We start from the raw sequence: 53109 nt of genomic DNA on the forward strand, positions 1-53109 counted from the left end.
CGCGTATTACCAACGTTTCACACTACCCCTATATAAAGAGACGCGCATTAGTATTATACCTAGCGCGCCTAGTATATGTCAAGAGTACGCCAATACTAACGCAACAAAGTACTGAAACCTAGCGCGTCTGCCGATTCCGCCACGACCGCGTATTACCAACGTTTCACACTACCCCTATATAAAGAGACGCGCATTAGTATTATACCTAGCGCGCCTAGTATATGTCAAGAGTACGCCAATACTAACGCAACAAAGTACTGAAACCTAGCGCGTTAAAACGAAGTTAACCATATAGGTCAAACGTTTGGCGACACGTTTCGGGTGCTTTATACACAAAATGTGTGATTATTTCGGTATAACAGCTAACCTACACGATACGTGTTACTTGGGTGTTAAATCACACTTTTTGACTAAAAACCGTAGGTCATTCGTACCTTTTTTACGCATATACCCGACGAGTCGGCACGTATTACCTACTAGTATATGAGGGGGTAAGGGGGAGTGATTATAGGCGATTCCCTTTATAACGCTATAGCTTTCGCAGGCAGTTGCCTCTGCTAAGCTCGCTTCGCTCACTTAGTGCTATCATTAAGTACTTGACGCTATATAAGTAGTATGTCCGACCGCAATGAGCGTTAGCGAATGAAGGGCGGTAGTTCTTGAACTTTATATATCGAAGTATAAAGGAATGGTCTACCCTTTAACGGGTGTACTAGGCGCTTGGGTATCCACACAATGAGGCGCATATCATATAAGAAGTAACACGGATAGTGTGAAGCGATTATTACCCGTTGATTAATTACTTATTAGTATAATATCAGATTTGGGTTTGCTGCATGAAGCCTTTCGAAAAACTAAGGGGTCGTAAATTAACGCAATAATCAGTTTATTCATTGCGAATACATTGCACATACTTTCGATATAATTCACAATCACTTATAAAGCGTTTGATACCAAAGGGTTCACTCTTATCATGCTAACAAATGAATAAAACATATAATAAACTGCATGTATGCGACTATGTGAAACCGCAGAGCCTTGCGCTAGAAGGACTAGGGATAGTTTACATAATGTATGTTAGCGGAAGTAGGTTTGTATATTTGTTAATAAAAATACATCGTTATACATTTGCACAATTATCCGCGATTTACTGAACCCCCCGGGGCTGTGTCAAAGATATTTTTCGTTTCTCTGACCCGCTAACATTGCTACCAAAATTTTCAAACCGGGGCGTAATCACTACGCTATTAGCATAACACATAACGCAATCTTTTTGGTAGTATTAACCGAAAAAGGAGGCGTTAGTTTGGAGCATATAATTCGAATTGAGTCCGAACAAAAATACGAATTAAATAAGTTATACGAAAATGTAGACGGGCGCGAGGGCGTATTTGCCTGCGTTGAAATTAAGCCCCAACAAAATAATTTTATCGTTACTTTTGAAGTTGTTTGGCAGAGCACATAGAATTTAGTAAGTATACTCGTGGCGGAATAGGTAGACGCATTGGAGGTAAGAACTAATATGGCAAAGGAGCGTAAGCCTTAGCTTAAGAAACCTATAGCAAAAATTACTTAGTTCATGCAAGGTGCAAATCCTTGCCGAGTATATTAAATAAGATACATAGCTCCGATTTTTCGGGTTTTTTTTGCTACAGAAATCATAGGAGGTGATAACACAAAATGGCAACACGTAGAGAAAAATTATTTGAGCAACTTTCCGATGCACAACAACGCGCTATTTATATGTTATTAGAACAAGCGTCGCAAAATAAGAACAGCTCCGACTACCTCTCGATGGAAGATATCGCGGAAACTTTGGAAATCGAGCGCAAAACATTGTATAACTGGCGCACAAGAAATGCGGTATTTCAGGAAGCACTTGCAGAAGCTAGTCGCGAACAATTAAGCGCATTAGCGCCGCAAGCCTTTGGCGCAATGAGTAAGCTAATTAGCGGCTCGCAGCCGTCAACGAAAGCGTTGGACCTGATGTTTAAATCGCTTGGTTGGGTTAAGAATGAGCAAACAATTGACCTAACGACTCGCACACGTGACAGTGACGATTTAGAGGACGAAATTGAGCGACTTAGTAAGTTGATGGAGGTTAAATCTGATTGACCGCTGAATTGGCGCCTTGGATGACGCGATCAGAGCGACAAAATCGTATAGAACTGTTAACAAAACACGCGCAGGTTTTGCTTGAGCTAAAAGACGCAGGACAGGCATCGCAGTCGCAAATAGAAACATTATTGACTGACTTAAAAGAGTTAGAGCAGCTAAATCGAGTACACCGTGCTGAACATGATGTGCTATTTTTTATGTACGAATATTTCAGTGAGGACCGGAACCCTGATAATCCCGGCAACTTAATTCCCGCCGGGCAGTCCATTGAAGATGCTGCAGAATTTCACCGCGAACTGTGTCGCATGTTGGACGATGTAACTCAAGGTAAGGAAGAGTCCCATATTGCTTGGGCGGTAGCTCGGAACCACGCCAAAACCGCATATCTTACCGACGGATTTTTGGCGCATCAAGTTGTATATCGATTGCGTAAATATATCGTAGTTATTTCCGAAACGAAAGATGTTGCGGGCGATTTCATTGCGTGGACAAAACTGCAGTTGAAATACAATGAAAAACTGCGTGCTGACTTTGGTTCTATCCTGAGCGAGCAGCCGAGTCGCAACGAACTCGACAATAAATACGAGTTTATAACGCTATCTAGTACGAAAGTGGAAGCGAAAGGAACTGGGACACAGATGCGGGGTTTGCGCTATTTAAACACACGCCCCGATCTGTTTCTACTTGATGATTTAGAGTCCAACGACAACACAAACACAAAAGAATTGCGCGAAAAGAATTTGCGGTGGTTTCAGTCGGAAATGATGCAGGCAATGGACCGAGATGCTTTGTGCGTGTATATGGGTACAATCGTTCATTACGATTCATTGCTCAACCATGTCGTAACTAAAAGCCGCGAATTTAAATCGCAAAAGTTTCCCGCAATTACCTCGTTTTCAGAACATCCAAAGCTATGGGAAGAATGGCGGCGAATTTACAATAGTGACGATAAGCAAGCTAAACGTCTAGCCGACAGTTTTTACGAGCAAAACAAGCAAAAAATGCTGAAAGGTACCGGGACTTTGTGGGCTTCGCGTTATGATTATAAGTACTTTATGCAGAAGCGCGAAGAAATGGGCTCAAAAGCATTTAATCAAGAATATATGAACAATCCGCTAGATGAAGAGTCGCAGGTATTTAATCCTGACGACTTTTTTTATTACGCCGATGCAGATTTATCGCTTAATAACTGTGATATTTTTGCTGCGGTGGATTTTGCGATGGGCAAAGAAAAGGGCGACTATTCTGCAATTGTAACTATTGCTAGAAAGCGCGATACAGGAATATGTTATGTAGTTGACGCACACATAGAGCGGTTAAAGCCAGACAAATTTTTGCAGTTAATTGTTAAGAAAACGATGCAATACCAGTACGAGCGATTAGCTGTTGAGTCACAGCAGGCGCAGGAATGGTTTGCGGATAAACTTAGCGAAGAGCTCCAAAAGAATGGCTATCCTGCAAAAACTAGGCTTGCTAAAGTGAAACAAAAGACACGTAAGGCGCTTCGTATTGAAGCAATGCTTCCGGATATTGAAGCCGGTCGTGTTCGCTTTAATAAGGCGCATCGTCTACTGCTCGAAATGCTTGAATACTATCCGTCACATAATCATGACGACGGTCCTGACGCATTGGCTGATGCCTTGAAGATAGCAAAAATAGCTCAAAATGTGGAAGTAATTCCGCGTAGGGGCTACAGATAACCGACTAGGAGGTGATTAGAAATAGGAATATTAAAAAGTGATTTCTTAACCGTTGATACTATTGACAGTATGTTGAAGTCGCCTTTCATGGAAGCTTTGGGAGAACGCGAATTCCAAAGGTTTCAAAAACAGGTGGAGTCATACAATTATTACGCAGGCTATCAGCATGTGGACCCGAATTCTGGACAACTAGTTAAAGCGAAAGATTTACCTCGTCCGCCCGGTCTCGACTACGACCCGACACGCTTCGAAGTTAACTATTTTAAACGAATGATAGACGCAAAGGCGCAGTGGCAAATGGGCGGAACGCATGGTATAAGCGTGTTACCGCAAATAATTGACGAAGAAGCAACGCGACTAAGCGGTGATTATTCGCCTAGCGAAGCCCAACAAAAAGAAAATAAACGAGCTGAGGGTTATGAGCAACTGCTTTACCAGCTTTGGCGCGAAAACAATATGCGGGCGGCTTTATTATCAGCGGCAAAAGACAGATTAATCGCTTCAAGGGTTGCGGTGAAAATCGTATTTAATCCAAAGACAGGTAAACTGCAGTGGGTTTGGCATCCTGACACCGAAGTATTCCCAGTTTTTAGTAATGATGACTATGAGGAACTTATTAAAATAAGTTTTGTACGTTCGGTTGAAATTTGGGACGAAGTGGGTGAAAAAGTTGAGCTTATAAAGAAACAAACCTTCGAGTTAAAAGGAGCTGAAAACGGGGCTAAAAACTGTTATTTAACAGAAGGGTATTATAACGAAAACTTGGAGCCCGTCAACGAGTGGGTTAAAGACGTGTCGATGGGACTGCCTTTTATTCCCGCTATATTAATCCCAATTCAAAGTTTATTGCAATTAAATGCAGGCGATTCGAATGAACTAGATGACATGCGAGAAATTACTGATAGATTAAATCAGCTCAATGAAGACGCAATTGACTCGCTTAAATTCGAAATGTTTCCAGTTACATATTTTAAAAATATCGACAGAGCCCAGTTGCTTGGCATAGATATTGCTCCGGGTGCAGCTGCTGCGTTAAATAGTACTACGGAGGGGCGAGATCCTGGGGTAGAAAAGTCCGAGTCGAATTTTACATATACGACAGCATTAAACGATACATTTACGCGACTTAAAGGCGCTTTACATGAAGTGTCTTCTATTCCAAATTTTACCGCACAAGACCTAAATTTTGGTGGAATGAATGCGGAAGCTTTACAAATAATCTTTCACGATATTATTCAAGATACAGAAGAGCACTGGCATGTTTGGCAAGCGAAGTTACAGGAGCTTCATGAAAAATCAGTTCGCTATTTACAGGCAAGAGTGTCGGCACCTAATTTTACATACGATAAAGAAGTAGTAAAAAGTATAGGTGAAATTTATACAAATGAAATTAAATTCGTTCTTCCGTTGCCGGATAACAGGAAAGATTTAGTTGAGCTACTAGTTGAAGAAGTTGGCGCGGGGTTTGAGTCTACTGCAGGCGCTATGAATCGTCTAGGAGTTGAAAATTCAACAGCGAAAAAACAAGAAATACAAGCTGAGTCGCTTGAAAAACGACAAGGTGAAGACATTTACTCACTTAACAAATCGTCGGACACGACGTTAAACAAGGAGGAAATTGAATATGAAGGATGAAACACAGACAACCCAAAACCCGACTGACGAGTCGTTAAATACGGAAGAACAATCGCAAGAACAAGTTAATACACAAAAATCGGAAACGGTACCTTACGATCGATTTAAGACTATTAACGACGCAAAAAAACAAGCCGAAAATGAGCTTAATCAATTACGTGCACAAATTGACGAGTCGAAACGGCTGGAAGACGAAGAAAATGGTCGATACAAAGAGTTGTACGAAAAAGCACTGAAAGATAAAGAAGAGGCTTTACAAGAAAAACAACAACTCAGCTTAAACCATTTTAAAACGTCTAAACTTGCGGAAGCCGGATTTACGGGGGAACGCTTAGAGAAAGCAAAAGCATTTGTAACTGGTGAGTCAGAAGAGCAGCTGGAACAACAAATTGCTTTATTTACAGAGCTAATTCCTGTGGAACAGCCTGCGGATCCAAGCGTAAACGCCCCCGGCGGAACCACCGAAACAAAAACAACTAAAGACAAAGCAGAAGAAAAAGGGCGGGAAGCTGCCCGCAAATTATTTAAGAGAAAATAGGAGGAAATAAATTGCCAATTTACACACCATCACAAAGCCGCACCGAATTTAAGGGCGGTAAAAACATTCTAGCAAGTGAGCACTTCACTTTTATTGAAGCAGGTGCGACATTAGACGCAACAAAATTTGGTAAAGGTTACGTAGAAGTTGGACAAGCTATTGCGCAAGATTCAACGACTGGGAAATGGGTTAAATTCGTTGCTGCAGACGTTGCAAACTATGCAGATTTCGGTATTTTAAATGTTGACTGGGACAGTGACGGCGAAAATGACGGAATCGTAGGCGAAGTAATTACTCGCGGTTCTGTGTATGATGCAAAATTAGTCGGTGCAACAAAAGAGTTTAAAGAAAAAACTACAGAAATTCGTTACGTGAAGGAGGTTGTATAAAATATGGCTGGTATTACACATTTAGAAGAGTTTCAAACCCCTGCTCTTCGTGGATTAATTGATGAAAGTATTGCATTACGAGAGGAAAAACCTACGTTTGGTTCACGTTTTTTACCTGACGACACTACCTCAAGCACAACTTTCACCTATGATATTATTAAAGGTAACAAATATTTAGCTGCCATGATTGGTTACGGCGCTGAACCACCTGTGATGGACCGCGATGCAGTCGCACAGAAAATGGGCGAACTAGCAAAAATTGGTCTTAAAGACGTTATCACTGAGGAAGAGTTATTAGCATTAAATCAAAGCCGGAGCGAAACAGAACACTCTGAGTTAATTGCTAAACTACAAAGAAAAGCTATCAGCATTTCTAATGCCATTCTTGATCGAGTTGAAGTAATGCGATTAGAAGCTCTCACAACTGGTAAATTAAGCTATAACAAAAATAATGTAAAAGTAGGATTCGACTACGGTGTGCCTTCGGACCATCAAATTGTCTTAACTGGTGTTAATACATGGGACAACGTTGACCATGACGCACTTGCTGATTTAATCGGCTGGGCTGAAAAATACGAAGAAACAAACGGTAAGTCTGCCGATGTCATCTTAATGCCTCGAGATATTTTTGCACTATTAACAAAAAATAAGGTGATTATTTCAGAAGCTCGCCCAAATACAGATGCTGCGCGAGTGAGTCAAAAAGAAGTTAATGAGGCTCTCGCTGGTTTTGATTTACCACCAATTGAGATTGTTAAAAATCGTAAAGCAACTGTACGTAACATGTATACAGGCAAAGACGAGGTTGTAGAATTTTATCCGCAAAATCGTGTTGTTTTCGTATCGGAAGGCTTGGGTAATTTCTTATACGGTCCTACAGTTGAAAATAATTTTAAACCAGGTGTATTTGTGGATGCTTATGATAAAAAAGAGCCTATTCAATCCATTTTACGTGGTGTAGCTGCGGGGTTCCCAATTATGGAAGACCCGAAATTACTATTGTTTGCGGACGTGAAGTAATTTGGTAAAAGTTAAAGTAAAGGTTCTTAAAGGACAAGTAGACTATAGCCGTGTAGACGATGAAATTGAAATCGACTCGGCATACGTGGAACGTTTAGTTAATGACGGTTTTGTGCAAGTTATAGAAAAAGCAACGAAGCAACCTCGGAAAACAAAAGAAAAAGAACAATAAGGAGGCGTCATAGTGGCGGCGAAAGACGAATTAAAAGCAAAGCTTACTCGTAAATTTTCGAATATTCCGGGAATTAACGACGGAACTATTTCGGGCTGGTTAGACGAAGCAATCGAAGCGGAAGGTTTCTCGCCGTCACAGACGACTTTTGCAGGCGAAGAAATGCGTATCTTATTGCGAGCGCGCATCATCGGAGTTGAAGAATTAGCGCTAAGTACAGCGCATTTCTTCAATTTTCGTGACGGTGAGGAGAGTATTTCAAAAGGCAGTATTTCAGCAAATTATCAGAAGCTATTAGTGCAACTTAATGCACAATACGCTGAGCAATTTGGGACCACATCATCTTTTAAAGTTATGAAACGGCTTGACCGCGCATGAGTATTGAAAAATTTTTTATTGAACTAGCGCGCGAATTTAAAAAGCTGAATAATGTGCATGCGACAACAACATTAAAAAGTATAGAGTCAATTAAATATGATGTTATTGATATTCTATCTAAATATGCAGAAGCGGATGGCACAATACACAGAAGCAAGAACGCGAAAATTATGCGTGAGTTAGACAAGTTATTTCCAGAATTTAATGCTGACATTAACGAAACTATTCGCGAAGTGATCGAAGAAACCACGTCATGGACTACAGATAAATTATTAAAGTATTTTGCTGTGACCTATGGCGTGGTTTTGGTTGCCGATTCTGTTAAAGAGTCAGTTAAAGCGTCAATAGTAAAGGATGTATTTAATTATAAATGGGAAAACGGTTTAACTTTGCATGATAGCACGTTCTGGCTATCGCGTAGTTTACATGATGCTATAAGGATTTCCGTTAATATTAATAGCAAAAAAGGCTTTCAAGAAGCAGTCAAGGGCGTTAATAAGACGCTGGAAAAAGAGCGCTGGCGCACGGACAACATTATTCGATCAGACGGACCGAACGCATATCGCAGAGCTATCATAGAAAACGGTAAAAGAAGCAAGTACGTCAAAGGCTGGCATATTACAGAAGGTATTCACCGCTCACCTAAGTGTGTTGCGCTTGCAAATGCTGATCACTATGGCATGGGTCAGGGAAACTATCCGGAAGACACTGCTTTTCCGATTGAGTCGCCCCACCCACGCTGTACTTCTTTTTTAACATACATAATGACAGCGCGAGAGGACGGTTTGTTCGATGATTACGAATAAGGATATTGAATTTATGAAGCTCGCTAGAGAAGAAATACTTGCCGGACGAGAATTCGAAGTTGAGTTGCTCAAAGAAGAAGCGGGTGAAATTGACGCTGATACATGCGAGTTACTAAGCTATGTACAAGCCTCGATCTTTGTAAAAGCGCATGTAACAGAAATTTCCGGTAAACAGGTACAAGTTGAAGGCGGAGTATTAACAACTGAGGGCGACATTAAGGTCGATATTAATATTGAAGATTGGACTCCTGTGAAATTCTTCAATTATGCTGGTAGAAAATACCGAGTCATTGGCGCAAATGAAAACGGTATCGGTCAACGTAATAGGATTGAAGTGCTTGGGGAGTTGGTGCATTAATGAAAGTTGATTTTAAAGTCGAGTTTGACTCTTCGATGCAAAGTAAGCTAGATATGGACAAATACATAAATAGCTTTAGTGAAGAGACGGAACGACAGGTACATGAGTCGAGCAATAAAACGGCAAGAAATGCGCCTCGAAAATCTGGTGCATTAGCGAATAGTTTTCCAGCTAGCGTTGAAATGACAAGCGATTTACAGGGGCAATTTGGCAGCGATTTAGATTATGCGAGTATTCAAGAATATACGCATAAAACAAAGTCCGGGTTTGTTCGAAAAACTGTGCAGGAAGATGCGCCGGCATATCGTAATAAACTAAAAGCCGCGGTCAAAAGGACGTCAAACTAATGTCATTAAAAGAGCAAACAATACTAAAAGATTATGTTGCTTCTTTGGCAGGAATTGACGTACGACTGGTTTATGATGGGATAGAGTTAAATGTTGAGGATAAGCCTTTCGCAACGATAAAGCTGCTTAATGACGTAGATTTGTCCAGCACAAAGTTAAAAGACTCAACAGAGTCAAGTGAGTTGTATGAGATCGTTGTTTATCCGCGATCGAATAAAGAGCAGCGGGTTATTTGCGAACAAATTAAAAATGGACTAAGTTGCTATAACTTTAGCGAGTTTACTGTTGAGAATAACATCGGAGTACAGCCGGTTGGACCGGAAACAGCAGGCGACTTACTTAACTATCATCGCGCATTTATCAGCGTAACAATAAATAAAAGAAACCATAGGAGGAGTTAAATTTGGCATTAGAGTACACAGGTAGCGACATTATTTACCTCGTAACAATTACGGGAGATGCAGGCGAAAAATATGTGAGACCGTTTAACCAAACAGACGGTAATACATCAGTTTCGGCTGATGATGTTGAACTAGAAACAAAGGATAAAAGTGAGACAGGTTACGGTAAAGTTTCGCAAACAGTCAGCTTTGGCGCGATTATGACCACTGGCGATGTAGCTTTTCCGTTTTTACTAAAAGCACTTCGTAAAAAACAGTATGTGCCTATCACAGAGTTAGATATTAAAACGAAAAAAGGCGAAAAGGGTTTATACAAATTAAACAGCTTTGAGCGAGATAATGGGAATGGTGACAATGTTCAACTTTCTGTAGAAGCTGCGCTTTCTGGTGAAATTACGGAAGTTACATTAACTGAGATTCCTGATGGAGCTCCTGCAAATGAAGCAGACGAAACACCCGCTACACCACCAACTGAATAATTCACTGTAAAGCCTCTTAAACGGGGCTTTTATTTTTTTACAACTAATCGTCGCAGGACGTTAAACATGGAGGAATTTACATATGACAAATCAAGAAACAAATCCAACAATCGAAATCAACGGTAAAGAATATGAACTGAAATTAACTTTTGAAGGCATTGACTATTTAAATAAATCGGATGAGGGTGGAGCTTTATCGCTCGTTGGTAAAGTTTTCACTGGCGATTTAGATACGTATGTAAAAATTGTTTTTGCATGCCTTAAATATACTGGTGAAAATTTCTCATATGAAACCGTCGAACAGGCAATTAAAGACGCAATTAAAGACGAAAAATTAGATTTAGATAAAGTAATGAAAAATGGTAATGCACTTGTAGCAAATCATTTTTTCTACAAGAAGACAGTGGACAAGCTGTTGACGGACGAAAAAGCGCGCAAAGCGATGGAGGACCTGCTGAGCTAACTAATCCGCCCATAATTGACATAAATGAGCGTTATAAAGCTGGCTGGCGTTTTTTCAAGTTACGACCCACAGACGTTAGGCAGCTAACACCGCTTGAGTTTTCTTTGCTTATTGAAGCGGAGCAAGATGCAGCATTAGACCGCACAGAACAACTTGCCATTCAAGCGTATTTTAATGCAGTCGCAAATACGAAGAAAATAAAATCCCCTAAGGATATATACAAACGTCCTACTAAAGCGGAGTTGGCAGGCAAAACTGAGAATAAAATTGATGCAAAAATTGAGCAACAAAAAGCTTTAGAAGAATTCACTAAGAAACTAGATCTTAGTCAAATAACATAGAAGGGAGGTAAATATTTGTCAAATTATGACATTCTAGTAAAAATTGGCGCTGACGCAACGGGGTTAACTAGGTCGCTCACACAAGCACAGTCTGAGCTAAAGAACCTCGGTAATACGCTAAATAATGCAGGAAAAACCTCGAAAAATTACGCAAGTCAAATGGAACAAACAGGACGAAAAGTCATGAATGCAGGCGCATTAATGACAGCGACATTTGGTGCAGCAAGTTTTGGAATGGTGAAGGGAATAGGCGCCTCTGTAAGCGCTGCGGCTAAGTTTGAAACTGCATGGGCAGGAGTAGAAAAAACTGTAGATGGCAACGCAAAACAAATGAAGGCATTACAACAAGAACTTCTTTCTGTTACGAAAGCAATGCCGCAGTCAACGACGGAAATTTTTGCTGTTGCTGAGGCAGCTGGACAGCTAGGAATTGAACGTAAAAGTATCGCAGGATTTACTAAAACAATGCTTGACTTAGGTGTATCTACTAACATGTCATCCGAAGAAGCGGCAACTTCATTAGCTCGTCTTGCTAACATTACACAAATGCCGCAAAAGAATTTCGACAGACTCGGTGCTACAATTGTTGACCTCGGAAATAACTTCGCTACTACAGAGAAAGAGATTACCGAAATGGGCTTACGACTCGCTGGCCAAGGTAAGCAAGTAGGTATGACAGAAGCGCAAATTATGTCATTAGCAACCGCAATGTCTTCTGTTGGTATCAACGCCGAGGCGGGGGGTACAGCAATGACGATGGTTATGAAAAAAATCAACAATGCAGTTGATTCCGGCGGGCAAAAACTTGATGGATTCGCTAAGTTGGCGGGTATGTCTTCGGCAGAGTTTCAAAAAGCGTGGAACGATGATGCTGCAACAGCACTAGACGCAGTTATTCACGGACTTTCTAAAAGCGGCGAAGAAGGCGAAAATTTGACTGCGATACTAGATTCGCTAGGGATTAAAGGTATTCGTGAATCAGATGCGATGCTACGTCTTGCTGGAAATGCTGACTTATTGACACAGGCGCTTGCTGTCGGAAATAAAGCGTGGAAAGACAATACTGCGTTATTAGCAGAAGCAAATAAGCGTTATAAAACTTTCGATTCTCAAGTTGGGATTTCTAAAAAGGTTATGGCAGAATTTGGTCGTGCAATTGGAACGCCCATAAAAGAAGTGTTAGGCAGCTTGTTACAAGCAATAAACAAAGTTGTTATTGCAGTAACTAACTTTATTAATAAGTTTAACGAAGCCAATCCTACAATGGCAAGAATGCTGGCAGTAGTAGCTTTAGTAGTAACTGGATTAGTCGTTTTAGGAACGGCTTTAGGTGGAGTATTAATTATTGTAGGACCGCTTATCCCTGTCATTTTTAAATTAAATGCCGGATTTATTGCTCTCAAAAAAGGGACAACCTTATTAGGGGGCGCTTTGCGGATTCTTACAGGACCAATTGGGATTGTAATTGGTATTTTAGCAGTTCTGGGAACTATTTTTTATGCTTTATATAAAGATAATGAGACTTTCAGAAATGCCGTAAACACAACTGCATCAGCATTAAAAAGTGGTTTCTTAGTCGCATTAAACGCAGTGAAAAACGCTTTACAAGTTACCGCCCAGTTTTTTGTAAAAATAGGCGAAGTATTAAAAGCGAGTTTTCTAAAAGCGTTAGCAGATTCGAATAGTCAATTATCTAAATTTTTAAGTTTCTGTCAACAAGTTGGCGAAGTAATTAAAACGGCGTTTGGAGCTACGTTTGCACTTGCTGTTTCGTTATTCGAAAAACTTAGCACAGTTCTAAGCACGATGTTTTCGGGTGCTGTGTCAGCAACCGTTTCCTTGTTGGAAAAACTTGGTGGTGTATTTGGTGCTGTTGGCGGTACTGTGAGCTTGTTTGTTGGCATTATTTCTAAATTTGGGCTGGCATTGTTAGGACTTACAGGTCCACTCGGTCTTGGGATTTCGCTTATTATAGGTTTTATGTCAGCGTGGGCAAAAACAGGTGACTTAAGCGCTGATGGCATTACAAAAGTTTTTGAAGATTTATCGAAAAGCATAGAAAGTGTGAGTCAGTACTTAAATAAAAATCTGCCTAAGTTTATAGATTTAGGCGGAAAGTTGCTTGTTAATTTGGTCGATGGCATAACAAATGCAATACCTAAGCTTGTTGAAGTGGTGACTACAATAATTGAAACATATACTAATACAATGACGAGTATATTACCTAAAATTATTACTTTAGGGATTAAGTTACTCACAAGTTTAATCGAAGGTATAGTTGCGGCACTTCCTAAAATTGTAGATGCAATTACTTTAATACTTGATATGTATTTAAAAACAGTTAGTTCACTACTTCCGATGATTGTTGACGCTGGTTTGAAGGTGCTTCTAGCACTTGTTGAAGGTATAGTGTCTGCATTACCTCAAATTACAGAAGCTGCTATTTCAATTTTGATGGGATTATTAGGGGCGCTAGTCGCCGCATTGCCACTATTGTTAGGCGCAGGTATTAAAATTTTGATGGCGTTAGTCGAAGGTATTGTAAGTGCTCTCCCTTCGATTGCTTTAGCTATTGTACAAATTGTTACAGCTGTATTTAATGCAATTGTTGGCGCTTTACCTATGATTATTGACGCGGGAATTCAGATATTAATGGCTTTATTAGAAGGTATTTTGCTGATTTTACCGCAACTTTTAACAGCAGCTGTTGATTTAATAATTGCGCTTGTGATGGCGATAGTAGATAATCTTGATTTAATTCTAGAGGCAGGCATTCAGCTTGTATTAGCTTTGATTTCTGGCTTGATTCAAATACTTCCTCAACTAATAGATGCTTCTATTACGCTACTCATGGCAATCATAGAGGCAATAATTGAAAATTTACCGAAAATTATTGACGCTGGTGTGAAATTGATTCTTGCATTGATCGAAGGTCTTATTAAAGTTTTACCTCAACTTGTGATGGCAGCAATTACATTAGCTGTTGAATTAATTAAAGCAATAGTAAAATATGGACCACAGATTTTAGATGCAGGTGTAAAACTAGTTGGCGAGCTTATTAAAGGTTTAGGTAAAATGTTATGGAAATTGCTTTCTGCAGGTGGGGATTTAATTAAGAAACTCCTTATAAAATTTGCAGAATTTCACGTTAGCATGATTGAAAAAGGTAGTGAAATGATTAGAAAATTCATTACTGGTATTCAAAATAAAGCAGCGGATTTAGGTAATAAAGCAAAAGAATTAGGTAAAAAAGCTGTTGATAGTATTAAAGATGGATTTGCAAAGGTGGCTGATATTGGTAGCGATTTGATTAAAGGTCTGTGGAATGGAATTTCTGACATGGGTGGATGGATTCGGTCCAAAATACAGGGTTTTGGTGAAGGTATTTTAGACTCCTTAAAAGACTTCTTTGGAATTCATTCTCCTTCGCGACTAATGCGTGATAAAATCGGTAAATTTATTCCGGCTGGTATCGTAGTAGGTATTGAATCGGAGCTGGGTTCGTTAAGAGCCGCATCAAAAGAAATGGTAGACGCGGCAACTCCTGACCTAAATGCAATCTCTACAGATTTAGCGCAAGACATGACGGGGAGTCTATCCGGTGCAGTTTCTGCAAGTGTTAACTCGTCTAATCCGGATCAAACTTGGCAAGACACACTTTCCGCGCGTATTGATGCGTTAGGTGATCGTATTTCTGAAATGTCTGTCAATATCGATGGCAAACGGGCTGGTGCTATTATGCGTCCGCACATCAGCGAAGCAGAAGCAAAAGAACAGCGGAGGCAATTTAAAGCTAAAGGTTTGAATTTTAATAATTAGGAGGCGTGAACTGTTTGACTGAAACATTTTTTATTTTTAACAACGAATCAAGTTTAGACTACAATTTGGCAGTTAGAGAGCGCGCCTCTTATACTGCTGCTGAGCGAAATATTGAGTACATAGAAGTTGCAGGGCGTAACGGGACTTTACTCCGCGATAAAGGTACGTTTAAGAATGTAGAAGAACCAATTTCATGTTATCTATTTGCGAATGATAGGTCAAGTAAGAATATTCGCGAAGAGTCAAGTGCCGTTTTTAGCTGGTTAAAGAGTCCGATTGGCTGGTGCAATTTACTATATAGCGATGACCCTCATTATTTCATGAAAGCACACTTAGCAAAAGAACTTTCCTTTAACGAAATTTTTCACCTCTTTTATGTGGGTGAGGGTGCCCTTAATTTCACGCGTAAACCAGAGCGTTGGGCTATCGTAGGGAAACAAGTACACACAATAATCCGTTCAGGGGAGCAGCTTATAAACCCGGAACCCTTTGCAAGTTTACCTCAAATAAAAGTCTATGGGACTGGTGATATTACGCTTTATGTAAATAATCAAACTGTTGTTTTGAAAGATATTACAGATCCTATTGTGTTAGATAGCGAAATGAGAAACAGCTACACAAAAGAAAATAATATCCTCGTTTCTGCAAATCATAAAGTTAAAAACACACTGCCGTCGCTTACTCCCGGCGTGAATGAAATTGCTTGGATTGGAAACATAAGCAAAATAGAAATAATGCCAAGGTGGTGGACGCTATAGCTTTCCCGGTTTTATATAAAGCAGATGATGCCGACTTACTAGCTGGGCTAGTCCCTCAAAATAACGGTGTGGGTGTATTAACAAATATATCTAACGCAGTCGTTACAGAGGAAAAACAAGGCGCGTTCACATTCACATTTACCTACCATGCCGCGAATGAGTTTGACGAAGATTATGACTTACAAAAAGTAATTTTCGATAGTCTTGAAAAACGTGCAGTTGTTAAAGTAAAAGTAAACGATTTTGACGGTGAAAAATTATTTAGGATTGATGAGTCGGATTTCGATGTTACAAGCGAAATAAAAACAATTACAGCGATAGCAATCGGGCAATATGACCTCGCAGCTAATTCGTTTGTATATGTGAACAAAAAAGGTGCGACACCTGCAGTTGCTTTAAACGCTATTTTAGATACTGCGGTTGTATCTAACAATTATACAGCGTGGTCTGACATAACTACTACAGGAAATTTCAGCCTTGAATACAAAACTGTTGCGGAAGCTATTGCCGGCACAGAGGGCTCTATTATTGACACGTGGCGCACAGAATTAGAGTGGGATAACTTTACGATTAAAATGCATAAAAACCGCGGGGCAAACCGTGGTGTGCGTATTGAATATGCAAAGAATCTACTTGGACTAAACGAAACTACTACAGGCGATGTAGTTACGCGTATTATTCCTTTCGCTAATATCGATGATGGTAGCGGTGGACAGCTTAAAATTGCACTAAAAGAAGTCACCATTGATGCGGAAAATGTTAGCGATAATGAAATTGCGTTAGCGCTTCCTGTTGACTTTTCGCAGGAAATGATGGACCGCGGATATACCACTGAGGCACACTTGCGTTCGTTAGCGACAAATTATTTTAAATCAACGTCCGCAAATATTCCGAAAATAAGCCTCGATGTTGACTTTGTGCAGCTGTCTAAAACAGAAGAGTACAAAGAATATGCGGTACTTGAACAAGTTGCATTATGTGATACAGTGACAATTTGGCATGAGCGCTACAACAAAAATATCGAAGCTACTGTCAATAAATATACATACGATCCGATTGACGAACTTTATTTGTCGCTGGAACTAGGCGACGCAAAATATTCCCTAAACTCAAAAGCGGAAAGTGATGCGAAATCTAATGCAGCTTTAACAGACAAGATTGACGGCACTTATGATTTTATACAGCTTGCAATTGACAAAGCAACCGATTTAATTACGGGTAATGACGGCGGTTATGTTCTTCTTTATCCACCGAAGCGCCCAGCCGAAATTTTTGTAATGGACACGGCTGACGTAAATACTGCGCAACAGGTATTACGTTTAAATAAGTCGGGGATTGGGTTCAGCAGCACCGGCATAAACGGTGAGTATAAAACAGCTTGGACTCTAGATGGGGCATTTAATGCGAATTTTATAACATCGGGCACAATAACCGCTGTTAATCTTAAAGGCGTTAACATTACTGGTTCGACGGGTTATTTTGACACACTATACTCTAGTTTTCTGCCCGGGCTGCCGTCGCCGCAGTATCGAGAAGAATTGCAGATGGGCGGCGGTGCTGGTTTTCATTTAACTGCTCAATCAGTATCAAAAGCACATCCTGCGCTACAAATACGCATGAACACAAACGGCGACTTAGGGCTTGCCATTGAAGCGATAAACGAAAACACAGGCGCAGTACATGCGGACAAAGTTGTACGTTTATCACCATTCGCGGGAATTGAAACGCCTCTTCTGCAAAGTGATGGCTGGTGCTGTATCGGGGCTAACCCCGACGGCAAAACCGCTTCTATTGATCGGCACACGTGGGTTTCTGGCGGTGGTCCTCAATTGCGTTATGTGCCGCATCGCGCAAGTAATTTTGAAACAGCATCAAGTGAAGAATATAAAACAAATATACGCAAAGTAAAAACGAAAGCCTTTGGTAAAACAGCTAAGCAAGTTGTCACTGAAACGGATGTATTTACTTATTCACATATTTCGGACGAAACAAATGAAACGAAAATTGGTTTTATTGCAGAACAAGCTTCTGAGTCCCTTACAACTGCTGATGGTAAGGCAATTGACTTATATAACTCTGTTGCATGGTTATATCAATACGCAAAAGAGAACGAAGCAGAAAAAGAAGAACTACGCACAGAAGTGTCAGAGTTAAAAACACTTGTAAATAAATTAATCGAACAAGTTGGCGAGGTGAATAAATGAGTAAACTTAGAAGAGTGAAAGCAACATTAGATTTAAATAGAAAAAGTTGGAACATTGAGCGCATTGAGGCAATTCAGGGCGATATTGATTCATTGACTTTAGAGGTTCAAATAGTAGATAGCGGTAAGATCCCTGACTTATCGGAGTACGTGCCAACATTTGCGGTAGTTCTGCCGGGAACAACTGAATACGTAATAGACAACTTGCATTTTGATACATCTAAAATGAACGAAGGGTATTTCGAATACACATTTGTAAAAGAAGCATTTTCAGTCGCGGGAACATATGATACTGCACGTTTTATTTTACAGAAAGCGGATAAGACTGAATTGTCGGGAATGCCTCGTTTTACCTATTTTGTAGAAGCAGACCCGCTACAAGGAAAAGTAGTCGCAGAAAGCTATGTAAGTGATTTCGAAAGATTAGAACAAATGATACATGCTGTAGAATTAGAAATTGCTGAACTACATGATGAAGTGACAAGTGAAAGCGTGCGTTTAGATAGTGAAATTGCGGAACTTGATGAAAAAATCAATACAGAAACTAGTAAGCTTCAAAGTGAAGCAGATGAATTGCAACAGCAGTTTGATAACTTAAACCCCGCTCAATTCGCACAAAAAACTGCTTTGGATGAACATGTTAATGATGCTGATATTCATGTTACAGCGACTGATAAAACGAACTGGAATGCAAAAGAAACAACAGAAGGTTCACAGGCTAAAGCTGATAAAGCGCTTAGTGATGCTAAAACGGATGCGGCTACTTTATATGAACCTAAAATCTCAGTAACGGCATGGGTAGCACCGGCATTAAAAACGGGGTTCTCTATTTTAAGCTCGGCATACCCGCCACTTTATCGATTAAAAGGAAGTACACTACAATTAAAAGGCGCGATTGGTCGAACGAGTGCAAAAGGTGTAATGTTTACACTTCCCGCAGGCTACAGACCGGCTGAACGTCGAGGTTTCTCAACGCCTTTGGTTTCGTCTGTCTCAGGCACAGTAGCTACAGTATATATTCAGCCTAGCGGAGATGTTGAGCTTGTTGCAGCGTCGCAAGATTCGCCTGTGTGGATTGAAATTTCATTAGATATAGATTAAGCCTCTTCGGCTTATTTTTTATGCATAAAAGACAGGAGATGAGTTACGGTGCAGATTTTAGGAATATCATTAACGGACTGGTTCGCAATTATTGGCTTCGGAGGAACACTACTTAGCGGACTTATTTTTATATTTAAACGAATTGTTGTGCAGCCAATTCTAGACAGGTTATCCAATTTAGCAGATTCGATGGATAATTTTAGCGCACAACTAAGTGAAAGTAAGCAAGATCGCCAAACATTGCATTTGCGTGTAAATAAAGTGAGCGGTCGTGTTGATCGAGTTGAAACACGCTTGGACTACATAGAAGACGACATAAAAGAGATTAAAAACAAAACAAATCAGGAGTGAGGAAATGAAAATTAACTGGAAATTACGCCTAAAAAATCCGCAAATGTGGGTTCCGTTTCTTTTGTTTCTAGTGAGTACGATTCTTGCAACTGCGCAAGTAGAAGGCGCAAGTATGACCAGCTGGGCAGCGCTAGGGGACTTACTCTTAAGTGTTATCAGTAATCCGTACCAATTATTTGCCGTGCTGTTTGCGGTTTATGGTTACCTTGTAGACCCGACGACAAAAGGCGTTAGCGACAGCGCAAACGCATTAAATTATTCTGAGCCGAGAAAGGAAGTTAAATAATGTACACATATTATAACGTAACTTCAAACGCGGGACATTCACATAAAGTAGAAGGTGCTTTCGGAAATGGGTACAAAGAACATGTAGAAGCACTTAAGTATAATAACGAATTTATTGCGGAAGTGAAAGCGGCGGGGGCAAAGGCATTTAATACGACTTCGGAAGCTGGCTCACAAAGCTCGATTCTTGTAGAACAAGCGAAAAAAGCAAACACAGTAAGTAGAGCAGGGCGCCTCGATGTTTCGTGGCACTTTAATAGTGCTGCAAATAAATCGGCAACAGGTGTTGAAGTACTCTATTATGACAACGCACAAAAACAACTTGCGGCAGATGTGTCAGCTGCGTTAGCGAAAACGCTCGGGCTTCGAGATCGAGGACCGAAACAGCGCAAAGACTTGTATTTCCTTGCGAATACAAACGCACCTGCTATCTTAATTGAAGTAGCATTCATTAGTAACGCAAATGATATGAAAGCTGCAACTACTAAGCGAACAGCTGCTGTTAAGGCTGTAGTTAAAGTCATTACTGGCAAAGACGCAGCTGCGAAAAGTACAAATCCGAATCGACATGATGGCAAAGTCGTTGACAGTGCGCCATTACTGCCGAAAATGGACTTTAAATCAAATCCTGTGCGCATGTATAAATCGGGAACTGAGTTCTTAGTATATGAGCATAATCAGTATTGGTACAAGACGTATATTGACGACAAACTATACTACATGTATAAGAGTTTTTGCGGTGTTGTAGCTAAAAAAGACGCAAAAGGTCGCATCAAAGTTCGAATTAAAAGCGCGAAAGACCTGCGCATTCCAGTTTGGAATAACACGAAATTAAATTCGGGAAAAATCAAGTGGTATGCGCCGGGTGTTAAACTAGCGTGGTACGATAATAAAAAGGGTTACTTAGAGTTATGGTATGACAAGGACGGCTGGTATTTCACAGCAAACTACTTCTTAAAATAAATTTAAAGACCTCCTAGCTTTGCGCTAGGGGGTCTTTTTTTTGTTACATAAATTCGTTTTTCTTTTCTTTTAGCACAGTAATAGCATTTTCTAATGCTTTTCGGACATCTTTTTCTATATCTGCATGTGTTTCATTTTCGAATCGATTAAATGTAAAAGGTAGCACTTCAATATTCGCAGACTCAAACTCTTTGATTAAGCAGTATAATTCGAATTCTTGCGCGGGAAAGGAGAGTCTATGCGTATCTAACAACTGTTTAAATCCGGCGAGATCATCATAGCTTTTTTCTATCTCTGCTAATTCGAATAAAACATCCGAGTCAGACAAACCAGTAACAAGTGCTAGCCCTCGCAATAGTGAAACGGTGTATTTATTTAAAGCTTTTTCGTTCTGGTCTTTTAAAGTGTTTTGCGAGATACCAGTTAATTTGCTTAACTGATACCTCGTCAAATTGTGCGTTTTTAAGAATTCATCTAATAGTTTAATAGCCATTTAGTTTATTTCCTCTTTATCATAAGTTCTTGTGTAAATTAAATCGTCTTCAAATATCTCAAAACCATCAAATTCGAAGTCTTCCCCGTAATAAACACCTACGTCTTTAACATATTTTTCGGGACAACGGAAATACTGAGTTGCCGCTTCCCTTGTGTTGCGCTCTACACTTGTGAATAGTAGTTCTTCGTTATTTGCTTTTGCGTAGTTAATCAATTCAATTACATCATTCTTGTACATAGTTTTACCCATTTTTCATCATCCTTTATATTTGTATTTTTACCACTCTTCTAATTTATTACCTTCACTATCAGATATAACGAAATCACTTTCGTTTTCATAACATGTTTTTAGAAACTCTTCGAAACTTGTTTTATCACTACTTTCAAGCTCTTTTTCCTCTTCTTGCACCTCTTCATAAAGCTCTTTTGCTTCGCGTTCCATTAAATCTTTATATTCCTTTTCAGTTAACAGTGTGTTAGTTCCTTCGTTGTACCAATAAGCTTTTTCCATTTTGTCATCCATCCTTTTATATATATTTTGTTCGTTGCTATATTTATATTATACTACGAATAAACGTAGCAGTCAATGAATTTATTAATTATTTATAAAGTTTTAAGCTGCTGTTTGCGGAAACAAGTCATTGTGCATTTTAACTGCTTTCATTGCGCAAGCCCAAACACTTAAACCAAAATGCTTTTTAGTTTCATCTTTTACACTAGTAAATTTTTCATCATCTGAAATATTAAAACGTAATCCTAGTTTTCTTTCAGCCCAATTCCACGCTTTCAACTCTTCGCTTTTAGTAATATATTTGCTTTCTTTTTTATATTCTTCAACTTCTTCTTTCGCTTTAGACCACGCTGCTTTTAAGCATACGGAGAAAGTTTTTTCTTTGGCTATGTAACTTACCCATTCGATATCGCTTAACCAAACATTGCTATCGTTGAACCAATTCCAAGCTTGTTTCATAATTTCTGATTTGTTATACATTGTGTATTCCTCCCGTTCCTTTACTATATACATATTATACTACGGATAATCGTAGTAGTCAATAGTTTTATTAAATTTATTTTGGAATATTTTTTTAGTTGACTTTGCATTCCGAAAGATGTACTTTTAAAGGGAGGTGAACCGTTAATGGATAATGCGAAATATAATAGATTAACTATAATAGAACGAACAGACAAGAAAACAAAAAGCGGAAATCTTTTATATCTTTGTCAATGTGAGTGTGGAAATACGTGTACAACGACACTTGCAAAACTAAGAAGTGGGCATACTAAATCCTGCGGTTGTTTAATAAATGATGTTGCAGCTAAGAAGTTTGAAAAATACATCGGTATGAAAAATAACAAACTAACTATAAGAGCCGATAGCGGGAAAAGAACTAAAGCTGGACAAAGAATTGTTCTGTGTCAATGTGATTGCGGTAATACATGTGAAGTTATTTTTGCTAAATTTAATAACGGATATACAAAGTCGTGTGGTTGCTTATCTTTAGAAAAGAAAATGCAAAAGCATTCTAGTGTACGTAGCGCGAAAGTGGTTGCAACCATGAAAGAAAATAATATACTTGTTGAAAATACTAATATTGCGGTTATTTCAAGAAATACAATCATGTCAACGAACAAAAGCGGAGTAACAGGTGTTAGTTATGATAATGAACGTAACAGATGGATTGCACAAATAACATTTCGAGGAGAACATAAACATCTAGGAAGGTTTATTAAAAAAGAGGATGCTATAAAAGCGCGAAAAGAAGCAGAAGAAAAATATTTTAAACCGCTAATTGATAAATACAGCAAACCGGAAAGCGAAAAGCCTAAAATTGATAGAAAAAAATTACAAGCTTATATTAAAAAGTTTCCAGATGCGCCTGCAAAAGATATAGCAAGTCATTTTAATGTATCAATAACAGCTATTCTATATCATATTAATCGTTACAATCTTAAATATAACAAGAAAAGTCGAACTAAGACTATTGATCAAGTAGAGTTTGAACAATTTGTTGAACGTAATCCAAAACTATCTAAAAAGGATTTAGCAAAACACTTTAATGTGACAATGCAAACTGTTAATATTCACATGAGAGTAATGAACAAAGATTTTAATATAAACATTGATATTGAAGAGTTAAAAGAATATATTAAAAATAATCCAGCCGTTAACATGGACGAATTAAGCAAACATTTCAATGTTAATAGACGACAATTATTTGATGTTATGAAAACACATAATATCAAATATGAGCGGAAAACGCCTAGAGGTAGAAAAATAGATGTGGAGAAACTTCGGGATTATATTATTGAGAATCCAAAATTATCACAAAAAAAATTAGCGGAACATTTTAAAGTTAGTTTACCGACTATAGATCGTTATATTAAAGAATATGATTTACCTTATATACCTAAGTATTCGCCGAGAAAAAATAAATTTGTATAAAAATACCCCAGACATTTTTATCTGGGGTTGCTGTTATATTCAGATGTAAAAAACGGGATGTCAAACAGCTAATAGTTGAATGAAATTACTAGATGCAAAAACATCTATGAGATTATTATTACACGCACATTGATTAATAGTCAATTATTTTGAAATTCAGTGAATAATTATACACTATATTCGCTTTGTTAAAATATAAAATGATAAATTTTTAAACAAATATACTAAATGAATTTATTTATATAGGGATTAAATAGATTTATGTGTATATTTTATGTCGAATCGAAGCTATAATGCATAAATGATGAATAATAAGATAAAATACGTGCATTTTTGTGTGCAAAACATTTTAATCACACACTTTGTGTAAGAATAAATCTAAATAAGCCTCATTTTAAGTCGTTCATGACAAGAATCGGACATTTCATTACATTTTTGGTTATACATTAGGTTAATGTGTTAGAATTTTTTTCGTAACATAATCTATTACATAAAAGGAGAGAAAAAAATGAAAAAATATCTAGTTGTTGCATTATCTGCTTGCTTAGTTTTTGGTAATCTTGCGCCTGTAGTTTCATTTGCAAATGAGAGTAAGGAACAAATAATTTCCGAAGAAACTACTCCTACAGCAAATTTGGATGTAGATTTAACTCCAGCCCCCAAAATGATGTTATTTGCTAATCAAACAGAGTCTGGAGGTTCTAAGTTTAAATACGTGTCTAGTGTAGTAGTGAACTTAAATTCTATTGGAGTAAATAAGATGTATCAAGCAATATATGTTGGGGGATTCACTAGAATACCTCTAGGAAATGAAGTTACGAAAGCTGTAGTTGGTGTGTTTCTACCTGCACCTTTCAAACAATATAAGTACATGAAACAAACAATTTACAAAAGATCAGATAGTAAGTATCATTATTATAAAGTTATTGATGAATTTTCAAATAGTAAATCTACTTGGAAGGGTCCAGTTCAATCAACAATACAAAAAGTGAGGAGATAAAATGAATTATAAAAGATTAGTTGGATATACAATATTTTACATAGTTTTGCTAAGTTCTGTATTGTTATTCATGAAGACATTTAGTTTTTTTGTATTGATTGTAGGGACTATCTGTTATATTTCAGCAATCTATCCATTAGCTAAAAAGAAAAAAGCGGAAATAAAAAAATAATCGTATATTTTTATTTGTAGTACATTATTATACAAGACTTCCCTCTTGATTTTGAGAACGCTTGTTCGTATAATGTTAGCAAGAGGTGAAGAACATGTATAATTTAATTGATGATATTTTAGAACATTCAATAGTATTAGCAGATGCACTTAAGCGTAACTGGTCAATAGAAGTACTGTTTTTAAAGAATAATCATTATGTGCGATACAAGTATGTAGTTCCTGTTTATTTGGACCACGAAAGAAATATAGTTCAACTACAGCGATTTGACGAACGAATAATTGACATTAATATAGAAGATATTGTTTTCTGCGAGATAATGTCATGAGGAGTTATAGTTTTAACGATTTTAAATACATCTGTTATATCGAAGGAAGAGAGCGGGGCGTAAAAAGGCTGCTGAATAATATCGCGTCGGAGAAAGAAATCAAAAAACATTTAAAAGTTTCTGATATAGATGCGATATATAACTTCTATAAAACCGAATACGCAAAGAAAAAGCCTTGACGCAATGTCAGGGCTCATTTTTATTGGATTTCTTTTCCATTAATACTTAACTGAGTGATACGCATTGCACCAGTCATGCCAACGATATTATCAACATTAAAGTCAGATGCTTGATAGCCATCGCCTGTAAGCGTGCCCCATATATCGGCTTTATCGCCAACACCTGCGTCAAAATCTTCCGCGAACACTGGCATAACATAGCCATTCTGGTTTTTAACAAGCCACGCAGGCTCACCATCTACCTGTAGTTTTTGTATTATATCACCAGCATAATAATATTTTTGACCCGTAACATCGACATTTCCTTTAGTATATAACATTTCACCAGTTTCAGCTGGATATTTTTTACTTCCTTGCTCAGCCTCAGTTTTAAAAGAAGAACTATCCGTGTCTTTACTTGACGTGTCGTCACTTCCTAATACAGAAACCGTTTCTACTTTATTTAACATATCATTTTTAATAAATTGTCCATCAAAAGTCTTTTCCGCATCCTTTATTTTTTTTCGGACTTTTTCGCTTTGTTTGTCGAGAGGTAAAGTTGTGTAAGTGAGCGTGTATTTTCCAGGTTTAACATTTTTAAATGTGCCTTTAATCCCACCGAATGCGCCAACTTCACCTGTTTGCTTTTCTAAACTTGTTCCATCGTCAGATTTAGCGGAAATTTCGAATAACATGCCGCTAGGTAAATCTGTATCAATATTTGCTTTAATAGTGTCATCGCTTATCTTTGTTTTAACTTCTATTTCGTCACCGTAGCGCTCTGTTTTAGATTGATCGTTGGAGGTTGGTTGCGAACTACATGCAGTAAGCAATAACACAGTAAAACCAAGAAGTAACGCTATAAATCCCTTTTTCAATTAAACCCCTCATCCCTTTTTCATTTTGATAAATTCGATATATTTCATTATATCATCGTACGTATCTTCTGTAAAAGCACTATCATTTAACAACGCAAGTACTTTCGCAGCATCACTTAATTTTTGCTTGTCATCTATTAAATATGAGACAGGCACATTAAAGTAATCAGCAATTAACTGCACTTTACTTACGCCGGGATCAACAGTGCGCCAGCGTCGAATGGAACCGCGAGCGATTTTTAACTTTTCTTCTAAAACAGTAATTGATATTTTACGCGTTTCAGCCAGCGCCTCAATTTTTTCTACTAATAAACTCCGATTTTCCACACTCAAATGTGTTCACCTCACCAACAATAGCTTTGTAATTTTTGTTCATATAAAGTTCGTTCATATAATTCGAGCCGTTTTTGCGCTAACTCTATCGAAACATTGAACGTTTGTTCAACATCATAAAGCATTTCCATGCGACTTTTAGTGTAGTCAAGGACATCAAGCGCATGTAGAGGTACAAGAAAGCGTTCCGCAAAGTTATCGGCTTGTTTTTCTTGATAATCAATATAAACTTGTCTACTTTTAAATTGATTTCCTTCGTGCAAAAAGAAGTGACCTAGCTCATGTGCAAAGTCATATAATTGTTCTTGTTGCGTTTTTGTATCATTTAAAACAATGTAGTAAATTCCTTCATAATAACCGTGAAAACTGTTTTCAATGCTGCTTTTTAATATTATATTTAATTTTGCGCAGATTGTGTGAGGTAAAATTCTTCCGGCTTCTATCTCCAACTCTTTGTATATTCTGTAAATCATGTCGTCTAAGTAATTCATATAATCTCCACCTTCGTAATCATTAATAGAACACTTGTTCTTATTTTAATACGAAATGAGAATTATATCAATGAATATAGTTACTACTTTTTATTTTCTTCTTTTAATACTTCCCAGATACTTTTAAGTTGCTTAATTCGATCCTCGGGGCTGTCCGCTAATTCACGCATGAATAGTTGCAGTTCGGGATCGTTCTTAAACGCATCAAACTCCGCATCAGAATCGCGCCCCAATAAATAGTCAACGGAAACATTGAAATAATCGGCAACTTTTTGGATTTTGTCAATGCCAGGCGTAGATTTATCCCAGCGCCGGATTGTTCCGTTCGGGATTTTTAACTGTCTTTCCAGCTCAGCAATAGTAATTTTTTTCGAATTTGAAAGTTTTTTTATTCGCTCAACAATAGTCATATCAACGTTCCTCCACAACCTTTAGTGAAAATGTACAAATAAATACATTGTTTTTCTTGACAATGTACGTATATGCTATTATACTTAAGGTAGTTAATATGAAAGACCAAAAAAATAACTTATTCAAAACGTCGGCAAACGGTATTTATAAGTGTTTTAAGGACTTTCTGTATCTTCATATTAGCAAATATGTACGCAAATGTCAATGCGAAATAGGGAATATGCGACTAGAGACGTAGAGGAGGGAGGCTAATGACAAATACTTTTACTAGGATAGCGAATGACGTAATCGAAGACGAGCGATTGAGCCTGCACGATTTAACTTTATATGTAGCACTTTCGAAATTTGCCAATAATAAAACTAAGCAATGCTATCCTAGTAAAGCGTCTCTTTTAAAACTTGCGCGTATAAGTGATTATTCATTTAGAAAGTCTTTAAAGCACTTAATCGAGTACAAATACGTAAAAGTAGAGCAACGCAAAAGCGCTGATGGAAAGCAGTTGTCAAACTTGTATACCCTGTTGAAAACAACATGGTAGGGGTGTTGAAAACGACATGGTACCCCTGTTGAATTCAACATACGAACTATACTCTATTATAACTAGACTTCATATTAACTATACTTCAAAGTACACCGCGCTAACGCACGGACTAACCTTTTAAAAAATTAATTCAGAATTAGAAAGGAATGGCGACATGTACAATAATATAATGATTGAGTTAGAAAAAGACTCTACATATTTAGCGCTGACTTTAAAAGAGAATAAAGCTTTTATGAAAATGTTAGACGGAGCGGATAGCCGGATTTATTTAGCAGCTAAAGCGGAAACTAACCGATATGTTGCCGACGCAATGTTTGACGCTGGAAAGCGTGCTGCATATGAATGAAAAAGAATGTTATTACGCTGCTAACTTAGTTACTATGTACGCTGGGCAAGACTTAGTGGACGTAGAAATTACAAATCGCAATCAATTGCGAACTTTAACGCAACAGTTACAGGAAAAGATTACGACGCTTATACGCATCAATGAGCGGCTGGGAGAAATCGAACTTGAAGACTTTTGCCAAGAATATGGCGTTGAAGTGTCGAGTCAAAGGAGCGGTGCCACGTGAGTTTTATCGCTTTGGTATTTCTAACTTTTGCCGTGGGCGCGTTAGTTTTTACAAGAGGAAAGGAGCGCAAAAATGGGCTTTAAATTAAGCGATCAAGAAACAGTTATTCATTATCAGCATGACACCGGAGAATGGCGTTTATATACAAACGTGCAGAAACATATCAACAAATACAAAGACTTAGTTAAAAATCCCCGATTGGTTAAGGAGAACGAGCGCATAATTTCGTTAGAAGGCGCACTTCCTGATGTAGTTGTGTCATTGTATAAAAAACGGAAAATAGACGAAGAAACCCGCAAAGCTATGGGCGAAAGATTAAAAACGAATCGAGGTAACTGAAATGGAAATTGTTTTAAATAAAATGGAAACAAAAACCTATTATTTTAATAATGAAGATATATACAACATTTTAACTAAGTATTATGCCAGTTTTGTACCCTACGGTTGTAGTATTCATCTGGATGGTGAAAAGGGCGTGATCAGAGATAGTTATGAACGCGATACATGCAGTTTAGAAAAATACGAAATGCTTGAGGCTTTAAATACTTTCTTACCGAAACTAGAAAGGATTGTAGAGTATGACAAAAAAAGAGGTTTCTAAATGGAATACAACGGATTTTACTAAGTATTTACAAGCGGAACACCTGCGTCGGTACGGCATCGAATACCAGCCATTTGGTAAGTGGGCGGTAGAGCAGGGTCACATTGGGCGCATAATCGGAACCGCGAAGAAAAAAGGCACACATTCTAAAGAGTTCTTAAAAGACTTTATTGACGCGTGCTTTAGCGAATATAAGCCCAACGCACAATATCCGGGCATTAGTTTCGGTTTTATGCTGACGTATAAAAAACAGACATGGCAACGCATTGAACTCGAACACCTAAAAAAACAAAAGGATGTAGAGACACCAACGACTAATTGGGATGAGGTAGCGAAATGGCTGTGAAAGAAGAGCGGTGGAGTCCTGTTGCGCGAATTCGTATCGAAGACTTCCCCGAATTAGCAAAAATATATAAAAACACACATAGAGAGAACACCTTCGCTATTGCATTTTTATCCTCTGATAATAATGTGATACGAGTTGGAATTGGACTAGAAGGTGAAATTTATACATTTGTAGACACTTGGAAGGCAGGCGAATTAAATTGGTAAATACTTATAAACAACTCGAGGCACATGCGCAAACAAGTACGCTAAAAGTGTTGCTTGAATCGCGCGAAAGGGTCGCAAATGTGCCGGAAGATTACCGCTTTACAACACTAACCGACAGTATTGTGCGCGAAACACAGCCGGAGCTGTATACGCTACTTGATCGTTATGTACAAACGTTTAGTAAAAAAGACCACGAAGTTAAATCACTTTACCTCTGGTCACAGTCGCCAGGAACAGGAAAAACAACGACAGCAAGCGCATTGTTAAATGAGTACATACTTGCATCTGTAGAATCGCATATAAGCGATGGAGTGCGCCCTCCATTTTGCCCGGCATACTTTCTTGATGTCAACGAATTACAAACATTATACAACGAGTTCGCGCGTCCGAATATTCCGCAACATATTGCAGAGAAAGCAGCGAATAAGTACTATAAAATGTTGGAGGAAGCCAGTAGCGCAGACTTTGCGGTATTCGACGATATAGGCGTTAGAGCAGCGACGGAAGGTTTTCGCGGAGATTTACATAATTTGATTAACAATAGAGTCGCAAATAAGCGAGTGACGATTTATACATCAAATTTACCGCTTGAAGAAATGAAGCAAGTATTTGACGAAAGGTTGTTCGATAGAATGCGCGATCAATGCCAAGATATTCATTTTGCAGGCGAATCAAAAAGGGGGAAGCGTTAAGTTGAAAGCAGAAAATAAGCTTAAACGTACCGAAATAATTAAGCAAATTGGTGTCGCAGAAGATGCGAACGATTTTGCTGAAATTGCTCGCTTAGGTACCGAGTTAATGACGTTAGAAGAGGCGGAAGAAAAGGAACTGAAAAAAAGAAATAAAATAGATCTAACTGTAAATGAGTACCTAAAATACAAAGAAACTTTTACGGACTTAGAAATTGCAGAAATTTGCGATGTACATTATAAAACTGTTTACTTATTCAAGAAACGTCATGGGCTGGTTGGCTTATTAGAACCTTTTAGAAATACAGTAGTAGAAAATCCGCTGGTAGTAGACGATTTGTGGGACGATGGATTTCGGCATTGATGCGCGAGTTAATTACATAAGGCAATAATACTAATAGTAATTGCCGCGAGGGATATACCCCAAGTTATAGTCTGATTGAGAAATGAAAAAATTGCGGATTTTCCTATATCGGTTAATGTATATTTCCCAGTTGGTTTGGTTCCTGTAACTGAAGTTTCAGATAACGTATAAATACTTTTTATATATTTATTATTTATTAGGAATTTCAAATGTCGATAATCTTTACTTAATGCAAATGGTTTGTTCGATAGTCCTTTAAGTAATTTAAAGAAAATAATTACAGTCATTTTATATCTCACCTCACTTTCACAAGTAATTATATCACGTGAAACGTTGAGCTAAAAGAGATGAATGAGAAGAGGAGTGAATGCGTATGAATGTAGCTAATACAATCGAATTATGCAGATTAAAAGAAATGTTGTTATATCAAAAAGAAAAACGCAAAGAAATTGATTTTCAAATTGAAATATTAGAACGGTTAATAAGTGAGACATCAAAGAAAGAAAAAGAAGAAACTAAAATATGGTTGAGCAAGGAGTTAAACACATGAAAACAATCGCAAATGAGTATAAAGAATACATCACAGAAAAAATAAGGCTAAGTGACAACGGTATAAAGCTAACTGCTTATCGTTTTAAAAATGGCTATCAAGCGAGAGTGATAGAAAAACTTGATTCTAATTTTGTATCTCTCGTACTTGTAAAGTTCGATGACGGAAAAAACTCTATAAAAGATATTTTGCTTGAATTAACGAATGAACAACTGAATGAAAAGCTAGAAGAGATTAAGAATTTATGAGTGATAAAGAGAGGTGCAGGCGTGAATAACGAACCGGAAGACATAAGTTATCCGAATAACAAAGAACAGAAAGAGTATTACTTTATGAAATGTCATATCTGCGGAGAAAAGATTTTGGACAGAGAAACAATAACTTATGAATATGCTGGTCAAGTTGAAGCTGTGCATGAGAGTTGTTATTTTAAAGCATCAAGTGAGATTTAGGAGTGAGAACATGACAGAATACGCACTTTATAAAGCAGATGAACAGAAGGGTGTGCAATCAAGATGAAGAACATTGAAATAATTTTAACGAAAAAAGAAGCAGATTATGTCAAGACAATGCTTCTAACTAACACATACAAAATTCAAGCTATATGTAAAAAAAGAGAAGAAAGGAAAGAGTTTTTTCGTGAATATACAGTATTAAACGGAAACATATCTCGTAAAATTACCAATGCTCTTAAAGTTAGCATGGCAAAGGAGGAACAAGCATGAAGTTTAGTGAAGGCGATAAAGTGGGGTTTATTTATCTAGGTGAATTGAAACAAGGCGTTGTAACTGAAAGAAGAGCGAGTAATTTCGATATATCCTATCAGGTTAAAGGGGAAGGCATGGGAACACTTTGGGTTACCGAAAATGAATTGGTTGCGCCTGCTCCGGTTGTAAAAGTGCCAAAAATAATAGGTGATTTTTTGGAAAATCATTCTAAAGAAGATGGTCATACACTTCATGATTTATTGTGCGATTTATTAACTTCTAGAGATTCGTTAGATGAAAATGTATACGACTGGATCATGGGAAACAATAATGAAAATGGTGATTTGCTTGCCCGCGCATGGCTAGACGGCTACGAGGTCGAGAAAAAACCGCTTTATTATGTGCGATTTTTTGAGGGGAAAATCGGTTTTCTCAATGTTTATTACAATGGTTCTATAAATGTAGGTAGCTATGACCAATGTTGTGGATATAAAACTAAATTCACCGAGGCAGAAATAAAAGAAATGGACGAACGTTATTGGCAGTTTGCGGTGCCTGTTGAAGAAGTGGAGGGTGAATAATGTTTAAACGATTAAGATGTGAACATATATTTGACTTAATAAAAGCCAGACCGTGGCGCCTAACTTTCGAAACTTCCAACGGACTAGACGATGCGGACGAACGTGTGCTAGTAGTGCGATGTTTCGCATGTGGTAAAAGGAAAAAGATTACGCAAACAAAAAGAAACAATCAAATTATAGATTATATGGATATTTTAGCCGATTAAATGCACACAAAACTAGTAGTAATTGAGGACAACAGAATAATGTCTAAATGCCCGCATTGCCTTGTTCTAAACGAGCATGTTATGGACTTATTTCAGCCAGAACAGCTTTTAGGTATAAGGGATATTAATATCGAATGTGCTTGTTGTCAAGATTATGTTTTACAACTACCTAATAAAATGGAGGGATACTAATGGAAATAAACTTAATGGATTACGTCAGTGAAGCAGATATTAAACAAACTATTTTAGAAGCCGTGAAATCAAAAGTATATAACATGCAAGAAAAGGACATTGAAAGGATTTACACGAATGCGTGCTATTCAGCAGTAACTAAGTTAACAGATGAAATTATCGAAGAAAAAGGACTGGAATTTAGTATTGAAAATAAAGTACGTGAGCTTATTGAAAACTTAAGCACTTTTAATGTTTTCTATCACGACTCAACGCATCATTTTAAGAACAGCGAAGCATTTAATTTAACACAGAGAATTGTCGAGGAAGAAAAAGACTTACTTCGTAAAACAGTTAAACAACATATAGCTAATGCGTATAGTGAAGTGGAAGCATCCGCAGATATTGCTGATTTAATGAGTGAATATGTGCGTGATTTATTCACGGTGGAGGGGGAAGCGTTATGAGGACTGAAATAATCACAACACATGTAGAGTGTGACATTTGTCATAAGAACAATGACAGCGGATTTGCAATTGCGAAAATGGGTGTTGGTGTTTTGAATATAGGACGTATTGATGAATATGGAACCTTTCATCGAAGCCATGGTGAAAATATTGGGATTAAACATTTAGATTTATGTTCAAGTTGTGCAAATGTGGCGCTTGATAAAGTCGTAAAATCAAAATCATGTATGTTCATGCCAGATGTATATTATTCGTTTATAGATATAGCGGAGGGTGAAGACAATGAGTAAAAACTTGTATGCAATCAAACAAAATGGCTTGTACAAACATTTTCCGCAATGTAACTATAACAAATCAATATCGAAAGATTGTTTGTTTGTGAGAAAAGACACCGCTGAAAAGAACTGTGCTTCGGATGGTTCTGACGAAATAGTAGAAATCAGTTTAGTAGAAGTGGATGTGAAAGCATGAGTGGAAAACAAGCTTATCGGTACGGTATACAAATTATAACCATCAGAGAATTTGATAAATCATTGCCAATTCAAAAATGCTTATTTAAAAGAATTCGTTGTAAACATGATTTCAAATATAGAGGTTTAGGAGAAGCAGGTATTAAGAAGTTATATATTTGCGATTCATGTGGTCAAGTTAATTTGAGATAGGAGGGACTAAAATATGAGAGAGATTGAGTTTAGAGGAAAAGCACTTATATCTATTGAGGAACTAGATGAGATAGGAATTAAGCATATAAATGGATATGTATATGGAGATCTAGTAGATAATTCACATATAGTTACTGGAATACTTGAATCAAATGATGAATATATTTGCATCGAGACATGGTGCGGGATTGACCAGAAAACAATTGAACAATACACAGGCTTAAAGGATAAAAACGGCAAGAAGATTTTTGAAGGTGATATAGGCTGGGATGAACACAATGAGTGCTACGGCGTTGTTAAATTTGAAGAAGGTAAGTTCTTGTATGTATGGGAAAACATTGCAGAGGACTTGCGGGAAGTGGCTGATGGTATTGAGATTTGCGGCAACATACACGAAAATTTGGATTTGTTGGAGGGAACGGAATGAGTGAAAACAGAACTTTTAAAGCATTGTTAGATTTCGAAAGCGAAGGACGTATATTTATAAAAGACAATTTGTACACAGCTTTTTATCGCAACGGGAAGTATACATTAGTGGCAGAAAATGGTGAATTCAATTTTTCGTTAGAGTTAATGGATAGAGTGGCTGTTGCTTGGAAATCCTCATTTGTGGAGGTGGCGGAATGAAACAAAAAGAGTTAGACATCATATTAGAGAAGCATGGAAAATGGCTGCTCAACGAAGATGGCGAGAGAGCGGATTTAAGTAATGCAGACTTAAAAAACACAAATTTAAGATGTGCAAATTTAAGAGGTGCAAATTTAAAAAATGCAGATTTAAGCTATGCAGATTTGAGTGGTGCAAATTTAAACAATGCAGATTTAAGAGGTGTAAATTTAGCTAATGCCGATTTAAGATATGTAAATTTAAGACATGCAGATTTAAGATATGTAAATTTAAGAGATGCAAATTTAAATTGGGTAAACTGGCAACATGTAGAAGGCTTAACAGTTATCTGCGTACAAGTAGATACGACACGTAAAAACAATCAAATAGCATATATCAAAGAATTAGATATATGGATAACAGGTTGTTTCCAAGGAACATTAGATGAGCTTAAAGCGTCTGTTGAACAAACGCATAAGCATAACGAAAAACTTAAAAAGAGATATTACAGAGTGATTGATTTTATTTTGAACGAGGTGTAAGAATGAGTGAACAAGAAGCAAAGCGTACAAAGAATTGGCAAATCGAGGCTTACAACCATTGAAGGAGGATGAAAAAAATTGAGTTTTGATAAACGTATTGCATTCACTAATAAATATAATCAACAAGTTTTAGTCAGAAGTGCCGGGTTTGGTGCTGAACGATTAGAGGTTACCGCAACAGACAATCCGGCGTTAGCTAAATATTTCACTAATCGAGAACACGCTATGTTAACGTGTCGAGTAATAGACGAAGCTCTGGGTGTCCGCACTAGGTTAGAAGACCGTAAACAGGTGTATATCATAACAAAGGTCAAGAGGGATTGTGACGAATATCTACGAGCTGTCGTGCCGCTTGTTGGTAATTTATCACCAGTAGCAAGTTGGACTAAAGACATATCTGACGCCATAAATTTCACTGATTTTGATAGTATGGTTATGATGTGTAATTTCGTTGACTCACTTCGCGAAAACGACTGCCAAGCAAAATGCGGTCATCAGATGTTTTATAAATAGGAGGAACACGAATGAAATACGAAGTTCATTGGGAACATATGCAAACAAAAGAATATAATATTCACGATAAATATGCAACTTTTGAGGAAGCTTTGCAGTCTATATACGATTGGTGGGAGCTAAACGAATACAAACCTCATTACGTGCGTCACTGGACACGCGAAGGGAGAACAGTAGTAGATTACGGCTCACATTATATGTTTTATTACATTTATGCAATTGATCCACCAAGCCAATAGATATTCTTATGCCAGTTATTTAGTTAGAGAAATTGAAGACAATGAAGATATGACCTATATAGAATATAAAAACTTAGTGAAATAGAAAGGAGTGCGGTTTATTAATTGAATAAAATCGAATTAAATAAAATTTATAATGAAGATTGTTTAGAAGGTATGAAGCGGATCCCAGATAATTCTATTGACCTCATTTTAACAGACCCTCCTTACGGCACAATAAAATCGTTGCGCCTGCCAATGTGGACCGACGAAACAACGTACTGGGACAACGCAGTCGCACCGGATGTGTTACTCGGATTTGGTGAGAAATTACTGCGATCAAAAGCTCCGTTTATTGTCTTTTCGCAAGAACCTTATACGATGAAATTACGAAATAGTGGGACTCGACTACTTTCGTTTAGTTATCCGCTAATTTGGAAAAAGCAAAGTTTTGGGAACCATCTGTTAGTTAAGAAAGCACCAGCGAGTTATTTTGAGGATTTAAGTGTATTCCGAAAACAATTTGACACAAACTACCAATCAGAAGAGCGCTCATATGCAAGGAGAATATTAGAGTACATAAATAAAAGCAGCACACAAGTAACAAAAGACTTAGGGCATCGCAAACTTGAACACTTCCTTCGCTTCGATTCCAGCCAGTTCGCAATACCAACAAAATTAGCTTATGAAGAATTTGTTAAATATTATCAAATCAGTGATTTAGATTGGTGTTTGACCTATGAAGGATTACAAAAAATAAAAAGCGATGCACGCCCAACGTTTAACTTGCAGGGGCAAAATCATAAATCTAACATTTTGGAATACAAAAAAGAACTGAACAATACTTTTCACCCCACGCAAAAACCGGTTGCGCTTATCAAAGATTTAATTGAAACATATACAAATGAAGGCGATACAGTTTTAGATCCGTTTATGGGTTCATGCACAACTGCAATTGCGTGCTTAGAGACAAATAGAAATTTCATAGGTTTTGAATTAGATGAAAATTATTACACGCAAGGTATTGCGCGAATTAAGGAACATAAGATTTAAATGGATACATATAAGTCAGTATAATTGTAGAGGTGGGATAAATTGAAAGATTTACAAGTTGCTGTCGGTGATGTAGTGCGCGTAAAAGGCTACGAAGCATTGTATTACATTGACATTATCAATATACATAATATTGAAACTTCGGATTTAAAATGGGTTGAGGTGGAGCTTGACCTTACAGGGGTAAACGGCGAATATAATTTCGCATACTTAGAAGATGTAACACTTGTTTGTCGGGCAAAACATGCAAAAGAATATTTAAGAACGGGCACACTAACACCGGACATGTTAACCGCGAATAAAGAAGCGCCAACACTAACCAATCAAGCCACTACCATAGACGAACTACTAGACGCTGCAATAGAGGCGCAAGAATTATACGAACAAACAGGTGTGTCGCTATTTCAATCGCAAGAAAAAGCAGCATACGAGCTAATTAAAAATTTAACAGAAATGAGCGAGTAAAATGGCAAATAAACAGTTTGCGCAGTTATTGCTTAATAAAGTAATAAATGACGCTGATATTTCAGCATTAACAAAATACAATATTCAGTCGAGCGACATGCCTACGAAAGTAGATAGTCAAACCTTCGATTTCATTCACGACTATTATGAAAAAGAAGGCGTTGTGCCAAGCTATGCAACTGTGTCAGCAAAAGTGGCAAACTTCGAATACGTGCCCGAAATTACTGACACCTATGCATACTTGGCGAAGCAAGTAAAAGATTTTAGCGGAAAAGTTTCGCTATTCAAACTTCTTGAGGATCCGACAATGCAGGCGAAATTTGACGACATGAGTAGCGCCGACTTTATCGCTTATATGCAAAAGTCGCTGCATGAAATCGAAGTCAACACGAAGGTTGCGCGTGGGCTTGGCACGGATGTAGTTCATGATGCGGAGAAATTTTTAAGCGAATATGAAAAACGCAAAGCAGGCGAAAGTAATAAGGTTTGGCGCTCGAAATTTCCGACGGTTGAGCAAGAACTTGGCGGCTACACAGAAGGAAACACGTACGCATGGTTCGGTCGGTCTGGTCGCGGCAAGTCTATAATTACGATGGAGGAGGCGCTACAAGCAGCAGTAGACGGTGCAAATGTGTTGATTTGGGCGCTGGAAATGCCATGGTTCGAGTGGATGGCGCGGGCATATAGCAGCTTAAGCGCTCGACGTAAAATTTTCAAAGCTGAAATTGACGGAACAAAATACGAAACTGGGTTCTTTAACCGGAATTTACAACAAGGCGACCTACCTGCTGAATTTGAAGAAGCTTTTCGCGTTTTTACGATGGAGTTAGCCGAAGGACAGCATGTAAAAGGTTCGATAACTGTGCGCTCTGTAGATGACGACGACTTTGACCAGCGGAATTTAGCCGCATTACAAGCAGATATTGAAGCAACTAAAGCGAATGTTGTTGTAATTGATCCGATTTATTACATGGATTTCGAACAAAATACGAGTAAAACTGCAGGTGGCGATATTGCCGCAACAAGCAAAAAACTACGCCGCCTTGCTGGTAAAATGAAATGCGTTATACACGTTGTTACGCAAGCAGAAGAAGACAAAGAGAAGTTCGACGAAGGAGTTCGCTCCATTAGTATTCCGAGCCGCGAATCTGTGAAAAAATCCAAAGCGATTTTAGAGGATGCTGCAGCTTTACTTGCATTCGACTCGGCGGACAGCACGGGAGTCATTGAAATAAAAAAAGGGCGAAGTGGCGGCGAAGGTAAGCAGGCAGAACTTATTTTTATGCCGAGCTACGGCGTAGTGGAAGAAATTGACTACACTGCCGCACTAGTACGCGAATTTTAGGAGGATTTATATGGTAGAAATTGAAAAGTGGATTGTTGAAAATGACAAAAAATTAGCTGGAAAAAATTTAGTGTTTTACTACGAATTTGACAATGGCGAGGCATATAGCGACCATTATACCTATGTTACAGGTCCGTATTTTAGAACTATTAAACAAGCATTTGATTATATGATGGCAGATAGTAAAATGAAGCCAACCATCCTAGAGGACTACAAGAACGGAGAACCAACGTTACTTTTTGAAGAAAAAACCCATGTAGCTTTTACATCTAGTTGGTCGGCAACTCTTGAACATATGGAGTACTGGGCGGATTAGTATAGGAGGTCATGCAATTGATTGTTATTGATATAAACGAAAATATACTGCATGTGGATATACTCGAAGAATTGAATCAATTTCAGTGGGAGCATGCGCGTTGGACCGAAGATAAATTAATTGCAGCGAGCCCCTTTCGCGAAGATAACCGACCATCTTTTTTCGTTAATCTGCAAACAGGGATTTGGTCCGATTCGGGCGCGGTAGATGTCTCGAAAACAAAAGGTAATTTAGTGTGGTTACTGGCGTTACTAAAAGGATGGTCCTATGGTATGACCGCGGACTGGCTCGAAGAAAAGTACGGATTTCCTGATGTTGCAAAAATGAAACTCAAACCAGCAGTAACTTTAGTCGAAGCTTCCAATTATACGGTACTTGAAGGCTTCGAAGCTTTAAATACGTCGGAGTACTTAGAGAGTCGCGGCATTAGCGCAGAAGTTCAACAGCGATACGGGGTTGGCGGTGATAGTAAAAAGGCTGTTATGCCTTGGCGAACAAAGGACGGGTATGCCGCAAATGTTAAATATAGACGTGCCGACAAAAAAGAATTTTGGTATGAGAACGATGCTACATTGTTAACTGAATTGGTCTTCGGCTATGATGTTGTATGCCGCGAAAATCCGACAACAATCGCTTTATGTGAGGCTGAAATTGATGCAATGAGCTGGTGTATAATTGACAGCAATGTGGTCGGCGTTGCAGTGGGGAAAAGTGCAATAAGTGAGCAACAAATAGAGCTTATAAAAAGATTAAATGTTGAGCGAATTATTTTGGCGGGCGATAATGATGAAAAAGGGCGCATGCTCAACCAACAAGCTAAAATGTTATTTGGCGGTTTGTTCAAGCTAGAGTATGCCGAATATGCTCCTTTTAAAGACGCAAATGAAAAATTATTAAATATTTTAACTTAGTACGTTCACATAATCGCTTATATGCGATATACTTAATAAGTAATAAGGAGTTGATAAATTTGAAAAAGCTTTCTGAAATAGTGTTAACGGACCATGCAATTAAACGAGCGAAAGAAAGACTTAAAATTCCGGAAGCTACTGCACAGCGATGGGCAACAAACAAGCTGAAAGGTAAAGAAGCGACTGCACAAACAGGAATACATACGTATGAATACGAAGTTGACGGCGTTACATTTATTGTTAGCCATAAAAACAAGAAGGCGAGTTTAATTACGTGTTATAAAACGATTAACGACCCACTTAGAAAGAAAGTCAGTGTATTCTTAGATAAGGAATTGCGCAAAGCAAAACGTGCGTATAATTCAGTAAATAAAGAAATACTTTGCATGAGTGCAAAATTATACTCGCAAATAAGCGATGAAACTGCTAAGCTTGCCCGAACAACCAACCCGAAAGCAGTTTTAAAAATCAGTGAAAACTTAAATAAGTTGAACAGCGAATTAGAAAAAGCACAGTTGAAACGTGATGAAGCCGCAAAAGAGCTTGACATTCTGGGCAAACAAATTGATAAAATACTTGATTTATAAGCCGACAATTTCTACGTCGGCAAAGCAGTATCACTGGTTCAATTACGCTGGTACTGTTTTGCGGGCGTGGGAAAAGGGTGCACACTTTAAAACCGAGGCTCGAACAAAATAAAATGTTAAGGGGTTTTGCAAATTGGCAATTGTTGGTAAAGACGCAATTTCTTCATTAAAAAATGAGGGGCAAGACGGTGAAACAAAAAGTAAGTTTTCTCCGTTAAAATCAGGTACAACATTTTTAGTAAAAGCACTACCGACGGAAAATATTGCTGCATACGACAGCTACGGTATTTTCAAGAAGGTTAATAGTTTTGAAGCAGCTAATCCATCAGTGAAAAATGCGAAAGGCTTTGCCGTTGACGAATTGACGCCGTGGGACTTAGCTTCACAGTACTACCAAAATCAAGTAAACGTGTTAGTAGATGAAGGCAAAGACAAAGAAGATGCCGACGTTAAACCACTTCGCACAAAAGCTTCTGATTATCGCGCAAAACGTAAGTATATTATCCCGTTCATTGACCTAGAGGCTGGCGAAGTAATTTATATTGATTTCACAAAAAATCAAGCGGAAGTAATTATTGAGGCTATTGAGACATATGAGAATAAAGGTCGTTTAGAGACCACGCCATTTGAACTTTCAAAAACTGGGCAAAAGACAAAAGCGAAAGTTTCGTTAATGCCTACGTTCGAAGAGGACTTAAAAGGCGATGCTGCGAAGAACTTTGAAGAATTATCTGCAGAAAATGTGGCTGTTAATTTCGACGGTTTAACATTTATCGCGGATGAAAAGGCGCAAATTGAGTCGTTAGTTGCGTCCGGCTTTGACATTTCACTGATTGACTTAGAAGTTCCCGAAACAGATCCAACAGAGGCATTTTAATTGGCGCATGAAACGTCGATTCGCGGCGAAGTAAGCGAGCTAACCGCTTCCAGTCTACTCTTAACCGAGCTAGGCTGGGAAGTTAGCCGTCCGCTAGTTGCGGAGTGCTATGACCTTTTAGGGCGTGATCCGAAAACAGGCGAATATCACCGTGTGCAAGTAAAAACAGCAAGACGCCGCGCAGACCGCGAAAACCAGCCCGTGGTTTATGCAACAAAAAATAACGGTGAGCCTTATACCACTGATGAAGTTGACTGGATCATGGGCGTCGAGGGCAGTAAAGCTTACTTCTTTAAATGTCGCGATAAAAAAGAATATTGGTTAAATGAAACAGATTTACATAAAGCAGCAACACAATATACATTATTGGGAGCGTGAGCGAATGGTTAAAATAGTAAATGCAGATGGTTCGACGTTGGAAGGTAGCGTAGAAGAATTATTAGAGATTATTAAAAGCTTGTCAGAGGATACGTCAATGTCAAACACAAATGAAGTATATGTCCTTGGAAATACATATGAAAAAGTGGCAAACAAAGCTGAAAAAGGCGATTATATCATTTTTGAAGCTTCGGGTGTGAGCTGGATTACTCCGGGACGTCCATATTTTGTTGATCGAATTGATTCGTGTGGTGATGCAAGGGTAACAGACAATGACGGCGACGATTACGACACATCTGGAGATGAGTTTACTGTTTATAGAAAAAAGGAAGTCGATACTGATTCCGAAGAATTGAATAGTGATAACACCGCTTTGGGTGAGAATTTTGTAGTATTGAGTACACACGGAAATTATTTCGATGAAGGGGACTTAGTTTCTTTAAATGATAAATTGTTAGGTGGAGCAACTGCTGAATTTAAGCGTAATTATGACGGACAAGAACAAATATTACCCTATTATCAAGTGCGACGCGCTAGCAGATAAATAAAATGTAGGAGGTTCCGCATGGCACCAAAAATCAAACTAACGCTTAATAAAAAAGAGGATTCTGCCTGTAAGTCGGCACTGAATGCAGCTGCTGGGCGCAAAAAAGCAAGCATAGAGACGCTAGAAGATGCGTGGCAGCGTATTGATTCGCTTAATAATACACCCTCCGATCTACGTATAATCGCAGAAGTAAAAGAGGCAATGGAAGCAGGTAAAGTGGGGCGTGATCCTGCCGCAGTTGCAAAAGGAAGCAGACTCAGTAAAGCAGAAGTTAAACGTATTTATCCCGAAGTTAAAGCAATCAAGCAGCAGGAAATACTTGATAATATGGTTGCAAATATGCCCGAAAACTATTGGCTTATACAGACGAAGGAACGACTTAATGAGTTCCTAAACCTGATGAGCAAGGAAAATATAATGATTTTTGACGTAGAAACAACAGGCACAAATGTGTATCAAGACCGCTTGGTCGGGCATGTTTTGGGTTGTTATGCCGCAGATGTGCATGCGTATATTCCTGTAAAGCACGATACAGATGAGCTACAGCTAGACGGGGATTATGTCGCGGCAAAGCTGAAACCATTTTACGAAAATGCAACCGTAAAAAAAGTAGCACATAATGGGGGCTTTGATAAGGCGATTTTAGCGAATGATTTAGGGATTTCACTAAAAAATTTATACTTTGACACAATGCCTGCGATGGTCATGCTAAATGAAAACGAGCCAAGCTTCGCATTGAAAGACTTGGTAACTAAATACTTGAAAATCCCCTCACTAACATATAAAGATTTATTCGGAAATAAGGGATTTAATGAAGTGTCAGACCTGCATGTTGCCGCCGCTTATGCGATAAAAGACTCCGATGTAACTAAGAAATTAATGGACTTCCAACTAAAACACCTTAAACGGTACCCTTCAATTGAAAAATACTTTTTTGAGGTGGAAATGCCGTTTGTTTCGACGATCTTAGATACAGAGTCTACTGGGTTTGTTGTTGATATTGAATACGCCGCAAATTACGCAGAAAAACTTCACGCAGAAGCAAAAACTTTAGAGTTAGAACTTACAAAAAAACTTAATGGCATTAACATAAATAGTCCTATACAACTAAAACCCGAATTAGAAAAAGTAACTGGGCAGGTGCTGCCAAGTGTTGACGCAAAAAAAGTTTTAAAGCCACTTGCGAAAAAGTTTGAATTAATAAAAAAATATCTAACGTATAAACATGTAGATAAACTTTATAATACGTATATAAAAAAACTTCCTGAATTAATAGAGCCCGCAACCGGACGACTACATCCCAAATATCATGCCAATGGTACTGTGACTGGGCGGTTAAGTAGCTCTTCAAAGGATGATGAGTTGGATGCTTCTCAAATAACTAAAGGATTTAACGCTCAAAATCTACCTAAAAATGCGCGAGATTTAATATTAACGCCAAAAAACAAAGTTATAGTTGGGCTTGATTTCGGAAATCAGGAAGGACGTATAGCCGCCGCGAAAGTACAAGAGCCATTTCTTTTAGATGCGTTTAATTCAGGCAAAGACCCATACATAGCATTAGCGTCAATTGCCTATCACAAAGAATACGACGAAATTGGTAAAGATAGTGTCGAGCGAAAGCGCGCCAAAACAGGGTTTCTTGCCTATATTTACGGCACGGGCGATCGCACAATGGGCGAACAGCTGGGCATTTCAACGCATGAAGCGCATGAACTAAAGGAAAAACTAGGTCATCAAATGCCTCGGTTAAAACGATGGGCGCAAACACAACGCGATTTTGTTCGACGATATGGCTATGTTTGGATCGGCAAAGAGTGTCGAAAAAGGCGTTTACCTGACGCATTAAAAGGAGACTTCCGACCGCTTTTACAAAGTACCAACGCACCAATTCAAGGAGAAGCTGCCATACAGACAAAAATTACAATGAATAAAATGTGCGAAATGTTAGCCGAGTGGAGGCAGAACGGGCGCGATTTTAAACAACTTGCAACTGTTCACGATGAGATACTTATTGAAGCCCCGCTTGACATTACGGAACATGAGCGCGATAAACTAGTCGAAGTAATGACGCAGTCCTACCTGCTTGAGGGCGTTGAAAACGAAAGCGACGTTGAAATATATATGGAACGTTGGGGCGAAGCGATTCGCTGGCAAGAATTCACGGAGAAAAGAGGCTACTAAATGTCAAAATTAAAACTTGAAAATACTGATTTAGAAATGTTGAAAACAAAAGGAAATTTGATTATTAGCGAAACAGAATCTTACGAGGTAATTGACGTACTTCAAACGTACCAAGATTTTAGCAAAGTCAAAGAGCGTTTTATTGTTCGCCGCTCTGAAACAGGCGAGCATTTGGAGCTAGTTATTGTTCGAACATTCCGCAGCAGAACCGACTTAGCGGGGCGTATTAGTAGCGCAACAACAAAGCAGCTTACTGACGTATTGAAGAAGCGGCTAAATAGCGAACAAGATACCGCCACAATGAGTAACGACTTTCGTGACAAGTTATTACATGTGAAAAAGGAGCTGGGAATTTGAATCCTTTATACGATAAAATCCAGTTAGATATGAACAAAAAACATGTTATTGAGCTGACCACCGCGGAGCTTCTTCATGTTATAGCTGCTTATGGGGAGTCGTCTAAGGCATCTAGGGCAGTGGAGCTGTCTGACTTAAATGTTTTTACGCAGGATTTTCAAGGTATCATCGCCCCTAATACATATGACAAATTACTTGAATATGGCTATTCAGCAAATATCATTAGAGAGGAGTTTTTGGGATGAAAAATAAAACAGAATTCGAAAAAGGATATGAGAAAGGTATTTCAGATGCCATTACTGTTGTTAATATTGCAAGAGAGAGAGGCGAAACAGATTTGCGACAAGTGCACTCTTGGATTGAGTATGCAAAAGAAATTATTAATGAAGAGGGTGGCGAAGTTTGATTTTAAATGTACAAAAAGTTGCTAATGATTTTATCAAGTTACTAAATGAATATCACAGCTTGCCTGAAATTTGGGACGATCAACTAGATTCACAAATTCACAGATGGTATACCAAGCCTCCGAAAGTTTGGCCCGAAAGAAATGTACCGTATTTTAGTCCATCGAGCAGCGGCAGCAGTCAACACGAATTATTTTTAAAAATTGATGGAGCTCCACGCGATATTTGCGGACAACCCCCGCACCAAAAACGATGGACCACTATTGGAACTGCAACTGGTGACATGATTCAACGTGATTTACTATTTATTGAAAAGCACTTCGAAAACATGACTGGCAAGAAACCCGCGTTTGTGTTTGAGCGGAACGTCGACGGAACACCTATGTTTGAGGACTTCGCAAAAAAATGCGTTCCTGTCGCACACAACAACCACAAATTTAACCTATACGGAACGTGCGATGGCATTATGTTATATACGGACTCAGACGGAAAGCAACACAGAGTTGGACTCGAAATAAAATCGAAGCAAACTACATATAGTAAAACAAGCGACTACAGTATGCGCCAAGCCGACGAAAAACATATTAAACAAACGGTTGCTTATTCGCACATGTATCGCGATCCAAACACGGGTGCACCGCTTGATTACTACTTAATTTTGTACGTTAATTTGAGCAAAAAAAGTTGGTTCCAAACGTTTAAAGAAGCGCCAGACCTAAAATGTTTCGGCATTGAAATCGACGACAACGACCGTAGTGAACTCTTCGACTATTTTACTGAGGTTCTTGACGCTGTGGACTCGAAACAAGCGCCTGCATTCGAACTTGATTCGTGGACCTTTAATAATTTTAAAGATGCGACTGCCGAGTATTTAACTGACGAAGAAGTGGCGGAGGTTCGTGCGTATGTGCGACGTGTACGCGCGTCGGGGCAACCTGATTACGTGAAAACCCAATTAATGGACGCATACGAAGACTTAATAGAAAGAAGGGGTTCAAATGACAAAAAGTAAAATTACGCTAAATATCCCAGTTAATATTACGATAGAATTTGGCGAGCTGACAAAAAGTGAAGAGGTATCAGCCAAGCAAATTACTGGAAATATTACACCTAGTTTTATTCCATACGAAGACAAAATGTATGTAAAAGTCGATAGAGAACCTCAAGTTGACGATGTTGTGTTAATAAATAAATTCGATGCGCGAGTCGGCTGCTGGACTCGCCGAGTTACTGAACTACACTCAAATTACGACGGTGATTTCTTTATTGACCTCGAAATACAGGGTAAAAATTATTTTGATAGCTGGGAAGATGAATACATAGCTATCTATGAGCCTGTGAAAGGAAACAGCGAAAATGACTAAACCAAAGCGAATTTTGGCGTTCGATATTTCACTGGGGCAGCCCGGCGTTGCCTTAGTTGAAATTCGCAACGGACAAGCGACTATTATAGATAAGAGCAACATAAAAACGACCACAAAGGATTCTGCCGCAGTAAGAGCGTCAATCGTTTACGCTTGGGCTGTTCATTTTATCGAACGCAATCGAGGCAAAGGAATTGATTTTGTGGTCCGCGAGCTCTTTCAGGGGCGTACATGGAAGCAGAATGCACCCGTTTTTAGTGCTTGGGCTGCGGTAGATCAGGCGCTTAATGTGTTCGACTTAACATACACGGACGAGCCTATCACGCCAGGCACGCATTTTAAGACGGTAGTAGGAAATGGCAAAGCGTCCAAGCAAGAAGTTGCAGAAGCTGTTCGCAAATGGACCGGGTTCGATGGTGACTTTGAAAGCGATGATGAAAGCGATGCGTGCTCACTGGCGCTTTATAAAGCAATCAGGGAAGGACTGATTTAATGAAATATATACATAAAATTTCTTTATTTTTACTTATTTGGCTGTTATTTACCGCATTTGTTTACGTGGTGTTAGTCGGTATTGGTTGGCTCGGAACACTTTTCGGCTTAATTGCTGAAATTCCGGCAAATGCATTCGTGCTTGTTGCGCTAGCCGTCGGACTACTTTGCGGAATGGTTGCAATAACAGACGACGAAGGAGACGTATAACAATGAAAAGTTATTACATACTATCGCTTTTTAGTAAAGACAACTGTAGCCCTTGCGTATTGACAGGACTAGCCTTGCAACAGATTACACTACCGCAAAATGTTGTATTTGAAAAACGAAAATTAGAGATAGACGGCGAAGAAGTATTCCGCGCCTGTGGTGTGCAGTCAACGCCAACATTGATTTTATACCGCAGCACAGACGAAGGACAAATTGTCGAGGTTAAGCGTCATGTTGGCGGCGCAAATGTGGCTGCTATTGAAGCATTATTAGCAAACATATAGGAGGCTAACTATTCAAACTTTTATCGCAAGTATAATGCTGACAACAGCGCTTTCGACAGGCATAAGTCCACAGCTACCTTCGAAAGAGGCTGCGCAGTTATCTGTGGAACTAGCTCCAAATGCGCAAATATGGCGGGTGAACAGTGAGGTTAAAAGCCGACAAGTAGCCGAATTAAAGGACGTATTATCTGAACGCGATAAGGAAATCGAGCGTTTAAATTCACGGGTAAATGACGAACCAACTAATAAGACTCAAATTACAAAAACGTCCGAAAATGACGGGGAAACTACTTGGCAAACGGGTGAATTTACGGCGTACTACCCGGCAAACAATGCACTACAGGGCGGAACAGTTACAGCAAAAGGCGATAACTTATGTGACTCACTTTATTATGACAGCTATCAAATTGTTGCCGCTCCGCCTGAAATTCCGTTTGACACAGTATTAGAAATAGAAGTGGATGGGCAGGTAATAAAAGCAATTGTGCGAGATCGAGGCGGCGCAATTAAGGGCAATAAGTTCGATGTTGCTATGTCAAATAAAACAAATGCTTACGAGTTTGGACGAAAAAGTGGAAGGTGGCGAATTGTTGAATGAATATTTTTATCGATGATTTACGGGAAGCACCAGAAAAATATGATCAGGCGTTTACTACCGCAGAGAATTTTCTTGAGTGGTATGCGCTAAATGAACACCCTGAAATTGATTTAATTTCGCTTGACCATGATTTAGGTGACTACAATATGAACGGATATGATTTAATTAAGTTTTTAGTTGATTTTAATGTGTCTTTTCACAATATTCAATTCCATACGGACAACACAGAAGGATTTAAAAATATGTACTACTATGTAAAAGATGCAGCAGATAAAGGGCGGCTACCTGCGTTACAACACTTAGAAAAGCGTAAAGTTATCTGCGAAGACGGCGTCGAAACTTTTGCGTCTTACACGATTGTATAGGACTGCGATTAATGGGAACAATTTCTATTATTATGTTCAGTACGGCTTTTGGGATTTTAATAGCTGCATATTTTGCGCCTAGAACAATATTCAATAATAAAAAGAAACGCCTAAGGAGGAACCCGCGAATGAAACTATATCATACAGAAACACAAGAAGAGTATAATGCGTTGATGGCTGAGCTGGAAGCGGAAGGCTATAAGTGGAATGAAGTTGAAAAAGCCACCGAAAATAATGCTTGGGAGGTATTTAAAGATAACACTGTTGTGATAAAGGAATGTGACACGGATCTCACATTTGCCTCGAAAGGGTACTGCGAAAGAATTTACATTGATACCCCAATTGAAAAATACAAAGCAAAGCAAGATGAAGTTGCAAAATGGTACGATGACGCTGCAAATATGATGAAAGTATTATCTGCCGGAGGAGTATATATGAAAAACGAAAATAACGACAACGTAAACAATCCAGCACACTATAACACAGGAGGCATTGAAACGCTTGGCTACATTAAAGCAAAAGTAAAAGATTATCCGAGCTATGCCGCAGGAAATATACTTAAATACGTTTCTCGCTATGAACATAAAAACGGTATTGAAGACTTGAAGAAAGCACAGTTTTATTTGAATGATTTAATCGCTGAACTTGAAAAGGGGGCTTAATTACGGCAACTCTAAACGTATATACTTCGCCCTTGCAAGTATTGCTAAGGTACCAAAAAATCGAGGATTACGACTTATTAGGTTGCGACTTTGCCGAAGCGATCGACGATAAATTGACGCTAGAACAAGCAATTGTAGAAGCGAAACTCACACAACGACAACGCTTGCTTCTATGGGAGCGATTGGTCAACGGTCACACTGTTTGCGACATAGAAGAATTATACGGAATTGCACACGCAACAATTAGCGAACATATTAGCATAGCAGCAAAGAAGCTTGTGCGTGTCTATATGCGATGGGAAAGGGGCGAAAATGATTAACGACGAATTATGGCGCGATGAATTGGAGAAAGAACTATCCGCGCTAATGAAAGAAGCAAAAAGGGGTGAGCTTTCGCTTGAATGGCGGAAGCAGTTTATCGAAGAAATGACGGAAACACACGGCATCAAAGTCGGCGACCCACTACTTATTCGCATGGCGGATCTGCTACTTGCGGAATATATCGGCAGCACAGAAAGCTGGAAAGGGCGTCAAAAAGATGCGTTCCTAACCGATAATATGTACGAAGCTAGAATTGCATTAGACTCGAAAATCACAAATGAATTATTATAGCATAGAAAAAGCGCCTTACTATCGCAGTAAGGCGCTTTTAAGCTCTTATAATGTTGGCGAGAAAACGGGAGGGTACTCAATACAGAGTGTTTTTTTAGTTAACTTATCAAGAAGTGTGGATTCATCATTTTCACTTATATCATTATTCATTTTCACCAACGACTGAGCAAAATTTTTTTTCACTTCGTTAGCAATGGCAGACTCAAACCTATCAATAAATTGGAGCTTAAACGGTTTACTTAAACTTTCGAAAATAACGTCCCTAAACAGGATTTCTTCATCAATTTGATCATAAATTAGCTCGAGATTTAAAGAATCATTTTCTTCTATACTGAAAAAGCAACGTTTGTTTAAACCACCTGATAAAGAAATAGTTTGTTTTGTCGCTCCTTTTTCAACATCTATAAAGAGCTCAAATTTGAAGTCTGTGATTTCATAATTTATCAAAAAATCTTCTATTTTAAATTCATTCGTATATATAGAAATATCGAAATTTATCGGGCTGTACTCAAAAAAATCCTCTGGAGCTACCTCCAAGTACCTACATAAAATATCAATTGTATCTATTTGAATCATTTTACTGTCATTTTGGGCTATCGCTGTTACAGTAGACCTCGAGATACCTGTATCTTTAGCAACTCTACTTATTTTTAGATTTCTCTCAGCTATTAATACAGACAATCTATTACGAATCATAACGCGCCACCTCCGTTTCAATTGTAGCGCATCCACTACAAAATATCAATAAAAACTACAGAAAAAGTTGACAACAGACTATAATAATGTTAAAGTTAGCACGAAAATGACTTCGATGCACTACAAAAAGACATTTAATCTGAATTCGAGATAAATTCTGCTGAAATTTTTCCGTCAGAAAAAGTATATCTGGTGAAAGAGCCATTATCGTTAGTGTAATAAAGCGGATTACGTACCACCCTAAAAGCTTCTTCAAATATTTCTTCAGAAGACATTTCTGGGTTTCTTTCCTCAAGAAGATTCATCAATTCGAGAATTTCTTCGTTTTGTCTGTCGACAACCCCTAGTGCTAGTAATTTAGAAGGATCTCCGTTTAAAATCGTTGCCAACGTATAACTAACTTTGAAAGAAGGTGGCGGCATATGCCCATTCTTTAACTTACTGAGGTACGAAACAGTAACGGGGGTATCGTATTCATTGGAAGCTTCACTTATATCCTTTAAAGAAAGACCGGATTTATCAATCAAGTCTTTTAACTCCTGATTATAGTAGTTCATGTAAATCAACTCCTTAAACACATTGTATTATTTGTTGACTAAAAAATCAAAAGAAAGATAACTTGTTCATTGACTAATCAATCAACTGATGGTATTGTACTAATATGGAAGTAACAGCTTACATCTGTTTACATAAATAATTCAAATTAGAAAGGGAAGATGCAAATGCAAGAATTAGTAGCAACACACCAAAACGAAAGTGGAGATATTATTGTAAGTGCCCGAGATCTACACGAATTTCTCGAGGTCAAAACAAAATATAAAGATTGGTTCCCGCGCATGATTGAGTACGGATTTGTTGAAAACACTGACTTTATATTGGTTGCTCAAAAAAGAGCCACCAAAAATCCTAAGAATCCGTATACGGAAATACTCGACCACCACATTAAACTACCAATGGCGAAAGAAATTTCAATGTTACAGCGCACAGAGAAAGGTAAACAAGCACGCCGCTACTTCTTAGCAGTTGAAGCCGCTTGGAATTCGCCTGAAATGATTATGAGCCGTGCACTTGAAATCGCCAACCAACAGCAACAACAAATGATTTCCCAGCTTGCCGAACTTGAACCAAAAGCGCAATATTACGATTTAGTTCTGCAAAGTCCTTCACTTATTAAGGTCACGGAAATCGCCAAAGATTATGGCTTCTCCGCACGCCATTTAAACAGTTTACTATGCGATTATGGTATTCAGTACAATCTTAGCGGCACTTGGTTTTTACACCAAAAATACGCCGATAAAGGCTATACGCACAGTAAAACATATGCTCGACCTGACGGCGGCACTAGTAGCCACACATATTGGACGCAAACCGGACGCCTATTCATTTATGAAACATTGAAAGAAAAGGGCATTTATCCGTTGCTAGAACGCCAAGAAATCGAACAGCAAAGCGAGGTTACTTACATTGAATCTAACGTCTAATTTTAAAGAAAAAGACCCATGCGCCAACATGAGTCGAAATACAGTTTACGCGCAATGCGTAACTCAAAACCAACTCAATTTTATACCAGAAAGCTCAAATATGCAACATTTTTCTGCTAAAGAATTAGCTAAAGCCGCTTCTTTTATACACAAAATCCCGCCAGAGCTCGCATCAATCGACACGCAGGCACTCATTGGTATTATTGCGATTGCGCTCCGTCATCAGAGTTGCGCTCGTCCAGCCACGCTCTGACTTGCGCAAGATCTTCCGCAGTTGCTAGTGTTGTTATAAAACGCTTAGCGGTCGACTTCGCCACTCGGTACTGCCTGTTTTCTTTGTGTTTTGCGTCCCATTCATCAGCAGCACGCCGTTGTGCCGCGCTTGTTTTCGGTTTCACGATTAATCACCGCCTAATTTTCAGCAGGGCTACGAGGCAGGCTAGCGTCACAATAATTGCGATAGAAGTCGCGACAATATTATAGAAGAAAGTCGCTAAACCGTTTACGGCAATAACTGCCAGCGCCAGCCAAATCGCTTGTTTTGTTTGCTTTTTCATAGCGTCACGTGCTAAAATTTATTAGAGGAGCAGGCGAGTCAATTTCGACCCGCTTGCCAAGTTACTAACCGTTTTTGTTATCGTTTTTCTCGCTAAGCTTTACTAGGGCAACTGCGAGGGTGACGATTTCGAGAACGGTTTTTATGTCCTCTAACAATCTGCTCACGTTTTCAACTCCTTTCTATATTTATATTATACGTTATAACGTATATGAAAGTCAAGCTTTTTAATACCAACTACTTGATTCTAACGCTTCGCCTTCTTCGTAGCGGACAAAATCGTCCCAACCGTGGTAACCCGGCAATGCGTCCTTTGTTGCGCCGCCTTTAATCATTTTTGTAATGGAGTAATCTTCTTTATTGCTAAATGCGGAACTTGTGAATTCGTGGGGGATTGGCATTTCACTGCGGCTCATATTTGAGTGAATTTCTACAATGCGTTTTTTGATAGGGCGGAGTGTAACGCTTTTAGGTGTGCGCTTAACTAC

General features: G+C 38.5%; 88 protein-coding genes (1 of these 88 only partly in view). 75 read left to right on the forward strand and 13 right to left on the reverse strand.

The features are described from left to right. The first annotated feature begins 1306 nt into the window (after positions 1-1306). The 23 genes from HCB38_RS07415 (at position 1307) to HCB38_RS07525 (ending at position 20625) form a co-directional block, all read left to right on the forward strand. Positions 1307-1465: a hypothetical protein gene (locus HCB38_RS07415; protein ID WP_185638020.1), complete on the forward strand. Its 159-nt coding sequence runs from the start codon at positions 1307-1309 to the stop codon at positions 1463-1465. Between the two features lie 215 nt (positions 1466-1680). Next, positions 1681-2115, forward strand: coding sequence for a phBC6A51 family helix-turn-helix protein (locus tag HCB38_RS07420; RefSeq protein WP_185352340.1), 435 nt, complete (start codon positions 1681-1683; stop codon positions 2113-2115). Then, positions 2112-3818, forward strand: a complete 1707-nt coding sequence (gene terL, locus HCB38_RS07425; RefSeq protein ID WP_260484210.1) for a phage terminase large subunit — start codon at positions 2112-2114, stop codon at positions 3816-3818. Before HCB38_RS07420 ends, terL begins: the two co-directional genes overlap by 4 nt. A gap of 87 nt (positions 3819-3905) precedes the next feature. Further along, positions 3906-5453 carry a phage portal protein gene (locus tag HCB38_RS07430; RefSeq protein WP_260484211.1) on the forward strand — a complete coding sequence of 516 codons (1548 nt, stop codon included), beginning with the start codon at positions 3906-3908 and terminating at the stop codon, positions 5451-5453. Next, positions 5443-5991 carry a hypothetical protein gene (locus HCB38_RS07435; protein ID WP_185638025.1) on the forward strand — a complete coding sequence of 183 codons (549 nt, stop codon included), beginning with the start codon at positions 5443-5445 and terminating at the stop codon, positions 5989-5991. The genes HCB38_RS07430 and HCB38_RS07435 overlap by 11 nt, the downstream gene beginning before the upstream one ends. 11 nt (positions 5992-6002) lie before the next feature. Then, on the forward strand, positions 6003-6380 hold the full coding sequence (locus HCB38_RS07440) for a hypothetical protein (RefSeq protein WP_185638027.1): 378 nt from the start codon (positions 6003-6005) through the stop codon (positions 6378-6380). Between the two features lie 3 nt (positions 6381-6383). Then, positions 6384-7400, forward strand: a complete 1017-nt coding sequence (locus HCB38_RS07445; protein ID WP_185638029.1) for a major capsid protein — start codon at positions 6384-6386, stop codon at positions 7398-7400. A gap of 1 nt (position 7401) precedes the next feature. Continuing rightward, on the forward strand, positions 7402-7572 hold the full coding sequence (locus HCB38_RS07450; RefSeq protein WP_185638031.1) for a hypothetical protein: 171 nt from the start codon (positions 7402-7404) through the stop codon (positions 7570-7572). 12 nt (positions 7573-7584) lie between these two features. Then, positions 7585-7950: a hypothetical protein gene (locus HCB38_RS07455; RefSeq protein ID WP_185638033.1), complete on the forward strand. Its 366-nt coding sequence runs from the start codon at positions 7585-7587 to the stop codon at positions 7948-7950. Continuing rightward, positions 7947-8756, forward strand: a complete 810-nt coding sequence (locus tag HCB38_RS07460; protein ID WP_185638035.1) for a hypothetical protein — start codon at positions 7947-7949, stop codon at positions 8754-8756. The genes HCB38_RS07455 and HCB38_RS07460 overlap by 4 nt, the downstream gene beginning before the upstream one ends. Continuing rightward, positions 8743-9114, forward strand: coding sequence for a hypothetical protein (locus HCB38_RS07465; protein ID WP_185638037.1), 372 nt, complete (start codon positions 8743-8745; stop codon positions 9112-9114). Before HCB38_RS07460 ends, HCB38_RS07465 begins: the two co-directional genes overlap by 14 nt. Beyond that, positions 9114-9461 carry an HK97 gp10 family phage protein gene (locus HCB38_RS07470; RefSeq protein ID WP_185638039.1) on the forward strand — a complete coding sequence of 116 codons (348 nt, stop codon included), beginning with the start codon at positions 9114-9116 and terminating at the stop codon, positions 9459-9461. The genes HCB38_RS07465 and HCB38_RS07470 overlap by 1 nt, the downstream gene beginning before the upstream one ends. Further along, positions 9461-9862, forward strand: coding sequence for a hypothetical protein (locus tag HCB38_RS07475; RefSeq protein WP_185638041.1), 402 nt, complete (start codon positions 9461-9463; stop codon positions 9860-9862). Before HCB38_RS07470 ends, HCB38_RS07475 begins: the two co-directional genes overlap by 1 nt. A gap of 2 nt (positions 9863-9864) precedes the next feature. Continuing rightward, positions 9865-10341 carry a phage major tail protein, TP901-1 family gene (locus HCB38_RS07480; protein ID WP_185638043.1) on the forward strand — a complete coding sequence of 159 codons (477 nt, stop codon included), beginning with the start codon at positions 9865-9867 and terminating at the stop codon, positions 10339-10341. Between the two features lie 82 nt (positions 10342-10423). Further along, positions 10424-10804: a tail assembly chaperone gene (locus tag HCB38_RS07485; RefSeq protein WP_185638045.1), complete on the forward strand. Its 381-nt coding sequence runs from the start codon at positions 10424-10426 to the stop codon at positions 10802-10804. Between the two features lie 104 nt (positions 10805-10908). Next, the gene (locus tag HCB38_RS07490; protein ID WP_185638047.1) at positions 10909-11145 is read left to right on the forward strand and encodes a hypothetical protein; all 237 of its coding nucleotides are present in this window, start codon (positions 10909-10911) and stop codon (positions 11143-11145) included. 15 nt (positions 11146-11160) lie between these two features. Then, positions 11161-14964, forward strand: coding sequence for a phage tail tape measure protein (locus HCB38_RS07495; RefSeq protein ID WP_260484212.1), 3804 nt, complete (start codon positions 11161-11163; stop codon positions 14962-14964). A 14-nt stretch (positions 14965-14978) separates the two neighbouring features. Beyond that, entirely contained in the window at positions 14979-15722 is a 744-nt protein-coding gene (locus HCB38_RS07500; protein WP_185638049.1) for a hypothetical protein, read from the forward strand. After that, on the forward strand, positions 15668-17926 hold the full coding sequence (locus tag HCB38_RS07505) for a phage tail spike protein (protein WP_185638051.1): 2259 nt from the start codon (positions 15668-15670) through the stop codon (positions 17924-17926). The genes HCB38_RS07500 and HCB38_RS07505 overlap by 55 nt, the downstream gene beginning before the upstream one ends. Continuing rightward, the gene (locus HCB38_RS07510; protein WP_185638053.1) at positions 17923-19026 is read left to right on the forward strand and encodes a BppU family phage baseplate upper protein; all 1104 of its coding nucleotides are present in this window, start codon (positions 17923-17925) and stop codon (positions 19024-19026) included. The genes HCB38_RS07505 and HCB38_RS07510 overlap by 4 nt, the downstream gene beginning before the upstream one ends. A gap of 48 nt (positions 19027-19074) precedes the next feature. Then, positions 19075-19377 carry a hypothetical protein gene (locus HCB38_RS07515; RefSeq protein WP_185539682.1) on the forward strand — a complete coding sequence of 101 codons (303 nt, stop codon included), beginning with the start codon at positions 19075-19077 and terminating at the stop codon, positions 19375-19377. A 4-nt stretch (positions 19378-19381) separates the two neighbouring features. Further along, positions 19382-19663, forward strand: a complete 282-nt coding sequence (locus HCB38_RS07520; protein ID WP_185638055.1) for a phage holin — start codon at positions 19382-19384, stop codon at positions 19661-19663. Then, positions 19663-20625, forward strand: a complete 963-nt coding sequence (locus HCB38_RS07525) for an N-acetylmuramoyl-L-alanine amidase (protein WP_185638057.1) — start codon at positions 19663-19665, stop codon at positions 20623-20625. Before HCB38_RS07520 ends, HCB38_RS07525 begins: the two co-directional genes overlap by 1 nt. Before the next feature lie 43 nt (positions 20626-20668). On the opposite strand, the gene acrIIA1 is transcribed toward HCB38_RS07525, so the two are convergent. From acrIIA1 to acrIIA3, 4 genes are all read right to left on the reverse strand, one after another. Next, complete coding sequence (acrIIA1, locus tag HCB38_RS07530) at positions 20669-21118, reverse strand: anti-CRISPR protein AcrIIA1 (protein ID WP_185638058.1); 450 nt, start codon at positions 21116-21118, stop codon at positions 20669-20671. Further along, positions 21119-21370, reverse strand: a complete 252-nt coding sequence (locus HCB38_RS07535; RefSeq protein WP_185638059.1) for a hypothetical protein — start codon at positions 21368-21370, stop codon at positions 21119-21121. 27 nt (positions 21371-21397) lie between these two features. Then, positions 21398-21631 carry a hypothetical protein gene (locus HCB38_RS07540; protein WP_185638060.1) on the reverse strand — a complete coding sequence of 78 codons (234 nt, stop codon included), beginning with the start codon at positions 21629-21631 and terminating at the stop codon, positions 21398-21400. 102 nt (positions 21632-21733) lie between these two features. Beyond that, positions 21734-22111, reverse strand: coding sequence for an anti-CRISPR protein AcrIIA3 (gene acrIIA3 / locus HCB38_RS07545; RefSeq protein WP_185638061.1), 378 nt, complete (start codon positions 22109-22111; stop codon positions 21734-21736). A 147-nt stretch (positions 22112-22258) separates the two neighbouring features. Between acrIIA3 and HCB38_RS07550 the strand changes: the two genes are divergently transcribed. From HCB38_RS07550 to HCB38_RS07560, 3 genes are all read left to right on the forward strand, one after another. Next, positions 22259-23563, forward strand: a complete 1305-nt coding sequence (locus HCB38_RS07550; RefSeq protein ID WP_185638063.1) for an IS630 transposase-related protein — start codon at positions 22259-22261, stop codon at positions 23561-23563. Between the two features lie 508 nt (positions 23564-24071). Next, positions 24072-24563 carry a hypothetical protein gene (locus tag HCB38_RS07555; protein ID WP_185638065.1) on the forward strand — a complete coding sequence of 164 codons (492 nt, stop codon included), beginning with the start codon at positions 24072-24074 and terminating at the stop codon, positions 24561-24563. Positions 24564-24829: 266 nt separating this feature from the next. Further along, a complete protein-coding gene (locus HCB38_RS07560; RefSeq protein WP_185638067.1) occupies positions 24830-25063 on the forward strand; it encodes a hypothetical protein in 234 nt (77 codons plus the stop codon). Positions 25064-25262: 199 nt separating this feature from the next. On the opposite strand, the gene HCB38_RS07565 is transcribed toward HCB38_RS07560, so the two are convergent. The 4 genes from HCB38_RS07565 to HCB38_RS07580 form a co-directional block, all read right to left on the reverse strand. After that, positions 25263-26099 carry a hypothetical protein gene (locus HCB38_RS07565; protein WP_185638069.1) on the reverse strand — a complete coding sequence of 279 codons (837 nt, stop codon included), beginning with the start codon at positions 26097-26099 and terminating at the stop codon, positions 25263-25265. A gap of 9 nt (positions 26100-26108) precedes the next feature. Next, complete coding sequence (locus HCB38_RS07570) at positions 26109-26432, reverse strand: helix-turn-helix domain-containing protein (protein WP_185638071.1); 324 nt, start codon at positions 26430-26432, stop codon at positions 26109-26111. An 11-nt stretch (positions 26433-26443) separates the two neighbouring features. Continuing rightward, a complete protein-coding gene (locus HCB38_RS07575; protein WP_185638072.1) occupies positions 26444-26923 on the reverse strand; it encodes an ImmA/IrrE family metallo-endopeptidase in 480 nt (159 codons plus the stop codon). 83 nt (positions 26924-27006) lie between these two features. After that, on the reverse strand, positions 27007-27333 hold the full coding sequence (locus HCB38_RS07580) for a helix-turn-helix domain-containing protein (protein WP_070260977.1): 327 nt from the start codon (positions 27331-27333) through the stop codon (positions 27007-27009). Positions 27334-27585: 252 nt separating this feature from the next. Between HCB38_RS07580 and HCB38_RS07585 the strand changes: the two genes are divergently transcribed. The 9 genes from HCB38_RS07585 (at position 27586) to HCB38_RS07625 (ending at position 30654) form a co-directional block, all read left to right on the forward strand. Beyond that, complete coding sequence (locus HCB38_RS07585) at positions 27586-27873, forward strand: helix-turn-helix domain-containing protein (RefSeq protein WP_185539706.1); 288 nt, start codon at positions 27586-27588, stop codon at positions 27871-27873. 157 nt (positions 27874-28030) lie between these two features. Continuing rightward, positions 28031-28222, forward strand: coding sequence for a hypothetical protein (locus HCB38_RS07590; protein WP_185638074.1), 192 nt, complete (start codon positions 28031-28033; stop codon positions 28220-28222). Continuing rightward, positions 28173-28448: a hypothetical protein gene (locus HCB38_RS07595; RefSeq protein ID WP_185638077.1), complete on the forward strand. Its 276-nt coding sequence runs from the start codon at positions 28173-28175 to the stop codon at positions 28446-28448. The genes HCB38_RS07590 and HCB38_RS07595 overlap by 50 nt, the downstream gene beginning before the upstream one ends. Positions 28449-28520: 72 nt before the next feature. Next, positions 28521-28787 (forward strand): hypothetical protein, encoded by a 267-nt coding sequence (locus HCB38_RS07600; protein ID WP_070260973.1) that lies wholly within the window; start codon positions 28521-28523, stop codon positions 28785-28787. Position 28788: 1 nt separating this feature from the next. Then, positions 28789-29049 (forward strand): hypothetical protein, encoded by a 261-nt coding sequence (locus HCB38_RS07605; protein WP_185638079.1) that lies wholly within the window; start codon positions 28789-28791, stop codon positions 29047-29049. Beyond that, positions 29027-29395, forward strand: a complete 369-nt coding sequence (locus HCB38_RS07610) for a hypothetical protein (RefSeq protein ID WP_185638081.1) — start codon at positions 29027-29029, stop codon at positions 29393-29395. The genes HCB38_RS07605 and HCB38_RS07610 overlap by 23 nt, the downstream gene beginning before the upstream one ends. Beyond that, positions 29386-29601, forward strand: coding sequence for a hypothetical protein (locus HCB38_RS07615; RefSeq protein ID WP_185638083.1), 216 nt, complete (start codon positions 29386-29388; stop codon positions 29599-29601). Before HCB38_RS07610 ends, HCB38_RS07615 begins: the two co-directional genes overlap by 10 nt. Further along, positions 29574-30293: an ATP-binding protein gene (locus HCB38_RS07620; RefSeq protein WP_260484224.1), complete on the forward strand. Its 720-nt coding sequence runs from the start codon at positions 29574-29576 to the stop codon at positions 30291-30293. Before HCB38_RS07615 ends, HCB38_RS07620 begins: the two co-directional genes overlap by 28 nt. 1 nt (position 30294) lies before the next feature. Continuing rightward, the gene (locus HCB38_RS07625) at positions 30295-30654 is read left to right on the forward strand and encodes a hypothetical protein (RefSeq protein WP_185638085.1); all 360 of its coding nucleotides are present in this window, start codon (positions 30295-30297) and stop codon (positions 30652-30654) included. Positions 30655-30662: 8 nt separating this feature from the next. Here HCB38_RS07625 and HCB38_RS07630 read toward each other — a convergent pair whose 3' ends face one another. Further along, complete coding sequence (locus tag HCB38_RS07630; RefSeq protein WP_185638087.1) at positions 30663-30941, reverse strand: hypothetical protein; 279 nt, start codon at positions 30939-30941, stop codon at positions 30663-30665. An 86-nt stretch (positions 30942-31027) separates the two neighbouring features. Here HCB38_RS07630 and HCB38_RS07635 point away from each other — a divergent pair, with 86 nt between their 5' ends. From HCB38_RS07635 to HCB38_RS07820, 38 genes are all read left to right on the forward strand, one after another. Continuing rightward, positions 31028-31204, forward strand: a complete 177-nt coding sequence (locus HCB38_RS07635; RefSeq protein WP_185638089.1) for a hypothetical protein — start codon at positions 31028-31030, stop codon at positions 31202-31204. After that, positions 31201-31452, forward strand: coding sequence for a hypothetical protein (locus tag HCB38_RS07640; protein WP_185638091.1), 252 nt, complete (start codon positions 31201-31203; stop codon positions 31450-31452). Before HCB38_RS07635 ends, HCB38_RS07640 begins: the two co-directional genes overlap by 4 nt. 21 nt (positions 31453-31473) lie before the next feature. After that, positions 31474-31656, forward strand: a complete 183-nt coding sequence (locus HCB38_RS07645) for a hypothetical protein (protein WP_185638093.1) — start codon at positions 31474-31476, stop codon at positions 31654-31656. A gap of 63 nt (positions 31657-31719) precedes the next feature. After that, a complete protein-coding gene (locus tag HCB38_RS07650) occupies positions 31720-31929 on the forward strand; it encodes a hypothetical protein (RefSeq protein ID WP_185638095.1) in 210 nt (69 codons plus the stop codon). Further along, positions 31926-32492: a DUF1642 domain-containing protein gene (locus tag HCB38_RS07655; protein ID WP_185638097.1), complete on the forward strand. Its 567-nt coding sequence runs from the start codon at positions 31926-31928 to the stop codon at positions 32490-32492. Before HCB38_RS07650 ends, HCB38_RS07655 begins: the two co-directional genes overlap by 4 nt. Then, complete coding sequence (locus HCB38_RS07660; RefSeq protein WP_185638099.1) at positions 32492-32698, forward strand: hypothetical protein; 207 nt, start codon at positions 32492-32494, stop codon at positions 32696-32698. The genes HCB38_RS07655 and HCB38_RS07660 overlap by 1 nt, the downstream gene beginning before the upstream one ends. A 191-nt stretch (positions 32699-32889) precedes the next feature. Continuing rightward, a complete protein-coding gene (locus tag HCB38_RS07665) occupies positions 32890-33336 on the forward strand; it encodes a hypothetical protein (protein ID WP_185638101.1) in 447 nt (148 codons plus the stop codon). After that, positions 33333-33626 (forward strand): hypothetical protein, encoded by a 294-nt coding sequence (locus tag HCB38_RS07670; RefSeq protein WP_185638102.1) that lies wholly within the window; start codon positions 33333-33335, stop codon positions 33624-33626. The genes HCB38_RS07665 and HCB38_RS07670 overlap by 4 nt, the downstream gene beginning before the upstream one ends. Then, positions 33619-33807 (forward strand): hypothetical protein, encoded by a 189-nt coding sequence (locus tag HCB38_RS07675; protein ID WP_185638104.1) that lies wholly within the window; start codon positions 33619-33621, stop codon positions 33805-33807. Before HCB38_RS07670 ends, HCB38_RS07675 begins: the two co-directional genes overlap by 8 nt. Next, a complete protein-coding gene (locus HCB38_RS07680; protein ID WP_185638106.1) occupies positions 33804-33998 on the forward strand; it encodes a hypothetical protein in 195 nt (64 codons plus the stop codon). Before HCB38_RS07675 ends, HCB38_RS07680 begins: the two co-directional genes overlap by 4 nt. Before the next feature lie 13 nt (positions 33999-34011). Next, the gene (locus HCB38_RS07685) at positions 34012-34425 is read left to right on the forward strand and encodes a YopX family protein (protein ID WP_185638108.1); all 414 of its coding nucleotides are present in this window, start codon (positions 34012-34014) and stop codon (positions 34423-34425) included. Then, the gene (locus HCB38_RS07690; RefSeq protein WP_185638109.1) at positions 34422-34625 is read left to right on the forward strand and encodes a hypothetical protein; all 204 of its coding nucleotides are present in this window, start codon (positions 34422-34424) and stop codon (positions 34623-34625) included. Before HCB38_RS07685 ends, HCB38_RS07690 begins: the two co-directional genes overlap by 4 nt. Continuing rightward, positions 34622-35146 (forward strand): pentapeptide repeat-containing protein, encoded by a 525-nt coding sequence (locus tag HCB38_RS07695; RefSeq protein WP_185638111.1) that lies wholly within the window; start codon positions 34622-34624, stop codon positions 35144-35146. Before HCB38_RS07690 ends, HCB38_RS07695 begins: the two co-directional genes overlap by 4 nt. Positions 35147-35224: 78 nt before the next feature. Continuing rightward, positions 35225-35659, forward strand: a complete 435-nt coding sequence (locus HCB38_RS07700) for a hypothetical protein (protein ID WP_185638113.1) — start codon at positions 35225-35227, stop codon at positions 35657-35659. An 11-nt stretch (positions 35660-35670) separates the two neighbouring features. Further along, entirely contained in the window at positions 35671-35898 is a 228-nt protein-coding gene (locus HCB38_RS07705; protein ID WP_185638115.1) for a hypothetical protein, read from the forward strand. Positions 35899-36003: 105 nt separating this feature from the next. Beyond that, positions 36004-36930 carry a DNA-methyltransferase gene (locus tag HCB38_RS07710; protein ID WP_185638119.1) on the forward strand — a complete coding sequence of 309 codons (927 nt, stop codon included), beginning with the start codon at positions 36004-36006 and terminating at the stop codon, positions 36928-36930. Positions 36931-36972: 42 nt separating this feature from the next. After that, a complete protein-coding gene (locus HCB38_RS07715) occupies positions 36973-37395 on the forward strand; it encodes a hypothetical protein (protein WP_185638121.1) in 423 nt (140 codons plus the stop codon). A gap of 1 nt (position 37396) precedes the next feature. Then, complete coding sequence (locus tag HCB38_RS07720; RefSeq protein WP_185638123.1) at positions 37397-38740, forward strand: AAA family ATPase; 1344 nt, start codon at positions 37397-37399, stop codon at positions 38738-38740. Between the two features lie 10 nt (positions 38741-38750). Next, the gene (locus HCB38_RS07725; RefSeq protein ID WP_185638125.1) at positions 38751-39056 is read left to right on the forward strand and encodes a hypothetical protein; all 306 of its coding nucleotides are present in this window, start codon (positions 38751-38753) and stop codon (positions 39054-39056) included. A 17-nt stretch (positions 39057-39073) separates the two neighbouring features. Further along, the gene (locus tag HCB38_RS07730; RefSeq protein ID WP_185638128.1) at positions 39074-39967 is read left to right on the forward strand and encodes a toprim domain-containing protein; all 894 of its coding nucleotides are present in this window, start codon (positions 39074-39076) and stop codon (positions 39965-39967) included. Positions 39968-40026: 59 nt separating this feature from the next. Further along, positions 40027-40554, forward strand: a complete 528-nt coding sequence (locus tag HCB38_RS07735; RefSeq protein WP_185638129.1) for a hypothetical protein — start codon at positions 40027-40029, stop codon at positions 40552-40554. A 133-nt stretch (positions 40555-40687) separates the two neighbouring features. Further along, the gene (locus HCB38_RS07740; protein WP_185638131.1) at positions 40688-41431 is read left to right on the forward strand and encodes a hypothetical protein; all 744 of its coding nucleotides are present in this window, start codon (positions 40688-40690) and stop codon (positions 41429-41431) included. Beyond that, positions 41432-41809 (forward strand): group I intron-associated PD-(D/E)XK endonuclease, encoded by a 378-nt coding sequence (locus tag HCB38_RS07745; protein WP_070260946.1) that lies wholly within the window; start codon positions 41432-41434, stop codon positions 41807-41809. Between the two features lie 4 nt (positions 41810-41813). Next, on the forward strand, positions 41814-42353 hold the full coding sequence (locus HCB38_RS07750; protein ID WP_185638134.1) for a hypothetical protein: 540 nt from the start codon (positions 41814-41816) through the stop codon (positions 42351-42353). 21 nt (positions 42354-42374) lie between these two features. Beyond that, complete coding sequence (locus HCB38_RS07755) at positions 42375-44540, forward strand: DNA polymerase (protein ID WP_185638136.1); 2166 nt, start codon at positions 42375-42377, stop codon at positions 44538-44540. Next, on the forward strand, positions 44541-44897 hold the full coding sequence (locus HCB38_RS07760; protein ID WP_185638138.1) for a hypothetical protein: 357 nt from the start codon (positions 44541-44543) through the stop codon (positions 44895-44897). Then, a complete protein-coding gene (locus HCB38_RS07765) occupies positions 44894-45142 on the forward strand; it encodes a hypothetical protein (RefSeq protein WP_185638140.1) in 249 nt (82 codons plus the stop codon). The genes HCB38_RS07760 and HCB38_RS07765 overlap by 4 nt, the downstream gene beginning before the upstream one ends. After that, the gene (locus tag HCB38_RS07770; protein ID WP_185638142.1) at positions 45139-45303 is read left to right on the forward strand and encodes a hypothetical protein; all 165 of its coding nucleotides are present in this window, start codon (positions 45139-45141) and stop codon (positions 45301-45303) included. Before HCB38_RS07765 ends, HCB38_RS07770 begins: the two co-directional genes overlap by 4 nt. Positions 45304-45584: 281 nt before the next feature. Further along, on the forward strand, positions 45585-46313 hold the full coding sequence (locus tag HCB38_RS07775; RefSeq protein ID WP_185638143.1) for a hypothetical protein: 729 nt from the start codon (positions 45585-45587) through the stop codon (positions 46311-46313). Then, complete coding sequence (locus HCB38_RS07780; RefSeq protein ID WP_185638145.1) at positions 46300-46665, forward strand: hypothetical protein; 366 nt, start codon at positions 46300-46302, stop codon at positions 46663-46665. The genes HCB38_RS07775 and HCB38_RS07780 overlap by 14 nt, the downstream gene beginning before the upstream one ends. Next, positions 46658-47158 carry a crossover junction endodeoxyribonuclease RuvC gene (locus HCB38_RS07785; protein WP_185638147.1) on the forward strand — a complete coding sequence of 167 codons (501 nt, stop codon included), beginning with the start codon at positions 46658-46660 and terminating at the stop codon, positions 47156-47158. The genes HCB38_RS07780 and HCB38_RS07785 overlap by 8 nt, the downstream gene beginning before the upstream one ends. Next, a complete protein-coding gene (locus HCB38_RS07790; RefSeq protein WP_185638149.1) occupies positions 47158-47367 on the forward strand; it encodes a hypothetical protein in 210 nt (69 codons plus the stop codon). Before HCB38_RS07785 ends, HCB38_RS07790 begins: the two co-directional genes overlap by 1 nt. Before the next feature lie 59 nt (positions 47368-47426). Continuing rightward, the gene (locus tag HCB38_RS07795) at positions 47427-47651 is read left to right on the forward strand and encodes a thioredoxin family protein (RefSeq protein ID WP_185638151.1); all 225 of its coding nucleotides are present in this window, start codon (positions 47427-47429) and stop codon (positions 47649-47651) included. A 34-nt stretch (positions 47652-47685) separates the two neighbouring features. Then, the gene (locus tag HCB38_RS07800; protein ID WP_185638153.1) at positions 47686-48249 is read left to right on the forward strand and encodes a 3D domain-containing protein; all 564 of its coding nucleotides are present in this window, start codon (positions 47686-47688) and stop codon (positions 48247-48249) included. Next, positions 48246-48614 (forward strand): cyclic-phosphate processing receiver domain-containing protein, encoded by a 369-nt coding sequence (locus HCB38_RS07805; RefSeq protein WP_185638155.1) that lies wholly within the window; start codon positions 48246-48248, stop codon positions 48612-48614. Before HCB38_RS07800 ends, HCB38_RS07805 begins: the two co-directional genes overlap by 4 nt. Before the next feature lie 128 nt (positions 48615-48742). Further along, entirely contained in the window at positions 48743-49276 is a 534-nt protein-coding gene (locus tag HCB38_RS07810) for a DUF3310 domain-containing protein (protein WP_185638157.1), read from the forward strand. A 41-nt stretch (positions 49277-49317) separates the two neighbouring features. Beyond that, the gene (locus tag HCB38_RS07815; protein ID WP_185438706.1) at positions 49318-49596 is read left to right on the forward strand and encodes a helix-turn-helix domain-containing protein; all 279 of its coding nucleotides are present in this window, start codon (positions 49318-49320) and stop codon (positions 49594-49596) included. Continuing rightward, on the forward strand, positions 49589-49888 hold the full coding sequence (locus tag HCB38_RS07820; protein ID WP_185638159.1) for a hypothetical protein: 300 nt from the start codon (positions 49589-49591) through the stop codon (positions 49886-49888). The genes HCB38_RS07815 and HCB38_RS07820 overlap by 8 nt, the downstream gene beginning before the upstream one ends. 45 nt (positions 49889-49933) lie before the next feature. On the opposite strand, the gene HCB38_RS07825 is transcribed toward HCB38_RS07820, so the two are convergent. Both HCB38_RS07825 and HCB38_RS07830 read right to left on the reverse strand, forming a co-directional pair. Further along, entirely contained in the window at positions 49934-50584 is a 651-nt protein-coding gene (locus tag HCB38_RS07825; protein ID WP_185638161.1) for a helix-turn-helix domain-containing protein, read from the reverse strand. Between the two features lie 134 nt (positions 50585-50718). After that, a complete protein-coding gene (locus HCB38_RS07830) occupies positions 50719-51141 on the reverse strand; it encodes a helix-turn-helix domain-containing protein (protein WP_185638163.1) in 423 nt (140 codons plus the stop codon). Positions 51142-51306: 165 nt separating this feature from the next. Between HCB38_RS07830 and HCB38_RS07835 the strand changes: the two genes are divergently transcribed. Both HCB38_RS07835 and HCB38_RS07840 read left to right on the forward strand, forming a co-directional pair. Next, positions 51307-52065, forward strand: coding sequence for a phage antirepressor KilAC domain-containing protein (locus tag HCB38_RS07835; RefSeq protein ID WP_185638165.1), 759 nt, complete (start codon positions 51307-51309; stop codon positions 52063-52065). Next, positions 52049-52318 (forward strand): hypothetical protein, encoded by a 270-nt coding sequence (locus HCB38_RS07840; protein WP_185638167.1) that lies wholly within the window; start codon positions 52049-52051, stop codon positions 52316-52318. The genes HCB38_RS07835 and HCB38_RS07840 overlap by 17 nt, the downstream gene beginning before the upstream one ends. Positions 52319-52469: 151 nt before the next feature. Here HCB38_RS07840 and HCB38_RS07845 read toward each other — a convergent pair whose 3' ends face one another. Both HCB38_RS07845 and HCB38_RS07850 read right to left on the reverse strand, forming a co-directional pair. Continuing rightward, positions 52470-52622 (reverse strand): hypothetical protein, encoded by a 153-nt coding sequence (locus HCB38_RS07845; RefSeq protein WP_185638169.1) that lies wholly within the window; start codon positions 52620-52622, stop codon positions 52470-52472. 226 nt (positions 52623-52848) lie between these two features. Next, positions 52849-53109, reverse strand: partial view of a hypothetical protein gene (locus HCB38_RS07850; protein ID WP_185352204.1) — the 3' portion only. Its footprint extends 81 nt past the window's final position; only the last 261 of its 342 coding nucleotides appear in the window; its start codon lies beyond the right edge, outside the window — the gene reads right to left on this strand; its stop codon occupies positions 52849-52851.

Origin of the sequence: Listeria farberi (assembly GCF_014229295.1) — a bacterium.
GTDB lineage: Bacteria > Bacillota > Bacilli > Lactobacillales > Listeriaceae > Listeria > Listeria farberi.

Bases quoted from the DNA above. Each gene is read 5' to 3' on its own strand.
- HCB38_RS07420 (WP_185352340.1), top strand. From the start codon at position 1,681: ATGGCAACACGTAGAGAAAAATTATTTGAGCAACTTTCCGATGCACAA.
- HCB38_RS07430 (WP_260484211.1), top strand. From the start codon at position 3,906: ATGGAAGCTTTGGGAGAACGCGAATTCCAAAGGTTTCAAAAACAGGTG.
- HCB38_RS07435 (WP_185638025.1), top strand. From the start codon at position 5,443: ATGAAGGATGAAACACAGACAACCCAAAACCCGACTGACGAGTCGTTA.
- HCB38_RS07445 (WP_185638029.1), top strand. From the start codon at position 6,384: ATGGCTGGTATTACACATTTAGAAGAGTTTCAAACCCCTGCTCTTCGT.
- HCB38_RS07460 (WP_185638035.1), top strand. From the start codon at position 7,947: ATGAGTATTGAAAAATTTTTTATTGAACTAGCGCGCGAATTTAAAAAG.
- HCB38_RS07465 (WP_185638037.1), top strand. From the start codon at position 8,743: ATGATTACGAATAAGGATATTGAATTTATGAAGCTCGCTAGAGAAGAA.
- HCB38_RS07470 (WP_185638039.1), top strand. From the start codon at position 9,114: ATGAAAGTTGATTTTAAAGTCGAGTTTGACTCTTCGATGCAAAGTAAG.
- HCB38_RS07475 (WP_185638041.1), top strand. From the start codon at position 9,461: ATGTCATTAAAAGAGCAAACAATACTAAAAGATTATGTTGCTTCTTTG.
- HCB38_RS07485 (WP_185638045.1), top strand. From the start codon at position 10,424: ATGACAAATCAAGAAACAAATCCAACAATCGAAATCAACGGTAAAGAA.
- HCB38_RS07510 (WP_185638053.1), top strand. From the start codon at position 17,923: ATGAGTAAACTTAGAAGAGTGAAAGCAACATTAGATTTAAATAGAAAA.
- HCB38_RS07520 (WP_185638055.1), top strand. From the start codon at position 19,382: ATGAAAATTAACTGGAAATTACGCCTAAAAAATCCGCAAATGTGGGTT.
- HCB38_RS07525 (WP_185638057.1), top strand. From the start codon at position 19,663: ATGTACACATATTATAACGTAACTTCAAACGCGGGACATTCACATAAA.
- acrIIA1 (WP_185638058.1), bottom strand. From the start codon at position 21,118: ATGGCTATTAAACTATTAGATGAATTCTTAAAAACGCACAATTTGACG.
- HCB38_RS07535 (WP_185638059.1), bottom strand. From the start codon at position 21,370: ATGGGTAAAACTATGTACAAGAATGATGTAATTGAATTGATTAACTAC.
- HCB38_RS07540 (WP_185638060.1), bottom strand. From the start codon at position 21,631: ATGGAAAAAGCTTATTGGTACAACGAAGGAACTAACACACTGTTAACT.
- acrIIA3 (WP_185638061.1), bottom strand. From the start codon at position 22,111: ATGTATAACAAATCAGAAATTATGAAACAAGCTTGGAATTGGTTCAAC.
- HCB38_RS07550 (WP_185638063.1), top strand. From the start codon at position 22,259: ATGGATAATGCGAAATATAATAGATTAACTATAATAGAACGAACAGAC.
- HCB38_RS07555 (WP_185638065.1), top strand. From the start codon at position 24,072: ATGAAAAAATATCTAGTTGTTGCATTATCTGCTTGCTTAGTTTTTGGT.
- HCB38_RS07560 (WP_185638067.1), top strand. From the start codon at position 24,830: ATGTATAATTTAATTGATGATATTTTAGAACATTCAATAGTATTAGCA.
- HCB38_RS07575 (WP_185638072.1), bottom strand. From the start codon at position 26,923: ATGAATTACTTAGACGACATGATTTACAGAATATACAAAGAGTTGGAG.
- HCB38_RS07580 (WP_070260977.1), bottom strand. From the start codon at position 27,333: ATGACTATTGTTGAGCGAATAAAAAAACTTTCAAATTCGAAAAAAATT.
- HCB38_RS07585 (WP_185539706.1), top strand. From the start codon at position 27,586: ATGACAAATACTTTTACTAGGATAGCGAATGACGTAATCGAAGACGAG.
- HCB38_RS07590 (WP_185638074.1), top strand. From the start codon at position 28,031: ATGTACAATAATATAATGATTGAGTTAGAAAAAGACTCTACATATTTA.
- HCB38_RS07595 (WP_185638077.1), top strand. From the start codon at position 28,173: ATGTTGCCGACGCAATGTTTGACGCTGGAAAGCGTGCTGCATATGAAT.
- HCB38_RS07600 (WP_070260973.1), top strand. From the start codon at position 28,521: ATGGGCTTTAAATTAAGCGATCAAGAAACAGTTATTCATTATCAGCAT.
- HCB38_RS07605 (WP_185638079.1), top strand. From the start codon at position 28,789: ATGGAAATTGTTTTAAATAAAATGGAAACAAAAACCTATTATTTTAAT.
- HCB38_RS07610 (WP_185638081.1), top strand. From the start codon at position 29,027: ATGACAAAAAAAGAGGTTTCTAAATGGAATACAACGGATTTTACTAAG.
- HCB38_RS07615 (WP_185638083.1), top strand. From the start codon at position 29,386: ATGGCTGTGAAAGAAGAGCGGTGGAGTCCTGTTGCGCGAATTCGTATC.
- HCB38_RS07630 (WP_185638087.1), bottom strand. From the start codon at position 30,941: ATGACTGTAATTATTTTCTTTAAATTACTTAAAGGACTATCGAACAAA.
- HCB38_RS07635 (WP_185638089.1), top strand. From the start codon at position 31,028: ATGAATGTAGCTAATACAATCGAATTATGCAGATTAAAAGAAATGTTG.
- HCB38_RS07640 (WP_185638091.1), top strand. From the start codon at position 31,201: ATGAAAACAATCGCAAATGAGTATAAAGAATACATCACAGAAAAAATA.
- HCB38_RS07650 (WP_185638095.1), top strand. From the start codon at position 31,720: ATGAAGAACATTGAAATAATTTTAACGAAAAAAGAAGCAGATTATGTC.
- HCB38_RS07655 (WP_185638097.1), top strand. From the start codon at position 31,926: ATGAAGTTTAGTGAAGGCGATAAAGTGGGGTTTATTTATCTAGGTGAA.
- HCB38_RS07660 (WP_185638099.1), top strand. From the start codon at position 32,492: ATGTTTAAACGATTAAGATGTGAACATATATTTGACTTAATAAAAGCC.
- HCB38_RS07665 (WP_185638101.1), top strand. From the start codon at position 32,890: ATGGAAATAAACTTAATGGATTACGTCAGTGAAGCAGATATTAAACAA.
- HCB38_RS07670 (WP_185638102.1), top strand. From the start codon at position 33,333: ATGAGGACTGAAATAATCACAACACATGTAGAGTGTGACATTTGTCAT.
- HCB38_RS07675 (WP_185638104.1), top strand. From the start codon at position 33,619: ATGAGTAAAAACTTGTATGCAATCAAACAAAATGGCTTGTACAAACAT.
- HCB38_RS07680 (WP_185638106.1), top strand. From the start codon at position 33,804: ATGAGTGGAAAACAAGCTTATCGGTACGGTATACAAATTATAACCATC.
- HCB38_RS07685 (WP_185638108.1), top strand. From the start codon at position 34,012: ATGAGAGAGATTGAGTTTAGAGGAAAAGCACTTATATCTATTGAGGAA.
- HCB38_RS07690 (WP_185638109.1), top strand. From the start codon at position 34,422: ATGAGTGAAAACAGAACTTTTAAAGCATTGTTAGATTTCGAAAGCGAA.
- HCB38_RS07695 (WP_185638111.1), top strand. From the start codon at position 34,622: ATGAAACAAAAAGAGTTAGACATCATATTAGAGAAGCATGGAAAATGG.
- HCB38_RS07705 (WP_185638115.1), top strand. From the start codon at position 35,671: ATGAAATACGAAGTTCATTGGGAACATATGCAAACAAAAGAATATAAT.
- HCB38_RS07720 (WP_185638123.1), top strand. From the start codon at position 37,397: ATGGCAAATAAACAGTTTGCGCAGTTATTGCTTAATAAAGTAATAAAT.
- HCB38_RS07725 (WP_185638125.1), top strand. From the start codon at position 38,751: ATGGTAGAAATTGAAAAGTGGATTGTTGAAAATGACAAAAAATTAGCT.
- HCB38_RS07750 (WP_185638134.1), top strand. From the start codon at position 41,814: ATGGTTAAAATAGTAAATGCAGATGGTTCGACGTTGGAAGGTAGCGTA.
- HCB38_RS07755 (WP_185638136.1), top strand. From the start codon at position 42,375: ATGGCACCAAAAATCAAACTAACGCTTAATAAAAAAGAGGATTCTGCC.
- HCB38_RS07760 (WP_185638138.1), top strand. From the start codon at position 44,541: ATGTCAAAATTAAAACTTGAAAATACTGATTTAGAAATGTTGAAAACA.
- HCB38_RS07770 (WP_185638142.1), top strand. From the start codon at position 45,139: ATGAAAAATAAAACAGAATTCGAAAAAGGATATGAGAAAGGTATTTCA.
- HCB38_RS07775 (WP_185638143.1), top strand. From the start codon at position 45,585: ATGATTCAACGTGATTTACTATTTATTGAAAAGCACTTCGAAAACATG.
- HCB38_RS07780 (WP_185638145.1), top strand. From the start codon at position 46,300: ATGACAAAAAGTAAAATTACGCTAAATATCCCAGTTAATATTACGATA.
- HCB38_RS07785 (WP_185638147.1), top strand. From the start codon at position 46,658: ATGACTAAACCAAAGCGAATTTTGGCGTTCGATATTTCACTGGGGCAG.
- HCB38_RS07790 (WP_185638149.1), top strand. From the start codon at position 47,158: ATGAAATATATACATAAAATTTCTTTATTTTTACTTATTTGGCTGTTA.
- HCB38_RS07800 (WP_185638153.1), top strand. From the start codon at position 47,686: ATGCTGACAACAGCGCTTTCGACAGGCATAAGTCCACAGCTACCTTCG.
- HCB38_RS07805 (WP_185638155.1), top strand. From the start codon at position 48,246: ATGAATATTTTTATCGATGATTTACGGGAAGCACCAGAAAAATATGAT.
- HCB38_RS07810 (WP_185638157.1), top strand. From the start codon at position 48,743: ATGAAACTATATCATACAGAAACACAAGAAGAGTATAATGCGTTGATG.
- HCB38_RS07820 (WP_185638159.1), top strand. From the start codon at position 49,589: ATGATTAACGACGAATTATGGCGCGATGAATTGGAGAAAGAACTATCC.
- HCB38_RS07825 (WP_185638161.1), bottom strand. From the start codon at position 50,584: ATGATTCGTAATAGATTGTCTGTATTAATAGCTGAGAGAAATCTAAAA.
- HCB38_RS07830 (WP_185638163.1), bottom strand. From the start codon at position 51,141: ATGAACTACTATAATCAGGAGTTAAAAGACTTGATTGATAAATCCGGT.
- HCB38_RS07835 (WP_185638165.1), top strand. From the start codon at position 51,307: ATGCAAGAATTAGTAGCAACACACCAAAACGAAAGTGGAGATATTATT.
- HCB38_RS07845 (WP_185638169.1), bottom strand. From the start codon at position 52,622: ATGAAAAAGCAAACAAAACAAGCGATTTGGCTGGCGCTGGCAGTTATT.